Origin of the sequence: Clostridium transplantifaecale (genome assembly GCF_900626075.1) — a bacterium.
Classification (GTDB): domain Bacteria; phylum Bacillota; class Clostridia; order Lachnospirales; family Lachnospiraceae; genus Otoolea; species Otoolea transplantifaecalis.
This window is the reverse complement of sequence record NZ_UYZY01000004.1, coordinates 1-57,671: the sequence shown is the minus strand read 5'-3', so window position 1 is coordinate 57,671 and position 57,671 is coordinate 1. Positions and strand designations below refer to the sequence as shown.

At 48.3% G+C, this 57,671-nt stretch carries 52 protein-coding genes (1 of these 52 running past the window's edge); 23 read left to right on the top strand and 29 right to left on the bottom strand.

Annotated features, from left to right (window positions below):
• A protein-coding gene (locus EJL91_RS15315; RefSeq protein WP_125142847.1) for a tetratricopeptide repeat protein crosses the window boundary here: on the bottom strand, positions 1-1,239 show its beginning. The gene continues 1,605 nt to the left of window position 1, outside the view; the window shows 1,239 of its 2,844 coding nt (coding positions 1-1,239); it begins with the start codon at positions 1,237-1,239; its stop codon lies off the left edge, out of view.
• 273 nt (positions 1,240-1,512) lie between these two features.
• Here EJL91_RS15315 and EJL91_RS15310 point away from each other — a divergent pair, with 273 nt between their 5' ends.
• Together EJL91_RS15310 and hutI are read left to right on the top strand one after the other, a co-directional pair.
• On the top strand, positions 1,513-3,537 hold the full coding sequence (locus EJL91_RS15310; protein ID WP_125142846.1) for a urocanate hydratase: 2,025 nt from the start codon (positions 1,513-1,515) through the stop codon (positions 3,535-3,537).
• 72 nt (positions 3,538-3,609) lie between these two features.
• Positions 3,610-4,863 carry an imidazolonepropionase gene (hutI, locus tag EJL91_RS15305; protein WP_125142845.1) on the top strand — a complete coding sequence of 418 codons (1,254 nt, stop codon included), beginning with the start codon at positions 3,610-3,612 and terminating at the stop codon, positions 4,861-4,863.
• A gap of 82 nt (positions 4,864-4,945) precedes the next feature.
• On the opposite strand, the gene EJL91_RS15300 is transcribed toward hutI, so the two are convergent.
• The 3 genes from EJL91_RS15300 to EJL91_RS15290 all read right to left on the bottom strand — a co-directional run bounded on the left by EJL91_RS15300 (position 4,946) and on the right by EJL91_RS15290 (position 7,528).
• The gene (locus EJL91_RS15300) at positions 4,946-6,817 is read right to left on the bottom strand and encodes a heavy metal translocating P-type ATPase (protein ID WP_125142844.1); all 1,872 of its coding nucleotides are present in this window, start codon (positions 6,815-6,817) and stop codon (positions 4,946-4,948) included.
• A gap of 29 nt (positions 6,818-6,846) precedes the next feature.
• Positions 6,847-7,065, bottom strand: coding sequence for a cation transporter (locus EJL91_RS15295; RefSeq protein ID WP_125142843.1), 219 nt, complete (start codon positions 7,063-7,065; stop codon positions 6,847-6,849).
• A 103-nt stretch (positions 7,066-7,168) separates the two neighbouring features.
• Positions 7,169-7,528 carry an ArsR/SmtB family transcription factor gene (locus tag EJL91_RS15290; RefSeq protein ID WP_125142842.1) on the bottom strand — a complete coding sequence of 120 codons (360 nt, stop codon included), beginning with the start codon at positions 7,526-7,528 and terminating at the stop codon, positions 7,169-7,171.
• A gap of 436 nt (positions 7,529-7,964) precedes the next feature.
• On the opposite strand from EJL91_RS15290, the gene gltS reads away from it, so the two are divergent.
• Positions 7,965-9,158, top strand: a complete 1,194-nt coding sequence (gene gltS / locus EJL91_RS15285; RefSeq protein WP_125142841.1) for a sodium/glutamate symporter — start codon at positions 7,965-7,967, stop codon at positions 9,156-9,158.
• Between the two features lie 149 nt (positions 9,159-9,307).
• On the opposite strand, the gene EJL91_RS15280 is transcribed toward gltS, so the two are convergent.
• From EJL91_RS15280 to EJL91_RS15250, 7 genes are all read right to left on the bottom strand, one after another.
• Positions 9,308-9,925, bottom strand: a complete 618-nt coding sequence (locus EJL91_RS15280; protein ID WP_243125386.1) for an ABC-2 transporter permease — start codon at positions 9,923-9,925, stop codon at positions 9,308-9,310.
• A gap of 36 nt (positions 9,926-9,961) precedes the next feature.
• Positions 9,962-10,837, bottom strand: coding sequence for an ABC transporter ATP-binding protein (locus tag EJL91_RS15275; protein ID WP_125142840.1), 876 nt, complete (start codon positions 10,835-10,837; stop codon positions 9,962-9,964).
• A gap of 61 nt (positions 10,838-10,898) precedes the next feature.
• Positions 10,899-11,282, bottom strand: a complete 384-nt coding sequence (locus tag EJL91_RS15270; protein WP_125142839.1) for a GntR family transcriptional regulator — start codon at positions 11,280-11,282, stop codon at positions 10,899-10,901.
• Positions 11,283-11,448: 166 nt separating this feature from the next.
• Positions 11,449-11,664 (bottom strand): hypothetical protein, encoded by a 216-nt coding sequence (locus EJL91_RS15265; protein WP_125142838.1) that lies wholly within the window; start codon positions 11,662-11,664, stop codon positions 11,449-11,451.
• A gap of 9 nt (positions 11,665-11,673) precedes the next feature.
• Complete coding sequence (locus EJL91_RS15260) at positions 11,674-13,029, bottom strand: TRAP transporter large permease subunit (RefSeq protein ID WP_243125385.1); 1,356 nt, start codon at positions 13,027-13,029, stop codon at positions 11,674-11,676.
• A 43-nt stretch (positions 13,030-13,072) separates the two neighbouring features.
• On the bottom strand, positions 13,073-13,777 hold the full coding sequence (locus tag EJL91_RS15255) for an RraA family protein (RefSeq protein WP_125142837.1): 705 nt from the start codon (positions 13,775-13,777) through the stop codon (positions 13,073-13,075).
• Between the two features lie 35 nt (positions 13,778-13,812).
• Positions 13,813-14,790, bottom strand: coding sequence for a hydroxyacid dehydrogenase (locus EJL91_RS15250; RefSeq protein ID WP_125142836.1), 978 nt, complete (start codon positions 14,788-14,790; stop codon positions 13,813-13,815).
• A gap of 390 nt (positions 14,791-15,180) precedes the next feature.
• Here EJL91_RS15250 and EJL91_RS15245 point away from each other — a divergent pair, with 390 nt between their 5' ends.
• Together EJL91_RS15245 and EJL91_RS15240 are read left to right on the top strand one after the other, a co-directional pair.
• The gene (locus EJL91_RS15245) at positions 15,181-17,085 is read left to right on the top strand and encodes a sigma 54-interacting transcriptional regulator (RefSeq protein WP_125142835.1); all 1,905 of its coding nucleotides are present in this window, start codon (positions 15,181-15,183) and stop codon (positions 17,083-17,085) included.
• 225 nt (positions 17,086-17,310) lie between these two features.
• Complete coding sequence (locus EJL91_RS15240) at positions 17,311-17,940, top strand: flavodoxin family protein (protein ID WP_125142834.1); 630 nt, start codon at positions 17,311-17,313, stop codon at positions 17,938-17,940.
• A 211-nt stretch (positions 17,941-18,151) separates the two neighbouring features.
• Here the strand turns inward: EJL91_RS15240 and EJL91_RS15235 are convergent, their stop codons facing one another.
• Positions 18,152-18,637, bottom strand: coding sequence for a low molecular weight protein-tyrosine-phosphatase (locus EJL91_RS15235; protein WP_125142833.1), 486 nt, complete (start codon positions 18,635-18,637; stop codon positions 18,152-18,154).
• A gap of 465 nt (positions 18,638-19,102) precedes the next feature.
• On the opposite strand from EJL91_RS15235, the gene EJL91_RS15230 reads away from it, so the two are divergent.
• Complete coding sequence (locus tag EJL91_RS15230; RefSeq protein WP_125142832.1) at positions 19,103-19,657, top strand: RNA polymerase sigma factor; 555 nt, start codon at positions 19,103-19,105, stop codon at positions 19,655-19,657.
• Complete coding sequence (locus tag EJL91_RS15225) at positions 19,650-20,735, top strand: DUF4179 domain-containing protein (protein WP_125142831.1); 1,086 nt, start codon at positions 19,650-19,652, stop codon at positions 20,733-20,735. The genes EJL91_RS15230 and EJL91_RS15225 overlap by 8 nt, the downstream gene beginning before the upstream one ends.
• 157 nt (positions 20,736-20,892) lie before the next feature.
• Here the strand turns inward: EJL91_RS15225 and EJL91_RS15220 are convergent, their stop codons facing one another.
• The 4 genes from EJL91_RS15220 to EJL91_RS15205 form a co-directional block, all read right to left on the bottom strand.
• Positions 20,893-21,651: an alpha/beta fold hydrolase gene (locus EJL91_RS15220; RefSeq protein ID WP_125142830.1), complete on the bottom strand. Its 759-nt coding sequence runs from the start codon at positions 21,649-21,651 to the stop codon at positions 20,893-20,895.
• Positions 21,652-21,758: 107 nt separating this feature from the next.
• On the bottom strand, positions 21,759-22,040 hold the full coding sequence (locus EJL91_RS15215; protein WP_125142829.1) for a CD3324 family protein: 282 nt from the start codon (positions 22,038-22,040) through the stop codon (positions 21,759-21,761).
• Between the two features lie 207 nt (positions 22,041-22,247).
• A complete protein-coding gene (locus EJL91_RS15210; protein WP_125142828.1) occupies positions 22,248-22,574 on the bottom strand; it encodes a branched-chain amino acid transporter permease in 327 nt (108 codons plus the stop codon).
• The gene (locus EJL91_RS15205; RefSeq protein ID WP_341467016.1) at positions 22,571-23,263 is read right to left on the bottom strand and encodes an AzlC family ABC transporter permease; all 693 of its coding nucleotides are present in this window, start codon (positions 23,261-23,263) and stop codon (positions 22,571-22,573) included. The genes EJL91_RS15210 and EJL91_RS15205 overlap by 4 nt, the downstream gene beginning before the upstream one ends.
• 161 nt (positions 23,264-23,424) lie before the next feature.
• Between EJL91_RS15205 and EJL91_RS15200 the strand changes: the two genes are divergently transcribed.
• Complete coding sequence (locus EJL91_RS15200; protein ID WP_125142827.1) at positions 23,425-23,976, top strand: helix-turn-helix domain-containing protein; 552 nt, start codon at positions 23,425-23,427, stop codon at positions 23,974-23,976.
• Between the two features lie 360 nt (positions 23,977-24,336).
• Here EJL91_RS15200 and EJL91_RS15195 read toward each other — a convergent pair whose 3' ends face one another.
• From EJL91_RS15195 to EJL91_RS15165, 7 genes are all read right to left on the bottom strand, one after another.
• The gene (locus EJL91_RS15195) at positions 24,337-25,446 is read right to left on the bottom strand and encodes a putative NPN-dependent ornithine cyclodeaminase (RefSeq protein ID WP_125142826.1); all 1,110 of its coding nucleotides are present in this window, start codon (positions 25,444-25,446) and stop codon (positions 24,337-24,339) included.
• Between the two features lie 325 nt (positions 25,447-25,771).
• The gene (locus EJL91_RS15190; protein WP_125142825.1) at positions 25,772-27,067 is read right to left on the bottom strand and encodes an acetyl-CoA hydrolase/transferase family protein; all 1,296 of its coding nucleotides are present in this window, start codon (positions 27,065-27,067) and stop codon (positions 25,772-25,774) included.
• A gap of 21 nt (positions 27,068-27,088) precedes the next feature.
• Positions 27,089-27,898 carry an enoyl-CoA hydratase-related protein gene (locus EJL91_RS15185; RefSeq protein WP_125142824.1) on the bottom strand — a complete coding sequence of 270 codons (810 nt, stop codon included), beginning with the start codon at positions 27,896-27,898 and terminating at the stop codon, positions 27,089-27,091.
• 107 nt (positions 27,899-28,005) lie between these two features.
• Positions 28,006-28,530 carry a nitroreductase family protein gene (locus EJL91_RS15180; protein ID WP_125142823.1) on the bottom strand — a complete coding sequence of 175 codons (525 nt, stop codon included), beginning with the start codon at positions 28,528-28,530 and terminating at the stop codon, positions 28,006-28,008.
• 12 nt (positions 28,531-28,542) lie between these two features.
• The gene (locus EJL91_RS15175) at positions 28,543-29,568 is read right to left on the bottom strand and encodes a 1-aminocyclopropane-1-carboxylate deaminase/D-cysteine desulfhydrase (RefSeq protein WP_125142822.1); all 1,026 of its coding nucleotides are present in this window, start codon (positions 29,566-29,568) and stop codon (positions 28,543-28,545) included.
• A gap of 41 nt (positions 29,569-29,609) precedes the next feature.
• Positions 29,610-30,986, bottom strand: a complete 1,377-nt coding sequence (locus tag EJL91_RS15170) for a sodium:solute symporter family protein (RefSeq protein ID WP_125142821.1) — start codon at positions 30,984-30,986, stop codon at positions 29,610-29,612.
• Positions 30,987-31,047: 61 nt separating this feature from the next.
• Positions 31,048-32,196, bottom strand: a complete 1,149-nt coding sequence (locus EJL91_RS15165; RefSeq protein ID WP_125142820.1) for a mandelate racemase/muconate lactonizing enzyme family protein — start codon at positions 32,194-32,196, stop codon at positions 31,048-31,050.
• Positions 32,197-32,469: 273 nt separating this feature from the next.
• Here EJL91_RS15165 and EJL91_RS15160 point away from each other — a divergent pair, with 273 nt between their 5' ends.
• On the top strand, positions 32,470-33,366 hold the full coding sequence (locus EJL91_RS15160) for a LysR family transcriptional regulator (RefSeq protein ID WP_125142819.1): 897 nt from the start codon (positions 32,470-32,472) through the stop codon (positions 33,364-33,366).
• A gap of 174 nt (positions 33,367-33,540) precedes the next feature.
• Entirely contained in the window at positions 33,541-34,704 is a 1,164-nt protein-coding gene (locus EJL91_RS15155) for an FprA family A-type flavoprotein (protein WP_125143211.1), read from the top strand.
• A gap of 132 nt (positions 34,705-34,836) precedes the next feature.
• On the opposite strand, the gene EJL91_RS15150 is transcribed toward EJL91_RS15155, so the two are convergent.
• Complete coding sequence (locus tag EJL91_RS15150) at positions 34,837-36,243, bottom strand: Na+/H+ antiporter NhaC family protein (protein WP_125142818.1); 1,407 nt, start codon at positions 36,241-36,243, stop codon at positions 34,837-34,839.
• 85 nt (positions 36,244-36,328) lie between these two features.
• Between EJL91_RS15150 and EJL91_RS15145 the strand changes: the two genes are divergently transcribed.
• Together EJL91_RS15145 and EJL91_RS15140 are read left to right on the top strand one after the other, a co-directional pair.
• Positions 36,329-36,688, top strand: a complete 360-nt coding sequence (locus EJL91_RS15145; RefSeq protein WP_125142817.1) for a BlaI/MecI/CopY family transcriptional regulator — start codon at positions 36,329-36,331, stop codon at positions 36,686-36,688.
• Positions 36,685-38,454: a M56 family metallopeptidase gene (locus EJL91_RS15140; RefSeq protein ID WP_125142816.1), complete on the top strand. Its 1,770-nt coding sequence runs from the start codon at positions 36,685-36,687 to the stop codon at positions 38,452-38,454. The genes EJL91_RS15145 and EJL91_RS15140 overlap by 4 nt, the downstream gene beginning before the upstream one ends.
• A 339-nt stretch (positions 38,455-38,793) precedes the next feature.
• Here EJL91_RS15140 and EJL91_RS15135 read toward each other — a convergent pair whose 3' ends face one another.
• The 4 genes from EJL91_RS15135 to EJL91_RS15120 form a co-directional block, all read right to left on the bottom strand.
• Positions 38,794-39,663: an AraC family transcriptional regulator gene (locus tag EJL91_RS15135; protein WP_125142815.1), complete on the bottom strand. Its 870-nt coding sequence runs from the start codon at positions 39,661-39,663 to the stop codon at positions 38,794-38,796.
• A 239-nt stretch (positions 39,664-39,902) separates the two neighbouring features.
• Positions 39,903-43,022 carry a glycosyltransferase gene (locus EJL91_RS15130; protein WP_125142814.1) on the bottom strand — a complete coding sequence of 1,040 codons (3,120 nt, stop codon included), beginning with the start codon at positions 43,020-43,022 and terminating at the stop codon, positions 39,903-39,905.
• Positions 43,023-43,064: 42 nt separating this feature from the next.
• Complete coding sequence (locus EJL91_RS15125; RefSeq protein ID WP_125142813.1) at positions 43,065-43,937, bottom strand: class I SAM-dependent methyltransferase; 873 nt, start codon at positions 43,935-43,937, stop codon at positions 43,065-43,067.
• Between the two features lie 13 nt (positions 43,938-43,950).
• On the bottom strand, positions 43,951-45,306 hold the full coding sequence (locus EJL91_RS15120) for an ABC transporter ATP-binding protein (protein WP_125142812.1): 1,356 nt from the start codon (positions 45,304-45,306) through the stop codon (positions 43,951-43,953).
• A 709-nt stretch (positions 45,307-46,015) separates the two neighbouring features.
• Between EJL91_RS15120 and EJL91_RS15115 the strand changes: the two genes are divergently transcribed.
• Positions 46,016-46,447, top strand: coding sequence for a zinc-ribbon domain-containing protein (locus EJL91_RS15115; RefSeq protein ID WP_164516857.1), 432 nt, complete (start codon positions 46,016-46,018; stop codon positions 46,445-46,447).
• Between the two features lie 92 nt (positions 46,448-46,539).
• Here EJL91_RS15115 and EJL91_RS15110 read toward each other — a convergent pair whose 3' ends face one another.
• The gene (locus EJL91_RS15110; RefSeq protein WP_125142810.1) at positions 46,540-48,702 is read right to left on the bottom strand and encodes a hybrid sensor histidine kinase/response regulator; all 2,163 of its coding nucleotides are present in this window, start codon (positions 48,700-48,702) and stop codon (positions 46,540-46,542) included.
• 412 nt (positions 48,703-49,114) lie between these two features.
• Here EJL91_RS15110 and EJL91_RS15105 point away from each other — a divergent pair, with 412 nt between their 5' ends.
• From EJL91_RS15105 to trpA, 10 genes are all read left to right on the top strand, one after another.
• Entirely contained in the window at positions 49,115-49,579 is a 465-nt protein-coding gene (locus EJL91_RS15105) for a methylglyoxal synthase (protein ID WP_125142809.1), read from the top strand.
• A gap of 121 nt (positions 49,580-49,700) precedes the next feature.
• Complete coding sequence (locus EJL91_RS15100) at positions 49,701-50,045, top strand: DUF4234 domain-containing protein (RefSeq protein WP_125142808.1); 345 nt, start codon at positions 49,701-49,703, stop codon at positions 50,043-50,045.
• Positions 50,038-50,439 (top strand): DUF2752 domain-containing protein, encoded by a 402-nt coding sequence (locus tag EJL91_RS15095; RefSeq protein WP_125142807.1) that lies wholly within the window; start codon positions 50,038-50,040, stop codon positions 50,437-50,439. Before EJL91_RS15100 ends, EJL91_RS15095 begins: the two co-directional genes overlap by 8 nt.
• A gap of 532 nt (positions 50,440-50,971) precedes the next feature.
• Positions 50,972-52,459, top strand: a complete 1,488-nt coding sequence (trpE, locus tag EJL91_RS15090) for an anthranilate synthase component I (protein WP_125142806.1) — start codon at positions 50,972-50,974, stop codon at positions 52,457-52,459.
• Positions 52,456-53,025, top strand: a complete 570-nt coding sequence (locus tag EJL91_RS15085) for an anthranilate synthase component II (RefSeq protein ID WP_125142805.1) — start codon at positions 52,456-52,458, stop codon at positions 53,023-53,025. The genes trpE and EJL91_RS15085 overlap by 4 nt, the downstream gene beginning before the upstream one ends.
• A 42-nt stretch (positions 53,026-53,067) precedes the next feature.
• Positions 53,068-54,078 carry an anthranilate phosphoribosyltransferase gene (trpD, locus tag EJL91_RS15080; RefSeq protein WP_125142804.1) on the top strand — a complete coding sequence of 337 codons (1,011 nt, stop codon included), beginning with the start codon at positions 53,068-53,070 and terminating at the stop codon, positions 54,076-54,078.
• Positions 54,079-54,106: 28 nt separating this feature from the next.
• A complete protein-coding gene (gene trpC / locus EJL91_RS15075; protein ID WP_125142803.1) occupies positions 54,107-54,916 on the top strand; it encodes an indole-3-glycerol phosphate synthase TrpC in 810 nt (269 codons plus the stop codon).
• Positions 54,913-55,524, top strand: coding sequence for a phosphoribosylanthranilate isomerase (locus EJL91_RS15070; RefSeq protein ID WP_125142802.1), 612 nt, complete (start codon positions 54,913-54,915; stop codon positions 55,522-55,524). The genes trpC and EJL91_RS15070 overlap by 4 nt, the downstream gene beginning before the upstream one ends.
• On the top strand, positions 55,521-56,705 hold the full coding sequence (trpB, locus tag EJL91_RS15065; RefSeq protein WP_125142801.1) for a tryptophan synthase subunit beta: 1,185 nt from the start codon (positions 55,521-55,523) through the stop codon (positions 56,703-56,705). Before EJL91_RS15070 ends, trpB begins: the two co-directional genes overlap by 4 nt.
• On the top strand, positions 56,698-57,480 hold the full coding sequence (gene trpA, locus EJL91_RS15060) for a tryptophan synthase subunit alpha (protein ID WP_125142800.1): 783 nt from the start codon (positions 56,698-56,700) through the stop codon (positions 57,478-57,480). Before trpB ends, trpA begins: the two co-directional genes overlap by 8 nt.
• The last annotated feature ends 191 nt before the right edge of the window (positions 57,481-57,671 follow it).

Sequence of the window (57,671 nt, the reverse complement as noted above, 5' to 3'; positions counted from 1 at the left end):
GCAGATCGTAAGCAGGGCAGCCGGTTCCAGCATAAACTGCAGCCGGCACATCAGCTGAAAACTCATCTGATCCATCCACTGGATATCGTCAAAGGCCAGAACCAAGCGGTACTTCTTTGAAATCTCCGTAAAGAGGCTGATGACCGTCTTCTCAATCATCTGGTAGGTCATCCTTCCGCTTTCCCGGTCGTCGCCCACGCCTCTGTTCAGGATCTGGGTCAGCTTCTCCTCCTGTCCGGGTGAGAGCACGTCCTTAATCATCCCATTCTCAATACACTGCTGAATCTCCTGGAAAATATCGTTCCATGGATTTAAAAAGAAATCGGCTCCCTGTCTGTAACACACTGCATAGAGAGTAATCATCTGTTTGCCGGCGGCAAGCTTCAGGCCACATTCCAAAAATGACGTTTTTCCGACGCCCTCCTCGCCTTCGATGGCCAGGCATCCCACCTTCTCCCCTGCCGTACGCTCCAGGAACCCGCTGATTTCATAAAGTTCTCTTCTGCGTCCGATAAAAGGAAGATCGACGGAGACGCCCTCCGTCTTAACATGTTCCTTGACGTTGAAGACCTGATGGAACAAATCCTTGACCTTTTGGGACGGTTCCATATCGAGCTCTTCCTGGAACAGCTTCAGGAGATCGTAATACAGGCGGATTGCCATCGTATAATTCCCGTTCTCCGCATATACGTTCATGATCTCATAATATAATTCTTCATTATAGGGATCATTTTTAATAAGGATATTACTATATTTCTGAATCAGGGAAACGTCCTTTTTCTCCCGGGCCTCATCCAGGTATTCCCTGGCGCTCTTTGAGATGTCCTGGCGCTGTTCTTCCCTGACGCCTCCCACCCATTCTTCAAACTCATAGCAGTTCTTAATATAAAAATGGTCCAGAAATACACCGGCCTGTCCGGCATCTGAACCCGTATTATAGTCCAAATCAATTTTCACCGGATAATCGGGATTCAGAGCAATCCCAGTATGACCCGTCGTTATTAAAATATCTTTGTCCAGAAAACGTCTAACCTGATAAACCGCATCCCGAAGCTTCTTCTTACCGGTGGTCTCGTCCTCGTCCCCCCACAAAAGGCAGATGACCTCCTCCCTGGTAACCGTCTTCTTTACACAGAGATAGTACAAAAATCCCTCTACTTTTTTATAAGGGAAATTAACCTTCTCCCCATCTGCAAAAATCGTCGGATTTCCACACAGGTTAATTTCAACTTTCTTCATGGCGCCTCCCCTGACATTTATACTTTACCGCAAAACTCTCGCTGTCCGTCAAAAAGACCCTGCCGCAAAACGTGGGTTTCTTCTATAAGATCTATTATATTTCAGTATACAAAACCTGACGGGTACTGTCAACTCTGACGTCCAAAGAAGGTTGACAGGATTATTTTTAAAAAGATTAAAATTATCAATTAATATTGACGTTTTTTGGACTCCGCATTGTTATAATAAGCTCAGAAAGTTAAAAAAACACATAACAGAAAGGACGAGATAGCAATGAACAATAGTGAAATCGGAAAAGCTATGACAATCAAACTTGACCCGGTACTCCCGGAGTATCCCGTTTTTAAAGAAGGCATCCGCCGCGCTCCAATGAGAGAGCTTACCTTATCAGATCACGAGAAAAAACTGGCTGTAAAGAATGCCCTTCGTTATATCCCAGAAGAGCTTCACGAGCAGTTAGCTCCAGAATTCATGGAGGAGCTTCTCACACATGGACGTATTTACGGATACCGTTTCATGCCGAAGGGAGAAATCCACGGAAAACCAATCGATGAATACAAAGGCAACTGTATTCAGGGTAAAGCATTCCAGGTTATGATTGACAACAACTTAAGCCATGAAATCGCTCTTTATCCATATGAACTTGTTACTTACGGCGAGACAGGCCAGGTTTGCCAGAACTGGATGCAGTACCAGTTACTGAAAAAATACCTTGAGGTTCTGACAGACGAGCAGACACTTGTTGTTATGTCCGGCCATCCTCTTGGACTGTTCCATTCCCACAAACAGGCTCCGCGTGTTATCATCACAAACGGCCTGATGGTAGGTGAAGGCGACAACCCTGAAAAATGGGCAAAAGCAACCGCTATGGGATGCTCTTCCTACGGACAGATGACAGCCGGCGGCTGGATGTACATCGGACCGCAGGGTATCGTTCACGGAACATTCAACACAATCTTAAACGCAGGACGTAAGTTCCTTGGCGTTCCGGCAGACGGAGATCTTGCAGGCCATTTATTCGTAACAAGCGGACTTGGCGGCATGAGCGGCGCTCAGCCAAAAGCAATCGAGATCGCCGGCGGCGTTGGTATCGTTGCCGAGGTTGACTATTCCAGAATTGAGACAAGACACAGCCAGGGCTGGGTAAGCAAAGTTGCCGAGACACCGGAAGAGGCATTCAAACTGGCTCACGAATACATGGAGAAAAAAGAAGCTATGTCTATCGCCTTCCACGGCAATATCGTAGACCTTCTTGAGTATGCGGTTAACGAGAATATCCACATTGAGCTTCTCTCCGACCAGACATCCTGCCACGTACCTTACGACGGCGGATACTGCCCACAGGGTCTTACCTTTGAGCAGAGAACCGAAATGCTTGATCATGACAAAGAGAACTTCTGCAAGATGGTAGATGAAACTCTGACAAAGCATTTCCACTTAATCCAGACTCTGGTTTCCAGAGGTTCCTACTTCTTCGATTACGGCAATGCATTCATGAAGGCCGTATACGATGCAGGCAATAAAGATATTTCCAAGAACGGCGTAGATACAAGCGAAGGCTTTATCTTCCCATCTTACGTAGAAGATATCTTAGGACCGGAGTTATTCGACTATGGTTACGGCCCGTTCAGATGGTGCTGCTTATCCGGCAAACACGAGGATCTGGTTAAAACAGACCACGCTGCCATGGATATCATCGATCCGAACAGAAGATTCCAGGATCGCGACAACTGGGTATGGATCCGCGACGCTGAGAAGAATAAACTCGTTGTTGGTACACAGTGCCGTATCCTTTACCAGGATGCACTTGGAAGACGCGATATCGCCCTCAGATTCAACGAGATGGTTAGAAACGGAGAAATCGGACCGGTTATGCTTGGCCGTGACCACCATGATACAGGCGGTACAGATTCTCCATACCGTGAGACAAGTAACATCTATGACGGTTCCAACTTTACTGCTGATATGGCTACTCACTGCTTCGCAGGTAACGCAGCAAGGGGTATGAGCTTAATCGCTCTCCACAACGGCGGCGGTACAGGTATCGGTAAAGCAATCAACGGCGGTTTCGGCCTCGTTCTGGACGGTTCCGAACTGACAGACCAGATTATCCGTGAGTCTATTCCGTGGGATACCATGGTTGGTGTTTCCAGAAGAAACTGGGCAAGAAATGAGCACTCTATCGAGACTGTTGCTGAATACAACAAACAGTTTGCAGACACAGATACAATCACAATGCCTTACATTGCCGATGACGCTCTGATTGAGAAAGTTTTCAAAGAGGCAACATCCAAATAATGCTACTATTATCTTACAGAGGCTGTTGTTTTATGGCAACAGCCTCTGTAAAGTATATAAGAGAGGTAAAATATGACGAAAAGATATATCCGACACGCTTCCGAGCTCGTAACCTGCAAGGGCCAGGCTCCTAAACGCGGCAAAGAGATGTCCGACATCGGCCTCATCGAGGACGGCGGCGTCCTGATCCACGATGATAAAATCTTCGCGGTTGGCACAACAGAAGAACTGGATAAAATGATTAATCCGGATGAATACGAAATTATCGATGCAACGGGAAAAACCGTACTTCCCGGCTTCGTTGACTCACATACCCACTTTGTGTTCGGCGGTTACCGCGCCGATGAATTTACCTGGCGTTTAAAAGGCGACAGCTACATGTCTATCATGGAGCGCGGCGGCGGCATTAATGCCACCATTAACCCTACTAAGAGCGCAACACAGGAAGAACTGGTCGAAGTTGGCCGCGAGCGCTTAAACCGCATGCTGGAATTCGGCGTTACCACCGTGGAAGGCAAGAGCGGCTACGGAATGGACTGCGAGACAGAGTTAAAACAGCTCCGCGCCATGAAAGAACTGGACAAAATCCATCCGGTCGACATTGTCACCACCTTCCTTGGACCGCACAGCGTGCTTCCCGAGTACAAGGGCAAAGAGCGCGAATTCATCGACATGATGATTAAAGAAGTAATGCCAAAGGTAAAAGCAGAAAATCTGGCCGAGTTTGCCGATATCTTCTGTGAGAAGGGCGTTTTCAATATCGAAGATTCCGAGTACTACCTGAATACGGCAAAAGAGATGGGCTTTAAGCTGAAAATCCATGCTGATGAGATGTTCTCCCTCGGCGGAGCTGAACTGGCATCCAGAACCGGCTGTTTTTCGGCAGACCACCTTTTAAAAGCATCCGACGAAGGTATCAAACAGATGGCTGCATCCAGTGTCATCAGCACGCTTCTTCCTGCTACGGCATTCTGTCTTAAGGAAGAGTACGCTCCTGCCAGAAAGATGATTGACAGCGGCTGTGCGGTAGCCATCGCTTCCGATTTAAACCCGGGAAGCTGCTTTACCAACAATATTCCTCTGCTTGTAGCTTTAGGCTGCATTTACATGAATATGTCCATCGAGGAAGTAATCACCGCTCTGACCATCAACGGCGCCGCCGCTGTAGACAGGGCCGATCAGATTGGAAGTATTGAGGAGGGTAAAAAGGCAGATATCATCTTCCTGAAATATCCTTCCATCAACTATATGCCATATCACACCACCATCAATCTGGTGGAGACTGTGATCAAGAACGGCGAAACCGTATACCACAAAGAGTGGTAAATTAATTATTGCCAACTGTCACCTACCATAAGAGGCGCCCGGGAATGAATCCCGGACGCCTCTCCTCATTGATCATATGATTTTAATCTTCGGTCTTCAGCGCCCTCATTGCATTTAAAATGGCAATGACGGAAACGCCCACATCGGCAAATACCGCTTCCCACATGTTTGCCATTCCCACTGCTCCCAGTATCAGAACCAGTGCCTTGACGGCGAGGGCAAATACGATATTCTGCTTTACTATTTTGAGTGTCTTTCTGGCAATTTTGACAACGGAAGCAATCTTCGCCGGGTTGTCGTCCATCAGCACGACGTCCGCAGCCTCAATCGCCGCATCCGAGCCCATGCTTCCCATTGCAATCCCTATATCCGCTCTCGTCAGCACCGGGGCGTCGTTGATTCCGTCGCCTACGAATGCAAGTTTCCGTCCCTCGTTCATGGATTTTAAGAGTGTTTCCACCTTCTCCACTTTATCGGCCGGAAGCAGCTCCGTATAGACGCCGTCAAGCCCGATTTCCCTGGCTACGGCCTCTCCCACTTCTTTCCTGTCGCCGGTCAGCATAATGGTCCTGCGGACGCCTACCGATTTCAGGGAGCGTATTGCCTCAAAAGTCTCTTTCTTAATTGTATCGGATATCAGCACACTTCCGGCAAACTTACCGTCTCTTGCCACATAGATAACTGTACCTGCATCCGCACATGTTTCATAGGCGATTCCGGCCTGTTCCATCAGCTTGCCGTTGCCGGCCAGTACGGGTTTGCCGTCGATTACCGTCTTCACGCCGTGGCCCGAGATTTCCTCGGTCTCTCCCAGACGGTTTACATCTGTCTCCTTCGCATATGCCTCTTTGAGGGAAGCCGCGATCGGATGGTTGGAGTAATTTTCCGCCAGAGCGGCAAGTTCCAGGAGCTCATCGCCGCTCATTCCAACCGGATGCAGCTTCGTCACCTTGAATTCGCCTTTTGTCAGCGTTCCCGTCTTGTCGAATACAATCGTATCCATCTCAGCCAGCGCTTCCAGGAAATTGCTTCCCTTTACCAGGACACCTTTTTTAGACGCCGCGCCGATACCGCCGAAAAAGCTTAACGGAACGGAAATCACAAGGGCGCAGGGGCAGGAAATAACAAGGAAAATGCAGGCCCTCTGAATCCAGCTTCCGAATCCCTGGCCCAGCGCCAGCGGAGGGATGACTGCCAGAAGGACCGCTGCGATAACAACAACCGGAGTATAGTATCTTGCAAAGCGGGTGATGAAGTTTTCTACTTTCGCCTTTTTGCTGCTGGCATTTTCCACCAGTTCCAGAATTCTGGCAACAGTGGAGTCCTCAAACTCTTTTGTCACCTTTACCTTCAGTAGCCCGCCTCCATTGACGCAGCCGCTGATGACTTCCGTGCCTTCCCGCGCCGCCCTGGGCACCGATTCTCCGGTCAGGGCGGAAGTGTCGACCATGGACTCGCCGCTTATTACCACACCGTCCAGGGGGATTCTCTCTCCCGCCTTAATTACAATGATATCGCCGACCGCCACATCGTCGGGGTCAACCTGCTTAAGCTGGCCGTCCTCCTCGATATTGGCGTACTCCGGGCAGATATCCATCATGGCGCTGATTGACTGCCTGGAGCGGTTGACCGCGTAATTCTGGAACAGCTCTCCCACCTGATAGAAAAGCATAACCGCGACGGCCTCTGAATACTCCCTGACTCCAAATGCACCGAACGTGGCGATTGTCATCAGAAAGTTCTCATCAAATACCTGACCATTGACAATTCCTCTTGCCGCCTTGTAAATGATATCCCATCCGATAATCAGATAAGGCACCAGGAAGATAAGGAGTTTGGGCCATATGCCCGGAAAACGTTCCAGTACACCGGAATGCTCACCGACGTTGGCGAAAATGTAAATGATAAATGCCAGGATGATTCTGCCGAGCATTGTTTTCTGCTTTTTATTCATGTCGCCTCCTGCTGCAGATTTTGAATTTATTACATGTTAATAATGCAATCCGGCTCCACTTTTTTGCAGACTGCAACTACTTCTTTCATAATCTCATCGAAGCGGCTCTCTTCAGCGTCAATGGTCATCTTCTGTGTCATGAAGCTGACATTGGCATCCGCCACGCCCTCAATTTTCCTGATGGCATCCTCCATCTTTGCCGCACAGTTTGCACAGTCCAGGTCTGTTAATTTGAATTTCTTTTTCATCTTACTATTCCTCCATCGATTCATTTTAGTTTTATTGTGTTTAATAATGTGTTTAATAATATTTTTAAAAACTTTTGATTATATTTCTTTCGTTAATCTTATATTATTCCCTTATATGCTCATAACCCTGGTTGATAATGCTCCTTACGTGGCTATCTGCCAGGGAATAAAATACGGCTTTGCCTTCTCTTCTGTTCTTCACCAGTTTGGACTGCTTCAGAATCCGCAGCTGATGGGAAATGGCCGATTGGGTCATATTCAGGAGCTGGGCAATATCGCACACACACATCTCCGCCTCAAACAGCACATACAGTATTCTGATTCTGGTTGAATCTCCAAATACTTTGAATATCTCCGCCAGATCGTATAAGTCATCGTCATCCGGCATTTTCTCTTTCACTGCTTTCACCACATCCTCGTGAATCTGGTAAAAATCACAGCATTCTACGTCATGTACCGCCAAATTTCAGAACCTCCTTTTCATAGCCTCTTCAAACTCCGGGAACTCTGTAACCGCACATTATATTGCCGTTTCCAATCAAGATTCCACAGATAATTACCATGTATAAACATTTGAACGATTGTTCATATGATTATAATATGCTGTTTCTTGCCTAATGTCAAGTACATAAAGATTTTTTCAAATTTTCAGTTTATTATCTGTATTATCAGCATTTTTTCATCAGATAGGACGAGCATTCACGACAGAGTGATGTTTTATGTTTATATCTGTATTATCAAGTAAATTTTTGCGCAAATTTATGTACATGTTGCACAAATCTCAAGTCTAAAAGCATTAAACATTTGTTAAAAAGTTACAATATCTATTGATTTTTGGACAAAAAAATATAAAATTCAAATTACAAATGAAAGTTTTATATCAAAGGGAGGAAAAATCTATGATCGAAATCAGCCTAAACATGTATCATGCCGTGGCGCTCGCGGCCGCTTTATTCTGGCTCGGAAATCTGCTGTGCCGGAAAGTATCTGTTTTCAGCAAATATTGTATTCCTGCTCCGCTGGTGGGCGGCGTCTGTTTCTCATTGTTAAACACGATTATGTATGCAACCGGTGTGGCCTATATTACTTTCGACTCTACTCTGCAAACCGTATTTATGAATATGTTCTTCACCACAGTCGGTTTCTCGGTAAGCATCCCGCTTCTTAAAAAAGGCGGTAAAGCTGTTTTGCTGATGCTCATTCTTGGAACAGTAATGACGGTGATTCAGAACATTGTCGGCACCGGACTCGTCGGAGCGCTGGGCGCAGATCCGCGTCTCGGCCTGTGTGTGGGTTCAATTGCAATGATTGGAGGCCCCGGCACGGCAGCATCATACGGGGAATTAATGGATGGAATGGGCATCACCGGCGCATCCGTTGCCGGCCTTGCTTCCGCCACCTTCGGCCTGGTGGCCGGTTCTATTATGGGCGGGCCGACGGCACGCAGGTGTATTGAAAAATACCACCTGGAATGTCCCAGCAGCAATGCCGACACATCCGTCTCCGAAGTGGAAGACGATACGGTTTCTTCCACTAGTCCCAGGTTTGTACGCGCATTCATGCTGCTGATGTTTGCACTTGGTATCGGAAACTTTGTGGGAGCACAGCTTACGGCCATCACCGGACTCACATTCCCGGGCTACATCGGGGCTATGATTGTAGCGGCAGTCACAAGAAACATTGTGGATGCCATCTACCATGAATTCCCAATGGAGGAGGTTGACGTAATCGGCAATATGTCCCTGAACCTGTTCCTTGCAATGGCGCTGGCAGGACTGCAGTTATGGCTGCTCATCGACCTTGCCCTTCCGATGATAGTAACTCTCGCGGTTCAGGTAGCCGTAATGTTCGTATTTTCTTATTTCGTTGTATTTAAGGTGATGGGCCGGGATTACGACGCCGCGGTTATGACGGCCGGTTTTATCGGCTTTGCAATGGGCGCAACCTCTAACGCAATGGCTAATATGCAGGCTGTAACTAAAAAGTACGGCGCTTCTCCACTTGCCTTCTTCACTATACCAATGGTGGGCAGCCTGTTTATTGATTTTGTCAATGCACTGCTTATCACCGGTATGCTGAATATTCTTTCATAGGTGAGCCGTAACAGCATATAAGCACGCCTTATAAACTCTTTACACCAATCAAAAAGGCGCCTGCAGCATCGTGATATGGTATAGATTCCCATACACGGGCGCAGGCGCCTTTATAAAAATATCTGCTCTATATTCTGTTTCCTAATCTCCTATAAATCTTTTTTCCGGAATGTAGATACGGAAATGCAAACCGAAACCACCATAAATACAGCGGCAATAAACGGCATAATTTTGAGTGCCATTATAATCTGCCCCCCCTCGATTCTCGGCAGCCTGTCTTTAAACAACATGACCAGAACCCACGGAAGCATCCAAATTACGATATTCACATAACGTGCCTTCTCGATTCCCATAATATATACCATCGGCATCAGGATTGCCTGCATGAAAATGGTCACTACCAGCACCGCCCCCACACCCGCAAACATTTCTATAACCGGGTCCTGGACCATGAGGCCATATCCCGCCATAACAATCAATGATACGGCCGACAGAATCAGGTCGAGTCCCAGCATAAAAATGTATTTGGACCACACCATCTCTTTCCTGCTCACCGGCATGGCCGCCAGGTATTCATTACAGTGGAATTGTTTATCATAGCTAAATGAATTAAAGCATGCCATAAGTCCAAGCATTGAAGTCATCATCAAAATCATGGAAACATTCCTGAATATCACGCCATATACCGCAAATATCACCAGCACCATCGCCCAGCTCTTAAGCTGAGGCTTGAACATGCAGATCTCCTTATATAATAATCCTTTCACGGTTCTTCCTCCCTTTCGTTCTCTTCCGCATCTTTACTACTTTTCGGACTTCACCAGGAAAAGCATAATTTCTTCCAGAGAAGCGGACTCCATTGCCATCCCGTCCTTCACCCGGAATGTACGGTTTACCTTTACAAGCGCTTCCGCGCCAAAACTGTTTTCACGGATTCCGGAAACGGTCACATATCCTTCGTCCTCCATCTCCATGATGCTGCTGCGGCTGCCCTTTAAAATCCTGTATTCCTCCAGCAGACGGTCTTTCTCCTCGCAGAGCATGAGACGTCCTGCGTGGATAAAAGCGGCATAGTCCGCCGTCTTCTCAATATCACTGATAATATGGGAAGAAATCAGGACAGAATGCTCCTCATCCATGACAAATTCCCTCAGAATATCGAGCACTTCCTCCCTCACGACCGGGTCCAGGCCACTGGTCGGTTCGTCGAGGATCAGCAGTTTCGCACCGTGGGAAAGAGCAATCGTCAGAGCCAGCTTCATCTTCATTCCCTTGGAATATTCCTTAATCTTCTTCTTTTTGTTAATGTCGAACTGCTCCAGATACCCGTAAAAGCAATCGCTGTCCCAGTTTTTGTAAATTCCTCTCATCATCCGGTCAATTTCTGCCGCTTTAAATACGTCGGGCAGGCTGAGACCTTCCATGACAATACCCAGATCTTCCCTGAGCCTTGAACTTCCCTCATGCAGCTCTTCCCCAAAGAGGCGGATCGTTCCACCGTCCCTGTGGATCAGATTCAGCACTGCCTTAATAGTCGTGCTCTTGCCCGCTCCGTTCTCTCCCATCAGGCCCATGATACAGCCATATGGCAGTTCCAGGTTAATATCACGGAGGGTAAAGTCACTGTAGTGTTTCGTCAGCCCCTCTATTTCCAGAATGTTATTGTTCTTTTCATCCATATTCTTCACCTCTTAAATCCCTCTTGTTACGCCCTGGCCTTCGGTCGGCCGTGGCTGTGCCTCAGGTTTTATCCCAGTCTTCATAAAGGGCGGCCAGCACATCCTTCAGCTCCTCATACGGAATATGGGCAACCCGGGCCATATCCACGGCATCCTGAAGACATTCTTCAATCTTCTTAAACTGCTCTTCTTTCATTAATTCCTTATTCTTTCCTGTGACAAAGCTCCCTTTTCCCTGGACTGATTCAATGAATCCTTCTTTCTCCAGCTCCTCATATGCGCGCTTTGTGGAAATGAGGCTGACCCTCAATTCCCTGGCCAGATACCTGAGTGACGGAAGCGGGGCCCCTGCTTCCAGTTCTCCTGCGATAATCGCATTCTTAATCTGGCTTGCAATCTGCTCGTAAATCGGCCTGTCACTCGAATTACTGATGATTATATTCATATTTCATTTCTCCTGCAGTGCGTACTGTTTCTGCTTTGTCCTTGCCTCCGCAGCAAAAACAGCTGTATATATACTGTATATGATTATTATATACAGTATATATACAGCTGTCAATCTATTTTACGGATAAATTGCTTACAATTTTATAACGTTATTATTTTTTTCCTCACTTCTTCTTTGCAAACAGGTACTGGTTCAGGAAACAGAGCAGTCCGCTTATGGACGCCGCAGGAAAAATCACTTTCGTAATTCCCTCCAGTGAAATCATAAGCTCCGGCTGGCCGATAATCAGGCACACAATCTGCCCTGCCACATAAATACATCCTCCCAGAAAGAAAATCAGGAAACCCGCTAATATTAAATAATGATATATTTTTTTCATAAGCCCTCCTTAATACGGCAATGGCAGAATGCCGAGACATACAAGAACCGCAATACCCGTAATCGGCAGAACAAACCATTTGATAAGCGGCATAAATATTTTCGGCGGATCGCACTCCGTCAGGCCGCAGGCAACAAACAGCGCTCCGGAAGCCGGCGGTGATGCACCTTCCGTGGAAGCCACTACAAGAATTGCCGTGGCCGCGGCAAGAGGGTTAATGCCCACCGACACGAGAATCGCATGGGAAATAACACCGATTGACGTAAGCGTAGCCGTTGAGGAGAGCGGTCCTGCAACAACCGCCACCAAAATCAGAATAATGATAACAGTCGCGACTTTTGAAAGGTTCATGGAATTTAAAATCTGTACGATATCCTCTGAAAGTCCGAGTTTACTGATTATATTGCTGGCTGCAAATACAAATATCAGAAGACCGCCTGTACTGGAAAAATGCGGTATCAGTTCTTCTACAAACTGCTCTCCGGAGTGGAATTTTCCGCGGATGTCTTTAAAACCAAGGGCCAGGATAATTGCTATCATCAGGATCGGGATCCAGACCAGAATATTAATGCTGTCCACAGCCGCTTTCCAGATTTCGGAACGCCCGGCAATCAGATCAGACAGCGGTCCCATATTGAGCATTACCGGAATAATTGCCCCCAGGAATAAAAACAGATTTTTTCCGGCTGTCCTGAGTACGGAGCCCCATGACTCATTGGTAACCACTTCGGGAAGTACAATTCCATTCTTTTTAATTACGAAGTGGATGTAAAACACCCGCCAGAGAACCTGATAAAGTCCCGTCAAAAATAAAGCAATATAGAGCTGGCCTTCCGACACCGCACCGGCCACCGTGGGAAATGCCAGTACGATAAACAGGGACGAACTGGGCGGAAATCCCGCCCCCAGTCCTCCGTTGGCTGCGATCAGAGTTGCCGCCTGCTCCCGTTTCCATCCCGTCGATAAGAGCCACTGGGCTGTAAAAGCTCCCGAAGTGGCGGCGTTCGGGGTGTTTCCTCCCGAGAGCATGCCCAGAAAAGCAGATATTGCTGTATTGACATAAGCCGGGCCTCCCTTCATCTTTCTGAACAGCCGATTAAAAATCTTCAGCATCCCCTGAAGTACACCCGTATTCTGAAGAAGAAACGACATAAATACAAAAGCCAGAGAGGCAAACAACACCTCATAGCTCAGTGCATATTTGATTCCCCCAATCAGCAGTTCCCCCGCCCGGTTTCCTCCAAACAGAGAAACCACGATCATTCCGATAAAGGCTATCTCTCCTATGTTCCGTTTTATAAATACGCTCCAGATTAATATAAGTAAAATAAAAACAAGCATCGCTGCCAAACCTGGTCCTATCATGTTGATCCCCTTCCCCTTTTATTCTGTAATTTCAGGGTTCTCTTTAATCCGCCCTATATATATCGTCTATGATTTCCACCTGTTTTTTCACAAGTGTATCCTCTACCCATTGGCGTTTGGAGGTTCCATTTTTTGCAGCTTCCACCTTACCGGCGTCAAGGGCTGCATATTTTTTTGCGGCCTCCAGGATTTCCGGCGCGTCTTTTCTAGGGATTACAATGACTCCGTCCCTGTCTCCCAGGATAATGTCCCCGGGCATCACCGCAATATTCCCAATCGAGATAGGCACATTCACCTCTCCCGGTCCCTCCTTATATGGACCTCCAGGTGTTGAACCCGTGGCGTAAAGGAACAGATCCATTTGCGACAGTTCCTCCATGTCACGAATCGGGCCGTCCAGCACAAGGCCGGCAATCTTTCTCGTATGCTGCGCATAGACGGCCATGATTTCCCCCATCAGGGAATGAGTTCTGTCGCCGTCGTTGGACACTACGATTACATCGTCCCCGCCGGCCATATCGAGCGCCTTGTGAAGCATCAGGTTGTCTCCCGACCTGGCCTTCACCGTCAGAGCGGCTCCGGCCATGATCGGCTGTTTTGGCGAACCAATCAGCCTGATTTCCGAACTCAGGGCACAGGAACGTCCCATTGTATCTGCCACATTAGCCGCCGGCAGTTTCTTAAATTCCTCCACTATTTTTACATCAGGAAGATTTCTTTTTAAAAACACTCTGTTTCCTACGCTCATAATCATTCTCCTTTTCTATTTTCCCATTTTTTGTTTCAATTTAATCCCATCTCATCCAACATTTTCTTCATCGGGGGCACCGGAAACTCTGGACGCCGGCCGGAAAGAAAATCGTCTATACCCACGGCGCAGGTCAGGGAGGAACGCGCGGACGCTTCCCTGGTTGCAGCCCCTATGTGAGGCGCCGTCAGTACATTATCCATATTAAGAAGCGGATTTGCCGGGTCAATCGGTTCCTGGCGCAGCACATCCAGGGCGGCTCCCGCAATCCGTTTCTCCTGAAGCGCCCGGATGAGGGCTTCCTCGTCCACAATGGTCCCTCGGGACGTATTAATCAGAAAAGCGGTGTTTTTCATCATAGCCAGCTCTTTTTCCCCGACACTGTTCACCGTATCCGGGGTTGCCGGCACATGGAGGGAAACATAGTCCGACTTTGCAAATATCTCCTCCCGGCAGGCCGCGGGCGTTATGTAATCCGGCAGGCCAGCCGCATAGGGGTCATAGGCTAATACCTTCATATCGAATCCCAGCGCCGCCTTTCTGGCCACCAGGCCGCCTATATTTCCGACTCCCACAAGACCGAGGATTTTTCCGTTCAGCTCATGCTTTTCCACATTAAACTTAGCAAAACGGTAATCATCCTTATACAATTTCTGAACGAGTTTAAAGTTTCTGGAACAGTAAAGCATATAGAAGATAGCCAGTTCGGCCACCGATTCGCTGTTGGAACGGGGGGCATATAGTATCATAATTCTTTTTTCAGCGGCTGCATCAAGGTCCACTCCGTCAAACCCTGCTCCGTGTCTGGCAATTACTTTCAGCCGGTCCGCCGCCTCAATTACCCGTTTTGTGATTTTGGCCGTCCTGACAATCATTGCGTCACAGCCCTTAATATCGCGGATAATGTCTTCTTCCTCAAAGCCGCTGCCGTCTAACAGTTCATACCCCCGTTCCAGCAGATATTCCCTGCCGGATTCCAAAATCGGCTGAGGGAGCAATATTTTATAACTCATATACCTTTCCTCCTGTTTCTTTCAATATGTATTTCTTTCACTATGTAAGGCCTTTACATATTTCATAACTATGTAATAAGCAAAGAACGTGCCAACTTTTTCCTGTCCGGTTCTATATCTGGGTTTTACCCGGGAAAACAATCACGGATAAAGCGGATTTCCGCCAATTACAGAGGTTACCCGGGGAAATCTGCGAGCAGAAACCACGCAGAGTAAAAAAACGGAACCAACTCTTAACAGGTTCTTAATTTACTCCTGTACGGCCGGCTTTTATACTGATATATATCACATTTCAGTTTTGAAATAATTCTTTCACTCAGATATAGCATTCATGAAAGAATGTGGAATATCAACTGTAAACAGTAACCGTTAATTCAGAAAGGATATCATATGGATTCAGCAAAAGACATTGTAATATTTGCTCCTTCCGAGGCCTTTGCATCTGTGGCCGCGGCACTCATTGAGGAACGTGCCCTGTCAAATCACGTCTGTCTCGTGGAAGCAACCGGCAGCCGTACTCTCAAATACGCGGAAGAACTGGTAAGAGCCGGCAGCCGTATTTTTATTTCACGCGGCAGAAATACAAGTCTGCTGCAAAAGAATATCACAATTCCCGTAATTGATGTGCCTTACCTCTATGAAGAAATATACCACTCCGTTAAGGCCACCGACTGCCTTTCCCGGGAAGTTGCCTTAGTCGGGTTTGATAAGGCTTTTCAGATTATGAACAAATACAAGACCATCTCCGGTCAGGACGTGCAAATCATCTGTCCCGATTCTCCGGCAACTACGGAACGCGATGTTTCCCGGGAACTGCGCCCCGGCGTAAAAGCCCTGATAGGCGGATTTTCCGTAAAACAGGCCTCTGGGCTGCTGAATCTGAAAAGTATCCCCCTTATGGTGGAACCGGAAAATGTCTCACTGGCGATTGACAGTGCCCTTAATATCCTGACGGCGATGGAACATAAAGACGAATATCTGAGTGTCATATCCACAACCGTCAACCGCATATCCAACGCCGTACTGAATTACGATGCCGCAGGCCGCCTGCTGTTCTCCAATGAAAAAGCGCGTCTGCTGTTCCATTCGGCAGACACGGATCAGATTCGGGAACTGCTTTTTCCAGACGAAGCAGAAACCTACACGGCCAGGCAGGAACGGATTATCACGTTTGAATCCGAGAATTACATGGCGGAATATCTTCCTGTGATCGTCAACAGAAAGATCAGGAGCATCGTAGTTATCGTATCGAGCGAAAACAGCATCCAGTCTGCGGAAATACAGCTCCGGTTAAGCAGAAACCGGAAAGGATATCAGGCAAAGAGCACGTTCTACCATATAGTAGGGAAAAGCGTAGCAATTAAAAGCACAATCCGTCTGGCTGAAAAATATGCCCGCTCAGGCAGCGCAGTCCTGATTACCGGTGAAACGGGCACCGGAAAAGAAATATTTGCCCAGAGCATACACAATCAAAGTTCCCGGGCGCAAGAACCCTTTGTGGCTATCAACTGTGCCGCCCTACCCCAATCACTGTTGGAAAGCGAGTTGTTCGGCTATGTAAAAGGGGCATTTACCGGAGCAAACAGAGAAGGGAAAATGGGAATATTCGAAATGGCCCATAAGGGAACCGTTTTCCTGGACGAGATTGGGGAAATGGATTTGAGCGTACAGGCAAAGCTTCTGCGCGTCCTGCAGGAGAAGGAAGTCTGCCGTCTCGGCGACGACAGAATCATCCCGGTAGATATCCGCATCATAAGCGCCACCAATAAAGATCTGGCGGAACTGGTCTATACAGGCGGTTTCCGTGAGGATCTGCTGTACCGGTTAAACGTTCTGGAACTCCACCTGCCCCCGCTCCGGGAAAGACGGGAGGATATCCCCCTGCTCATCCGGTCTTATTTAAAAAAATCAAACGCCCCGGTTCATTTCAGTGATAAGGCTATAAAGCTCCTCAGTGAAGGAGATTATCCGGGTAATGTCCGTCAGCTCTTCAATCTCCTGGAACGGATTGTCACCCTGACGGAAACGTCTGAAATACTGCCGGAGGATTTGGATGGAATGATCCCCGGGAAAAGGATTTTTTTTCTAAACAGGGGGGAAGCGGAAACGAAACCTGTGGAGGAAAAAGTGAAAAATTCTGTGCTGAGCCAGACAGTACAGGATACTGAGCAGAAACGAATCGAGGAGTGCCTCCGCAATAACAGCGGCAACAGGGGGAAAACTGCCGCAGAATTAAATATCAGCACTGCTACTTTGTGGAGGAAGATGAAGAAGTATCATATAGATTTTTATTGAAAAACTGTATTCCTATATGGAATGTTTGTTATATCCGGCGGATTGGGGCATCTGGCGGAGTTGCGATGTCTGACGGGGTTATGCCGCCTGACAGGGTTATGGTATCTAACGGGATTTCGAACGGGATTTTGGCGCCTGACGGATTTGTCAGACTCTCCCAAAAAGAGTATAATGGATTGAGAATGGTAACATGACTGTATATCAATGAGCAAAAGGAGGAATCAAATGAAAGTACTGTTAATAAACGGAAGTCCGCATAAAGACGGATGTACATACACAGCTCTTCACGAGGTGGAATGTCAGCTTCAGAAACACGGAATGGAAACGGAAATCCTTCATGTCGGCCGCCAGAACCTGCAGCCCTGTATTGACTGTAAGAAATGCTGGGGAAAAGGCCGCTGCGTCTTTGATGATATCGTTAATCCGGCGATTGAAAAAATCAGCGCCGCCGATGGAATTGTTATCGGTTCGCCCGTCTATTTCGGAGGTATTACCGGAGGACTGAAAACATTTCTGGATCGGGCTTTCTATGACGCCAAACGGCTCTATTCCGGCAAACCGGCCGCTGCCGTTGTAAGCTGCCGGAGGGGCGGCGCCAGCACTGCGTTTGACCAGATTAACAAGTATTTTCTCATCTCATCGATGCCGGTTATCTCCTCCCAGTACTGGAACAGCGTTCACGGTGATTATCCTGACGAGGTGAAAGAAGACCTGGAAGGTTTGCAGACCATGCGGGTTGTAGCCGACAATATGACATGGATATTAAAGTCGATCGAAGCCGGAAGAAACGCCGGAATCCAGCCGCCGGTGCGGGAAAACCGTGTGAAGACGAGCTTTTATAAGCCTCATAATTGATAGGGCGATGCGCAGTAGATTAGGGTAGATTAGGGTAGATTAGTATCAATTGGTATGGAGTGATATACATTCGTAAAGCAGGCAAACGGCCATATGGCTGATGAGCAAATTAAAAGCACATGTGGAGGAAAAACTAAAAACGGGAGACTCACTACATTCATGAATCTCCCGCCTTTTCCTGTCATATGTGCCTTTTACAGGGTTCTGATTTTTATCTCTCTTTTCTCTCATTCAAAAAATCCAGAAATGCCTCACATCCCTCTCTGATATCCTCATACGCCGTGTCAAAATCGCCGGTGTACCAGGGATCCGAGATATTGCGGGGGCGGTCTGAAAAATCGAGAAGCCGAAATACTTTACTGTCCGTATCTCCGCCCAGAATCCGTTTCATATTAATAATGTTGCGCTCTTCCATTCCTAAAAGGTAATCATATTTGCCGTAATCGCTCTTTTTAAGCTGAACAGCCCTCTTATCATCACAGGATATCCCGTGTTCCTGAAGTTTCCGCCTGGCCGGCGGGTAAACCGGGTTGCCAATCTCCTCCGTACTCGTGGCGGCGGATGCAATGTAAAAATCTGCGCCGCGGCCCTGCTTGGTTACCATGTCACGGAAGATGTATTCCGCGAGGGGGGAGCGGCAGATGTTGCCAAGGCAGACGAAAAGGATTTTAATGTTATTCTGAAATTGCTTAGTCATATATGCCATATCTCCATTAATTTTTAATAATTAAAGTCTACTACAACTTCATTTTTTCAACAAGTATTACTTTTTCATTCATCTATTTACAGCCTGTTTCCCATCTTTTATAATTGATACAGTCAGTTCCTACTGCTGGGTGACTTCCATCTCCGATAGGGAATGGTATGACATGAGTACATATGAGACACTTTAATCGATCCTAAAGTCCATATTCGGATTAATTTTTCCTTCCCGCCTCCTATTTCACGCCCTCCTTTCTTTGCTACAGGTAAATTTTAATATTGGAAGAAAACTATCTCCCCAATTTGTATCATATCAAAACCATTTTTTAATATCCGCAATAATATAAGTACATCTCATTTTTAGTCAAATTAAGACTTTTCAAAAATATTCCCGATTATACTGAAACCTTTTCCAACGGACTGCGTACTGTTAGGTAAGATACATTAAAAGGAGGATGCCATGAATGATTACGAAATCATCCAGAAAATGAAACGCAGAGAGGAAGAAGGGCTGCGTGTTCTGATGAAGCAATATACAAACTATGTGACCGCCATCGTCTGCAACATTTCCCAGGGCATTTTGCTGGTGGAGGATGTGGAGGAGCTGTCTGCCGACGTGTTTCTGTCCGTCTGGAACCATGCGGACGGTTTGAAAGAGGACAGGCCGCTGCGTCCTTATCTGGCGCAGGCCGCACGCAATGCGGCAATCAGCAGACTGCGGAAGATAAAAGAGATTACTCTCCCCTTTGACGAGGACATCATATCACTGCATGTCGGGGAGAATCCGGATGAGCTGGCAGTCAAGCGTGAACAGACCCGGATTATAAACTCCGCAGTAGATGATTTTGGCGAACCGGACCGGGAAATATTCATCCGATTTTATTTCCTAGGAGAGCGTATTGAGGCCATCGGAAGACGGTTAACCCTGAATCAGGCAACGATTCGCACCAAGCTGCACCGATGCCGTAAACGGTTAAAAGGGATCTTTGAAGAAAGGGGATACCAGTATGAGTAAAAAGATAAAAATCAGCGATTTATGTTCCCGGCTGGAGCAGCAATACATTGAAGATTTGGACGTGGAAAATATGACAGAAATGAAACCTTCTGAGCAGCGTATTGAAGATATCGTATTCAAAAAACTCCGCACGGAACAGGAAACGGCCGCATCGGCCGGAAAAAGAGAAACAATTAGAAAGAAATCATGGAAGATATTATTAATCGCAGCCGTCCTGTGTCTGTTTTCAACGACCGCATTTGCTATGGCCGGAGGTTTTGACTACTTCCGCTCCATCTTCGGGGATACCGTGGACAATGCGAAACAGGATATTTTGACACCTCAGATTACCGTATCCGACAGCACCCGACAGATGTCCCTGGAAAGTATGCTGACAGACGGTTATAAGATCAACCTGATCGTGTCACTGAAAACCATATCCGGCCAGCCGGACAACGAAATTACTAAAAAGGAACTCCTTGATTTGTTTCATGTAACCTTTGATTCTCCTGTTTCCGGCTCCGGGCAATCGGATAGCACTATGGCGTTATCATGCAATGAACTGACGGAGTTTTCGACGAAGAACCAGCATTTATATCATATCCAGATGGATTCTCTGACCGACTGCACGGGCTGGAATATAAAAATCTCCCTGTCCGAAGATATGGGCGGCCTGTCCCTGGAATCCGTTATTAAAGGCTCCGCCGCCGCTACCGAGCTCACGATTAACCAGACAATTGACAGCAGCCTGACGATTGAAACAATACAGATATCGCCGTTAGGCATCCTCGTCATTGGAAATGAGACAAATGCATCCGGCGGGCTTCCCACCCCGTCCATCAGTCTCACATTCAAAGACGGGCAGGAAGAGGATCTGATTACTCCCGATTCTTTTGACTCCGGAGATGACGGAACCGTAATCGGAGGCGGCGGAATCGTACTCAGCAGCGATCCAACTGCCGGTCCGCTTGTGGTCTCAACATACGGGCAGAGAAACCCAAGCGGAAAACTTGCTATCGCAGGGGAATTCGGGCGGATTATCCAGATAAAAGAGGTACAGTCCATTACCGTAAATGGAGCCGTATATCCGATTAATTAACAAAACTGCCCTCCATTAAATTTTTAAAAAAGTCAAACGCATATTAAAAACAGGGAAGGACTCCAATATCATGGAATTCTTCCCTGCTTATTCATTCTTTAAATGTTCCCTAAGTCACTGATATTCTAATATTCTGATGTCCTGCTTACCTATTTCCCTATACTCCTAAGAATTCTTTTGCAAGCTCTGAAAATTTCTCCGCATTCGTCAGCATGGCCGGATGCCCGCCGGTAGGAAAGAAATGTAGTTTTGCATCAGGTATTTTATCCGCCATATCCCTGAATGTTTTTTCTATGTCCATTTTTTCCGCAAATTCATCATCTCCCAGGCTTACCGTCAGAAGAGCCGGAGTGTTTAACTGCGACAGATCTTTGTGGAAGAAATTTTTTATGGACTTCTCATGCCTGATGATAACGTCCGTATCATTGTCAACGACATTTTCCCAGTCGCAGCCATGGCAGTATTCCCAAAGCAGACGCATTTGTTCAAGGCTCTTTGTCTGTCCGCGTTCTTCCCGGACGGTATCAGCCCAGGAGCTGAGGACGCTTTCCCCCTCAAAACTGTCTGCAATTACTCTGCGGACCAAATCCTCACGTTCCAATGCCACATTCAGGGCGGCCAGCGCTCCTCCGCTTGTCCCGATCAGGTTCACCTTTTCATATCCTTTATGCAATATCAGTTCAATAATCTGCATCGCCTCATCATACCAGAAATCCACCGGGAATTCTTTGAGCCGGTCGGAGTTTCCATGCCCCAGGAAATCTACCAGAATCACGTTAAAGTCATTCTTGTACAGGTCAACCACCCCGCCGAACATCTTTGATGAAACACTGTTGCCGTGCAGCAAAAACAGCGGCTGCCCGGAACCAGTTTCTTCATAATAAACATTTTTACCTGCATATTTATAAAATGCCATCTCCGCCACCTCCATAAAATCAATTTATAATCCTATTATACCAGCGCAGGAATGGCGGTTAAACCTCCTGTTTGTTCATCAAATGATTATGTTCTGCGGTTCAGGCGTCATATAAAATTTATGTTCTTCTCTTTTTTAAGTATCCGCCGGATGCTTTTTTCAGCTAGATGGTATTTTTCCGACAACAGAATGGTACTCATCCCACCTTGGTAATCCCGGTATATCCGGTTGTTGCGGGCTGCCAACACCTGTCTTGTATCCGTATTTTCTCCCCAGCATTTTTTATTGGATTCTTTTTTCGGAATGTAGATTGCCTGGCCGTCTACGTACTCCTGTATCTGCGCCACAATCTCTTCCGGCAGTAAATCGTATACATTACGATAGCTCACTTCGCGCCTCCTAAATTTATGATTTTAGGATTGCAAAGGCTATTATCACGATTATGTTAAATATTTTTAATTTAATGTGCCATAGCCTTTGCTATGCACAGCTGCTTACTCCACAACCCATTCAGGCGCCTCCTTTGCTCATTAATCCATTTTTAGCATTGACACTTGTCTCCCAACGGATTTAAGTCAATGTTTTTCTTCATTATATCACCGGAAACACGTCTGCACCAGAACCATATACAGAACTGTTCCTCCGCCGATGCTCAAAAGTGTATTCTTTTTCCACTTATGAAGGATATAAATAAAAAGAACGGCTATCCCTTCGGGCGCTCCATGATACGGCGTATAAAAAGCGTCTTTCAAACTGTAAACCACCAGCAGGCCGATCACGGCATAAGGCAGCACCGTTCCAAGGTAGGCAATATAGGGCGGCGGTGTCTTACCCTCCGGGAAGATCAGGAATGGAAGAAATCTTGTGAGCATCGTACCCAGTACGACGACGAGAATCGTAATTACACTTTGAATGGTAGTCATTGTGCCGCCTCCTTACTTACTTTCTTTCTGTCCAGTGTAAAACACAGAATAATCAGCGCCATAGCCGGTATGATGAAACTCTGGCTTCCGAAAACCAGCAGGCAGAGCAGAGAACATGCGAGCCCCGTGAGAGCGGAACGATGATCTTTTGTCTCCTCCCACTGGTTGATAAACATCACCACGAACAGGGCAACCATCACAAATTCAATGCCTGTTGTATCAATATGTATGACATATCCCAGCAGAGCTCCCAGGGTTGCTCCGACAACCCAATAGATTTGATTGAGCATGGTTACAAAAAACATAAACCATCCTCTGTCTACCCCCGGCAGCATCGTTGCAGTGCAGTTAATCATGAACGCTTCATCACACATCCCGAAAATCAGATACGGCTTTTTCCAGCCCAGGTTCTTGTATTTATCCAGCATGGAAATCCCGTAGAAGAGATGCCGTGCATTAACCATCAGTGTCAGACAGAACGCGTAAAACGGGTTAAATGCCGACAGCAGCAGATTCACAGTGACGAACTCCATTGAGCCTGCATAGATAAAGAAACTCATAAGCATCGGATAAACAAAAGAAAATCCTTTGCTTCTCATCAGGAACCCATAAGACATTCCGATAAATAGGAAACCCACACAGATTGGTATTGTGTAAGGCAAAGCGGCTCTGAATGCTTTCATTTTCATAACATCATTTCTCCCTGTTTTTCTTGATTTTTTATCAAAGTTTTTTTATACTGTTCTATATAATTATAAAATATTGAACGCTCGTTTGATTCAGCGAACAAATCGTTTTATATATCATACAATCGTTCGCTATATCTGTCAAGTCGAGAGAGGGGTATTAAATGGATCTTGGAAAAATAATTGCACTCAACTTAAAGCAGCTCCGCACCGAACGCAACCTGACACTGGGACAATTATCAAAAATCTCGGGTATCAGTAAGGCTATGCTTTCGGATATTGAAAAAGGAGGCAGCAATCCGACCATCAATACCATCTGGAAAATCGCAAACGGCCTGAATGTCCCATACACGAGATTAATGGAAGAAATAGAGAAAAAAGCGACCGTAATCCGGAAATCTGACTCCATGATGCAGACTGACGAGACAAAACATTACCGGGTATATTGTTATTTTACAAGCACTCCTATCCGCAATTTTGAATTATTCTATGTGGAACTGGACGCCGAATCCTCCAATGCCTCTATCGGGCATTCCGAAAAAGCAGAGGAGTACATTTATGTTATCCAGGGGGAACTGGTGCTTCACACGGAAACAGAGGATTATACACTAGGCGGTGGGGATTCCCTCGTATTTGATTCCTCCATTGCACACACCTATATCAACCGCAGGAATACGCTCCTTACCTTTATGGTGGTAAATTTCTATCCGAATTAGGAAAGTGGGGAACTATGTGAAACTATAGGTAACCTGACCTGCTTGCCGCCTCCCATATAACCAAAATCGTTTTCTGCCGTGTACCATCACCGATACAAAATACCGGTATCAGATTGCGTATGTCAAAACACCCCTGTACAGATCATTTAATCCATACAGGGGTATTTCATCTTAAGCAACATTCTTCTAATCTCTTTTATCAGACTGTATTGCTCACTTACCTGTTCTTCTCTTCAGTACCGACCTTTTTTACGCGGCCCCTGCCCCATTTCACGGCTTCAACTCTTTATACAGTTTCAATTCTTTTTACAGCTCCAGTTCTTTTCACAGCTTCAATTCTTCTCACAGCTTCAATTCTTTTTACAGCTTCAGCCCTTTACTTACATTCACAACAAAATCCTGCACATTTGTTACGATTCCTTTTGCCGACAGGCTGCCGCGGTCTCCCAGCTTATTCACTGCAAACTCCGAGATGTCAACCGTATAGAAATAAACCTGACGGATTGTTCCATCCGACATCACGCGGAATGACGGCGTCATATTACCCGTTGCAACGGAATGAAGCGTGGTAGCCATACAGATGACCGTAGTTGCCTGGCTGATGCATTTTCTCATAGCATCCTGGCCCTCATATACATTAGCGTGAACCTCCGGAAGCGGCCCGTCGTCACGGATGGAGCCGACAAGCACAAAAGGCACCTCTTTCTTTACACAGCTGTAAATAATACCGTTGTCGATCCCCTCTTTCTCAATGAAGGCCGGAATGGAACCGTGGTATTTTACCTTATTGATCGTATCGATGTGATTGTAATGGCCTCCTTGGTAGCTATGCTGCGTATAGATATCCTGCCCGAGAGCCGTTTTCAAATAAGCTCCCTCCAAATCATGGGTCGCCAGAGCATTTCCGGCCAGCAGCGCGTCTACGTAACCATTCATCACCAGTTTTGAGAACGCCGCCCTGGAATCGGCGTCAAAAGCACAGGCCGGGCCAAGAACCCACGCCACATAGCCGTGTTCCTTCTCATATTCAAGCAGCTCATAAATGTTATCATAATCCCGCGAAAAAGCAGTCTCCCTGGAACGGCTCTGACGGAAAGCGAATGATTCCTGGCCGTCCTTACCATCTGCCGCGTTCCCGGAAAACTCGCTGAAGCCGTCCGGGTACACATAGATCCCATCTTCTGCATTCTCCGTCCTGCCTGTAAATACCATATCGCCCTGTTTCAGATTCCTGAATTCGCGGACGCAAATCTTCCCGTTCTCATAGACTGCGACACAGTCCATTCGGCTCTCCTCAGCCAGCAGCCAGCGGCCGCCCACTTTAAAATACTCCGGGAAAATCGTGGTTGCATGATATCCGTCCGGAGCGACTCTGTCAAACGGAGCAGGCTCAAGCTTTGCTTCCGGCGCCTCCGTGAACCGGGGCAGCGTAAAATCCGGGGCCTGATACGTTTTTAATTGAAATGACATGATAATTCCTCCCTGTATCTCAGTAATTGTTTTCAGTTACACCATTTATTCCGGCACTGATCCGATGTTACATTTGTCCGGTCTTGCATTTGCCTGGTCTTTCATTTGTCTGGTCTTTCATTTTTTACGGCGTTGGTTTCATATTATATCCGCGGCCATTCTTCTATAACTAATTTATCATATTTTGATACTTCCAACAACCACCTGAAAATAAAAAAAGCCTGCCGGTTTTCTCTATATAAAGGGGAGTGAAAACCGGCAGTGTATTTACACCCTGTAGCATATGGGATGTAAGCAATCTGTACTTCTGTATATTTATTATTTTTTAAATCAAACCCAGTTCTTTGGCCTGGAAGGTAAGTTCTTCTCTGAATTTCGGATGTGAAACCCGGATTAGTTCCCTGGCCCGTTCCGCCACGGTCTTTCCGGCCAGAACAGCCGCGCCATATTCTGTGACCACATATTCCACCATGGTACGCGTCAGGGACACCGGGGTTCCCGGGGTGAAAAACGGAACTATCTTGGAATATTTTCCATTCTTCGTAATGGACTCGACTACAACAATGGATTTTCCGTCCGGACAAAGCGCAGCGCCTGTTGAAAAGTCGGCAATTCCGCCCATGCCGGAATACTGTTTTCCTTTCAGATATTCCGAATTGGCCTGCCCCAGGAGATCGACCTGCACAGCATTGTTGATTGCCGTCATTCTCCTGTTCTGCGCAATCAGGCCCGGATTTAAAACATTCTGGCAGCTGTTCATATTGATTCCCGGATTGTGGCCGGCAAAATCAAACAGTTCCCTGGAACCTACAAGCTGTGCGCAGACGGAAACTCCCGGATGGAGTGTCTTTTTTCTGTTGGTGATAATTCCTTTTTTTGTCAGTTCCATCAGCAGATCTCCGTAGATTTCCGTATGGACTCCCAGATCTTTTTTAGGCTCCATGTACATCATGGCGGAAGAATTCAGGCGTCCCAATCCCACTTCTATCGTAGCCTCATCCTCCACAAGTTCCGAAAGTGCGTTACCGATTGCCCTGTAAACTTCGCGGCTTTCTTCGGCATCGTCAATCTCCCTTATGTTAAGGGGATACCCATCTCCTTCCACGATATAATCAAATTCGGAAATATGTTTTACATTCGCCCCGAGTACAAACGGAAGCTCCGGGTTGATTTCGGCAATGACAAGTTCCGCCTGGGTGGCAATCACCGGCATTCCGTCCGCCGCATTTCCCATCGAAACGTAGCCGTTTTCGTCAGGCTTCGATACGCAGGGCATTGCTATCCGGCATTTCAATGCGTTCATCGCCAGTTTACCGTAACCCGAAAAACCGCAGGGGATAAATTCAGCAAAACCGTTCTCTATATATTCCCGGTTCATGCCGTCCATGAAACTGAGGAAAACCCTCACTTCATCTCCCAGCCCCTCAAGTTCTCCCAGAAAGTTGGTCTGGGAACAGAAATACGTCACATTTTTTAAGTCTTTTCTCTTTCCCAGTTCCCTGAGGATTGTCTTCGGCTCCCTTGTCACAGCGCAGAAGCTGTCCCCGCTCCTCACCATGGCCGCCGCCTGAGCCGCTGTTATCAGTTTTTCATTATAGCTGTCTTTCCATGTCTGACACATTTTCGTTCTCCATTGTCCGTTTTATGAGCGGTTATTTTTCCATTCCAGCGCCGCTTTAAGTCCCTGGCTGTTCACAATGTCGTTAAATTCCTTCTGCGTCTGGGCCTGGTTGATACGGCACAGGCTGAAAATCTCTGCTGCAAAGTCCATGGCGTTGACCATGCCCTGAATCTCATACGTCTTGTTGACCTGGTATTTTAACATAGCCATCGTATCGGCAGGCATTCCGGCAAGTCTCTCGGCAACCTTCATTGTCTCCTCTTCCAGCTTCTCAAACGGCACCACCTTATTTACAACGCCGCATTCACGGAGGTCTTCCGCAGTCAGATATTCACCGAGATACAGGAGCTGTCTCGCTTTGTTCATCGGGAGTTTCCACGGCTCAATCAGGATGTCGGGAACATAGGAAAATGCCACTTCCGGCTCTCCGAACCTGGCGTCCTCGGATGCAATCACCAGGTCACACATAAAAGCAAGATGGAGCCCGCCGCCGATGCAGAATCCCTGCACAGATGCAATCACGGGTTTTTTGCATTTCCAGACTTCCCGCCATGTATTCAATTCCATTGCCGTATTCTCTCTTCTTGGAATCACGTCTACAATCGGCTCACCGATACTTTCCTTAATGTCAAAACCCGCGCTGAATGCCTTATCTCCCACCGCACTGATGACAATTACGTTGGTATCCGGATCCTGATCCGCCATTTTAATAAATTCTCCCAGGTTCTCCACCAGTTCCTGGTTAAATGCATTTCTCGCCTTCGGGCGGTTGATAATAACTTTTCCGATTTTCCCCTGTTTTTCATATAAAAGTACGTCTGTCTGGCTCATAATATCTGTTTCCTCCTGCTGTTTTCTGCTTTATTTCCCAATTTTTTTATTCCATTTTTTGCTTTTGAATTCCTGTATTTCCTCTTTTACTTTTTTATTCCTGTGCCTCAGTTTCCATCCTTCTCACATTTCCACCGCCCCATATGGACACGGCTCTCATCCCATCTGTCTTTTGCCGTTTTCTTAAATTCCGGATAGCCAAATGACATCAGACAGAGGATCTCTATCTCATCCGGGATGCCGAATTCCGGCCTTATGGTTTTTATCCTCTCCTCATTCGGATAAACACCCAGCCACACGCCTCCCACTCCCAGGTATTCTGCCTCCAGAAGCATGTTTTCAGCGGCTGCCGAACAGTCCTGGATCCAGAAGTCGAACCTGTATTTCTGCAGTGACGGGTCTGCGCACAGAATCACCGCAAATGCAGCTTCCGGTAGCATGGCTGCATGGGGATGAAGCTTAGAGAGCCTGATTAAATCCTCCCTGTCCTCCACTACCAGAAAATGCCACGGCTGTTCATTACCGGCAGACGGCGCACACATCCCGGCGCGCAGAATCTTTTCTATCTTCTCACGTTCCACCGGCCTGTCCAGATATTTTCTTGTACTTCTTCTCTCAAAGATTTCTTTCATGGCAAATACTCCCTAATTTGGTCCGCACTGTGCAAACAATGAGGCAAATCCACCCGTGTGGATATAAATCACAGGCAGGCCGGCCCGGCCTTTTTCTGCTTCCGTGACAGCGCCCACCACCGTTTTGCTGCAATAAATATTTTCAATATAGATGCCGGTCAGATGAGGAAAACGTTTTACCATCCGGCTGCTCTCCTTTGTATTGCTGCCCCAGCCATCCCCGGCGTAGCGGTCCGTAACCTCACACAGCGATTCCAGCCCGCACCCAATCGGGCCGGTATATTTTTCCGTTTCCTTAATCAGCTTCTTTATACGATTCTCTAATATCTCTTTGCTGTGCTCCACGCTGATCACCGTGATCTCAAATGGCATATTTTCCAGATAATTTCCGCATATAAGGCCGGCCGCTATGCCTCCGTTGCCTCCCGGCACAAAGATACGGCCCAATTTTTTTGGTGCATCCGTTCCTGCCGTTTTACCCTCTGATTTATGAACCGTAATATCGCCCTTTACCATCTCCTCTTTTATCTCCCGGAGCATGTCGATATATCCAAGAACTCCCAGCCCGGTGGAGGCGCCGTTTTCTATCAGAAAGGGCTTTTTTCCTTCCGCTCTGTATCCGTCACAGAGCAGAGCCGCCTTTTCATTCCGTTCCACGCCGCTGCAGGAACCCAGGAAGACTTCACGCACATCCAGTATTTTATTTAATACCATGTTCCCCCTTCTGTCCTCCGGCTGAAATGAATTATAGACGAGGGTACAGTCCAGGGGCAGCGCCGCGCAGGCTGCCGCCACAGTTGTGCACAGATTTGATTCATACGGTCCCGACGCGACCACGATGCCGCATCCTTGGGAGACCGCCTCCTCCAGCAAATATTCCATGCACCGCACTTTATTGCCTCCCGGCCCCAGTCCGCTCAAATCTTCTCTCTTGATGTAAAACGGCACGGGCAGCGAAAATTCTTCCTCTACTCTCCTGATTCTCTGGAGAGGGGTGGGATAACACCCCAGCTCCAGTTTCCTGTGATATAATTTCATTTTTCCTCCGCTCAATTATTGCAGACGTTAAATTGCAGGCGTTAATTAGAAGCTTCCTTCGGCTGCGTCATAAGGCTCACTGCCACATAGGCAATCAGGGACGGCAGAATCGGGAAAATGGATGATACGGGAAGTTGCACGCCGCAGTATTTGTACAGGACTACAAAGAGCATGCCTGTTATCGAGCTGGCGATTGCGCCTGCCTTGGTTGCCTTCTTCCAGAAGATTCCTCCGATAAACATGACCAGCGTCCCGGCGCACATAAAGGTGTAGGCCGCAGACAGCATGGATATAATTGTTTTTGCCCCGAGAGCCAGATAAAGCACGATAAGGCCGATTAAGAATGTAGCGATGTGGGCAATCTGATTTAACTTCTTCTCGCTTGCATTTTTATCAAAATATGCCTTGTAAATGTCATTTGTGAAGGAGCCTGTTACGTAAATAAGCTGCGAGTCTACCGTCGACATTACAGCCGCCATCAGCGCTGCAATCATGAGGGCAGCCACGAGCGGCGGGAATGCCTCAATCAGCACGTGGAACAGAATCGTTCCCGGCGCTGCGTCAGGATATAATGCGATGCCGTACATACCAATCATAACCGGAAGCACTACATAAGGAAGCAGGATCATCGCGCCCCAGAATGCGGAATGGAATGCCGTTTTTTCATCTTTACAGGACATATTTCGCTGGAAAGACGCACTGGAAATCAGGCCGTACAGCATGGACGGGAACAACATCATAACCCAGGTGTCGATTTCAAAAGGAATCAGCTCATAGAAAGAGCTTGGAAGGACTTCTTTCATCAGTCCCAATCCGCCCTGTGACAGCATGCAGCCAAATGCAATTAAGGTACATAAGAAAATCACGCCTACCTGAATCATATCCGTCATAAGGACTCCCCACTGGCCAGACATAGTGGAATAGATAAAAACGATAAGGCAAACCGCAGCGGCGCCCAAGGTTGCGTTCATGCCAAAATAGGAAAACAGGTTTCTTCCTGCAATAATCTGGCCTGCCATGATACTCATAGCTGCCAGCGCATTGACTACTGCAAAGATGGTACCGGTAATCCTGGCCCCATAACGCTTATTCAGGATATCCGACATCGTAAGCTGTTCCGTGCGGTAAAGTCTTTTTGACAGAACAAAGGCAAAAAGAACGTATCCCAGGGCGGAACCTACGCCGTACCAGATACCTCCGATTCCGTATATGGCGCCATACTCCGCACCTCCCACCACGATACCGTTTCCGATATGGGAACCAATATAGGAACCGCAGACCATCAGAAATGTCCCCTGTTTGGCCGCTGTCAGATAATCCTCAAATGAATTGGCATATTTTTTACCATAAAATCCAACTGCCAGCATTCCCCCAAGATACAAGATCATAACGACAACGATAAGCTGTAAAATATTCATACCCTTCCTCCTGTTCTTTCTCGACAAACGTTACTGTTCACTCCGTACCCAAAAAAATATTTTATTTTAAAATACTGTATTTTTTTACAAGCTCCTCATCAACTTCTATTCCAAATCCCGGCTTCTGCGGAAGCGGAATGCAGCCGTCCTCCTCCACGAAATAATTTTCTTTCAGGATTCCCTGGAATGCCCCCGGCGTCAAGGTCGGCGGATCATACGGATACTCAAGCCATGTGAAGTTGGGAATCGAGGCAACCAGATGCATACTCTGTAAAACACCGGTTCCTGGTATGTATGCATGCGGATTCACCGTTTTTCCGTAGGAATCGGCAATCGCAGCAATCTTTCTGATATAACTGATTCCCGTGCTCATGGTACAGTTGGGCTGCAGTATCTCATAGCATCCCTTGTCCAACATTATTTTGAAGTCCGGAATTCCTATATTGATTTCTCCTCCCGCAATCGGAATGTCCACTTCTTCATTCAGTCTGGCGAGGCCGTCAAAGTTGTATCGCCAGAGCGGTTCTTCCAGCCAGGCACAGCCGAGTTTCTCCATCTCTCTTGCCGTATCCCTTGCCCTCTCGTAACTCCATAGATAGGGATAACCGTTATTGTTGCGCTCACAGGCAGTTCCCTGGTTGGCATCCACCATAATTTCCAGTTTGTCTCCGACCGCCTCCCGAACCGCTTCTACAATCGCAATATCCTCTCTGACGGTCTTATGGGTGAAACGGACCTTGACGGCTTTAAATCCTTCCTCCACAAGGCGTTTTGCATCTTCTTTCCTCTGTTCATTGGAACGGATCTCTCCCCATGCCGCATAGACCGGCACTCTGTCCCTGCAGGCTCCAAAGAGCTTATAAACCGGCAGTCCTGCAGCCTTTCCGATGATATCCCAGCAGGCGTTTTCAATCACCCACGGCCTGGTGGCCACCCTGGCTACGTTGCGGAGCTTGAACATGATTTTTTCAATATCGAACGGCGAGTCACCGACTACCATTTCTTTGGCATAATCCATCGTACCGCATACCAGTTTCAGAATGCCGTGGGGCGCCTCCATGCAGGCATATCCGGTAATCCCCTCATCCGTGTGAACACGAACCACAAAAATCACCTGACCGCTCTCCGTTTTTCCCGGATACCATGTTGGATGGAATTCCACGGGAAAAGGTACGTTGACGCAGTCATAGGTAATGTCCGTTATCTTCATCTCTTCCTCCTGTCATTGTAATTGTTTCGCTGTCACTGTTATGTTATTACTGTTTCTTATCGTTTTTTCTTTCTTTTTTATATCTAACCCGGGTTTTAATTGTTTATTATATATTTTTATCTTTATTTACAGTTTCTTTACTTGACTTCATTTTAGCAGAAACATATTTGCATGAAAAACAGTATTTTCTTTACACAGTTACAACTTTCTGTTGTATAATATAGAGAAATCGCGGGATGACAAAGCAACCGTTTGACAGAAAGGAATGGCGTCATGAATATAAGACAGTTAGAATACTTTGTGAAAGTTTATGAATGCGGCAGTTTCTTTAAGGCGGCGGAATCTCTTTTCATCTCCCAACAGGCCCTTAGCCGGGCGCTGGCTACCCTGGAGCAGGAGCTGAATGCCCAGCTTTTTTACAGAAACCACAAGGGCGTCACCCCCACCACCCTCGGACGAGAACTGTATATCTCCTGTCAGGCGGCGCTCAGGGAGATGCAGGTGCTGGAAAAGCATATGAATGAATTTATCCGCCAGAATTACGGCTATCTGAAGATTGGTCTGGGCGCCGGATGCCGGTATTTCATTTCTAAAACCATGTGGAAGGATTTCTTCAAGGATTATCCCCATGTCTCTTATGACGTTGAAGAATATACCTACAAGCACAGTATTGAACTTTTAGATAATAAGGAGCTGGATATTCTGATTATCTCGGACTATACGCCCGGAAAAGAGTATTATCAAAATGAACTTAAGACACAGGACCGCGTTCTCCTGCTGCCGAAGGAGCACCCTGCCTTTGAGAATGAATACATAAAGCTGGAAGATTTGCGTGACGAATCGTTCGTGCTTTCCATCAACGATTTGGCTTACCACAGCTTTCTGGAGTTCTGCACTGAGCATGACTGCCTTCCTAAAGAAGTCCTGCGGGTCAGCGACACCCTGTATATGTATGAAACCTGCAGCCGGGACCGCTGTGCCGGAATCACGATCAAAGGATATTTTACGGATGTCTTTCTTCCAAAATTTCCGGATCTCGATATTATTCCGTTTAAGCGTAACCTTTTTCCCTATACCATCACCCTGATGGCGAGAAAAAATCACCCGAATCTGGCGCTGATTATGTCGCTTGCCTCCTATTTGAAAGAATATTTGAGTGATAAATCATAAAAAAGTTCCGCAGCATACCCCCTGTGAACAGCAGCCTGTTTTCTCTTCATGATAAAATTTTAACGTTATAAGTCTTGCATTTCCGGCTCAAATATACTACACTTCTTTTGAATCGTAATAATACGGAACTTATAAAAAATTATCAGGTTAAAGTCAGCAAGGAGGATGCAAATGATGAACGCAATTCAGGTTAAAGAAGGCATATACTGGGTGGGGGCGCTGGACTGGCACCTGCGCAATTTTCACGGATACACGACGAACCGGGGCGCAACCTACAATGCCTATTTGATAATTGACGAGAAGGTTGCATTGATCGATGCGGTAAAGGCGCCGTTTTCCAAAGAACTGCTGGAGCGGATCAGCAGTATCATCGACCCTTGTAAAATTGATTACATAATCTCAAACCATGTGGAGATGGATCATTCCGGCGCTCTTCCTGCCATGGCAAAGGCCTGCCCGAACGCCACAATCGTCACCAGCGCTCCCAGCGGAGTGAAGGGACTGACTGCCCATTACGGACAGCTCAATTACATGCCTGTGAAGAGCGGCAGCACCCTAAGCCTCGGAAAACGCTCCCTCTCCTTTGTTGCTACCCCAATGCTCCACTGGCCGGACAATATGGTCACCTGGTGTCCGGAAGAAAAACTGCTTTTCTCCAACGACGCATTCGGACAGCATTACTGCACCAACACCCGCTTTGACGATGATTCCGACTTCTGCGAGACCATGCAGGAGGCAAAGAAATACTATGCCAATATTATTATGTGCTACGGGAAACAGGCCGCCGGGGCCTGGAAAACCGTCAAGGAACTGGCTCCCGAAATGATCGCCCCGAGCCATGGCGTCATCTGGAGAAGCCATGTGGACGATATTCTGAATGCCTATGAAAAATGGAGTACCCACGAACCGGAGACCGGCGCACTTGTGGTCTTCGACAGCATGTGGCATTCCACGGAAACTATGGCACAGACGATTGCCGAGGCATTTACCGATCAGGGTGTTCCTGTGAAGCTTTGCGATTTAAAGCAGTCCCACCTCTCGGACATCATCGTAAATCTCCTGGACTGCAAGTATGTGGCCGTCGGTTCACCGACCCTCAACAACAATATGCTTCCGACCGTGGCTGCTTTCCTCTGCTACATGAAAGGCCTCTCCCCAAAGAACCGCAGGGCATTCTCCTTCGGCTCCTACGGCTGGGGCGGACAGGCTAACGCACAGATTGATGAAGAACTCAAAAAATGCGGGTTTGACATCTGCCTTGATACGCTGAAGATTCAGTATATTCCTTCAGAGGAACAGTTAAAAGAAATCGGTGAGAAAATAAAAAGCCTGAATTAAGCGGGACAGTATCCTTTTACATAAAGCACGTTGTCCTAAACCATTGTTAAATCTAAAAAACGCCGCCGGCCAGTGAAACTTATGCTGTTTCACTGGCCGGCGGCGTTTTACGGTTGGACGGCGAAAATCTGCTTATAACGCCTGTTTACGCTGCTCCATCTCTTCCGCCGTTCTCAGACGCACATCCGGTTCACTCGGAATCTTAAAGCCCGGGAAGAACCGGTCCAGGCTGGTAATGGTTAGAATCAGCATGGATGCAACGGATATCATACTCAGATAGTTTGCGGAAATTATTTTCATTGGGGTAAATGCATAGAGCGGATAAACCGCAGTCGCAAGGCCCGTAAAGAAAATCATGTAGCCGTGCCACGGTATAAGCTGTGAACCTATTGTTCCGAAGGCATCGGAGTAGGTGGAGTTGCGCAGGCGCAGTATGTACATCTGTTCCGGCGTTGCCTCGACCGCATTGTCCGTCATATTTTTAATAATCGGCCCCATCGTTACAATCTGTCCCGTACAGTCGCCCAGCACCGCATTGCAGAGTAAGGAAAGCAGGGCATTACACATCATGAGCTGACGTACGCTGTGGGCAATTTTTAAAACTCCCCTGATAATTGGATCAAATGCATTCATTCCTCCCATGATTCCGCCGAATGCCGCGGTCCATAAAGTCATGCTGACCGACCAGGAACCGGCGTCTGAAAAACCGGTATAAACGAGATCGGCAAAGGATGACAGAGTGAGCGTATTGGCAAACAGGCCGCATACAAGGGCCAGGCCGATACCGGAACCGAGGCAGATGACCGTGCCGATGCCTTTAACGGCCATAACGATAACGGCCACAAGGGGAAGCAGCAGGTAAAGAGGCACTCCGCTGCGCACCTGCTCCAGCAGAGTAACCGCGGAGGGACGCTCCACCATCAGTGTCTCCCATACTTCCTTTGGGATTGCATCAATTGCTTCGTTTGCGTTACCTACCGCGCCGCCCAGCCCCATGGCCTGGGAAACAATAAAGAATACCACAACGCCGGCCACCAGACAGGAGATGGACCATGCGCCCTGATGGCGCACACGGTCGGTTACTTCAACCTCATGCACACCGGAAGAAAGCACAGTTGTATCCGAGATCAGGCCGATATTATCGCCAAAACAGCAGCCTCCCGCGATTGCGGCAACCGTCAGAAGAGGGGAACCGCCTACAATATGGGATAACCACAGGAATACCGGCACACAGGCCGCAAACGTTCCCCAGGAAGTTCCCGTTGCAATCGAAAGCAGGGAGGTGACGATCAGGGATGCGCTTGCAACCGTGACGCCGGTCAGTCCGACCTTCATCGCAACAATAATAATGGATGCCCCAACGCCGCTGGCCATAAACACTTCGGCCATGGCAAAGGAAATCATAAGGATAAAAAGAATATCAATCAGATTCTTTGCATTTTCAATCGCAGATTTATAAATTTGCTTATAAGACTGTTTATCCAGAACAAATGCCAGAATCCCCGCCAGTACCGTTACAGAAGCGTCCCCGCATCTCAACTAAACTTCCCCCTTGACTTATCCAGTTTATTGCAGTAAACTAAGCCTATAATAGTTTGTCGTAATAAACTGAGGAGGCCGGAATATGACGGATTTGAAACTGTACGATGCAGAATTTAAGTTTATGAACATTGTGTGGGAGGTGGAGCCTATTAACTCCAGAGAGCTTTCCGTTATCTGCGGGGAACGTCTGGGGTGGAAACGGCCGACTACCTACACGGTGATCCGTAAACTCTCCGAACGCGGTTTTATCAAAAATGAGAATGCCACGGTGACAGCTCTTGTGAAAAGGGAACAGGTGCAGAAATACGAGGCCGAGATGCTGCTTGACAAGGCATTTGGCGGCTCCCTTCCCTCTTTTATCGCGGCGTTCCTGAAAGATAAATCCCTGAACGATGAGGAGACCGGCGTTCTTTTAAAAATGATAGAGGAGGCGAAAGAATGAATCATCTTCTGATTACCGTACTCAACATGAGTATTACGGCCGGAATTGCTGCTATCGCCGTCATGCTGGTTCGGATTCTTCTGAAAAATGCACCGAAACTGTTTTCTTATTCCCTGTGGGCCGTCGTATTTCTGCGCCTCATCTGTCCCTTCAGTTTTGAGAGCTCGGCTAGTTTCATGCCGGTCAACCGTGAATTGATACAGCCGGCGGCGGTCACAGAGGGGAATCCACAGATTAACAGCGGACATACGGCCATTGACGCTACGGTAAACCGGCTGCTCGGACATACCGCGCCTGAATCCGGGGATGTACCCAATGCACCTGAAGCAGACAGAGCCATTTCACCGGTGCAGGCTGTTCTTTCGGGAGCCGCATATGTCTGGCTCTTTGGCGCTGCCGTGATTCTGGTTTATTCGGCAGCCGCCTATATCCGCCTGAAACGCAGGATCTACGATGCAACTCTTATATATGACGATATCTTTGAAACGGATAAGGTATCCACCGCCTTTGTGCTTGGCTTAATCCGCCCCAGAATCTATGTCCCTTCAGAGCTGGATCCGAAGCAGTTGGACTGTGTCCTGGCGCATGAGCGGGTGCATATAAGGCGGCGGGATTACGTATTTAAGTTTCTTGCCTTTCTGGCGCTCACCGTTCACTGGTTTAATCCTCTCGTATGGGTCAGTTACCGGCTTATGTCAGAGGATATGGAAATGTCATGTGACGAGGCCGTCCTGCGCACGGCGGACAGCGATATCCGCCGGATTTACTCCACGTCACTCGTCAGCCTGTATGCCCGCAAGCCGGGACTTTTAAGTCCTCTTGCCTTTGGAGGCGGCAGTATCCGCTATATGAAAAAGAGGATAAAGAACGTGTTGAATTTTAAAAAGACATCCCGTATGGCTGCCGCAGCCTATACCCTGGCGGCAGCGCTGTTTACCGCAGGCTTTGTCACAAACCCGGCCAGCGCCGCACTGACATTAGAAAAACCGAAACCTGGTGAAGATGTGAAACAGACATCTTATAACCACAAGAGCCGCACGGACAGTCTGATAGAAAATTTCAGGCAGTATGCCTCCTACGGCGTGACCTATGATCCGGAGCAGGACGCTGTTTACTATAATAGCCGGAGGGTAAAGCTTTTCGTATCATTCCAGGATCATGGAAATGAAAAGAACTCCTATTCCTTTGATTTATGCTACCACGATCGCGGCACCGACAGCACACTGTATCTCGAAGCTATCCGGGATCAGAACGGCAATGTTACAGGGATAAAGGAGCTGGATAAAAAAATTGCAGATGAACTGCTGGACAATATGGAGGACATCACCCCTGAATGGGACAAAAAAGAATGGGAGAAAGAAGATACGAATTACCCCGGACGCCCCGATGACGGAATTCCCTATATTACAATGGACGGCACGCAGATACTTGATACTGCCGGGATCAGGGGAAGCGATGTAAGCAAGGACAGTGTTGACAAAAATGTCAAAGACTGGATGCAGCAGTGTGATAAAACCCAGGGCGCCTATCTGATGAAGGTTCCATCGTCGCACGGTAACACCATCTATATTTATTATAACAAAGGAGGACGTTATCCCTGGAACATGGAAACGGATGACGGGAACAGCCGGAAAATCACCGTCAATATGTACAGCAAAAGCGATCTGGTAACAGAGGACGGCTATTTTCTGATGCGCCTCACTACTACGGAGGGCGATCCGGAAATCAGTCTGTATCTGGATGGGATTGAATTAGAATTCCGTTAGGATACTGCCGGGAGGAACGGGACTGAATTCAGGAAAACAGCGGAGAAGAAATAGAATGATTGAGATCTTGTTGCATAGATTCGGATAAATTTAAAAATGAGAATGTCTTTTTTAGATAGATAGCTTTATTTTTTATTGATAATTTCATTGTTTTATAAGTAAAAAGCCCCGCTGACAATTTGATTTTCAGCGGGGCTTTTTATTTATAAAACCATCCTCAATGACTTCCGGTTAGCGTACGCGTTTTGTTGACGGGAACGAAACTGGGTTCCGTTGGAACCTGGCGGTCGAAGGGACTCATTCCACCTTTGTATCATCACATCTGTATAACAGCCGATTTTATTTAACCGCCAGCATTTCAATATATCCCCTGCTGCCGATCGGTTCCAGCTGGATTCTGGGATTTTCTTCATCCCACACATATCCGGTCACAGAGAGATTATATCTTCTGATTGCCTCCTTGACCTCATCGATGGCCACGCAGTAGTCTTCCTCTGCAAACGGTTCGCCCTGGAACATCATATACTTTGCCGCGGGCAGATCAAGCACCTCAAACCCCTCCGGAACGATACCGTCATAGTCATAAGACACTTCCACTCCCTGCACATACTCCGAGGTTCCCGGTTTTATGAACCGATGCGGCAGCCACATGCAGACAGGCTCTCCGCTGATTGATTTGATACTCTGGAGCAGCCCCCAGACATCACAGCCAACCTCCTCACAGTATGCAAAATAATCATTTGCCTTGACGCCCCTCTTAATGATGACCTTACGGGCCGGTTTCTCAATTACCTGGATGAATACGTTTTTTAAGTTTTCCATATCCGTTCTCCTTTCAATATTCCTGAACTTCACACCATATGGAGTAAAGAGATACAAAGGAACCGGATTTAATGCATATTCCCGCGGATTGCAGCCGAACTCCCGCAGAAATGCCCTCTGGTATCCATCCACGCTGCCAAATCCCATCTCAAAAGCCACATCTGCAATACGGCACATATCGTCCCTCAGCTTCAGCGCCGACCTCGACAGACGCATCCTGCGGATGTAATCGGCCGGTGTGATTCCAACCTGCTGTGTAAACAGACGGTAGGAATACCATGGCGAAAACAGGGAAACACGGGATAACTCCGCCAGTGTGATATTTTCCGTCAGATGCTCCCCGATATAATCCTGCATTCTCTGGACCGCTTCAATCTGTTCCTGCATGTCTCTCACCTCCTTACCTGTGCATTATAGGATAAACAGAAAAATATGGCTCGACTATCTTTGCCGCTTTTCATTCCGCCTCTTCGGCGCTTTTCTCCCAACCTCTGTTCGCGGCGGAAAAAGAGCTTAGAAAACCTTTTACCGTTAAATTAAGAAAACAGATACCACATCTTCCCCGGTATCTGTTTTCCGTCTGTCTTCCGTAAAAGCCAGTTATTCATTCCTGTTCACGATAACAGCTATTCTTCAAAATCTTCCCGAACCACTTCCCACGCCGCATCCACGCTGAAATGATCCTTAATATACTCTTGTGTCCCCGCACAGAGTTCACAAAGCCGCTTCTCATCGCCGTATAAATCCGTCACCGCCTTCGCAAAATCCTCCGGTTTGTCTTCCACAAGCAGCACGTCCTCCACGCCCGGAATACCCTCACTGCCCACGGAAGTAGTCACAATAGGGGCGCCGTTATAAATGGCCTCGACCACCTTGCCCTTCACGCCCGCGCCGTACCGGAGCGGCACAACGACGATCCGGCAGTTCCGGTAAAGCTCTGACAGCTCTTCCTCGGAGACAAATCCCTTGACGATGATCCCGCTGCCCGGCTGTTCCAGCGCCTTTATCTCCTCGGTCACCCGGGAACCGACAACGTAGAAATTCACGTCCAGTTTTTCCCTTATCAACGGGAAAACCTCTTTTGCAAACCACAGCACCGCATCCGCATTCGGCGGGTGGGCAAATCCTCCGACAAACAGAAGTCCTTCCCTCTTTGCAAAGTCCATATTCAGGTTTTCCAGGAAGGTATCGTACACATAAGCCGTAATCGCCTTTACATTAATTGTCTCATCCACGTCGTGGATAGCCTCTTCCTCCACAACCGACGGGTAATAGGAGACAGCCGCCTTGTGCATCAGCGCGAACTCGATGGATTTCCAGTATTCAGAATCCCTCTTTTTCTGTACATCGCCGGTCAGTTCATATTCCCTGAATTCTCTCAGGAAATGGAGATCGTGGCCATAATAAATAATCTTGATATCGGTATGTTCCGCAATATAGTCCACATATTTTGCAGCGATATGGGGGCGGTTCAGATAAGCGACGTTTATCTCTTTCCCGTTCTTATCCAGCCAGTCCCAGATACCGGTCAGATATTCCTGCCCGTAAAGGACCTCGATGCCCATCTGCTGTAAAACCGTTGTATAAGGTTCCTCATGGAGGTAATTATCTCCCACGAACTTCACCACATATCCCTTTTTCAGAAACATCTTCAAATACTGGAAGGTAGTTTTGGAACCGGCATCCTTGTCAAACGTCGGAACATAATGATCCACCACCAGGATGACGGGTTTTCCCATACTTCTCTCCCGTGCGCGGAATGGATTCGGGTTACCGGTATTGACACACTGGTTTTTAAACTCCTCTTTCCACTTTTCCTTAAGTTTCTCACTGTTTTCCACCTGATACCGTTTCAGGCCCCCGCCGTTTACATCCGTTCCGTTGCTGACTCCCTCAAAATGGATTACCTTGGAGAGCGGCTGATAAACCACTCTGTATCCGGCTTTTCTGACCTCAAAGGCCAGATCCGAATCTTCACAGTAGGCCGGCGCATAGCGCTCGTCAAATCCGCCAATCTGTTTCCACAAGTCATTGGAGAGAAGGATGGCGGCGCCCGAAATATAATCCACATCTTTCACATAGTTATATTCTGCCTTATCGGGATTGTCCAGACGGCCGTAATTCCAACCTGAACCGTCGCTCCATATAATTCCTCCGGCTTCCTGAAGACGGCCGTCGGGATAAACCAGCTTGGATCCGACCATTCCGATGGAAGGATCCGACTGAATCAGATTTACCAGAGAACTGAGCCAGCCCTCCGTCACCTGTGTATCATTATTTAAAAACATCACATAACGGCCCCTTGCCGATTTGGCCGCATTGTTGCAGTTCTTTAGGAATCCCTGGTTGGTTTCATTCCTGCAGACCGTGATGTTGGAGACAAACTCTCCCAGATGCTCCGTGGCATCGTTTGAAACGTCGTCGGCTATCAGAATCTCATAGCTCACATCCTTCGTATGTTCCAGAATGGAAGCCAGACAGAGATAGGTATGGTGAATCTGGTTGTACACCGGAATAACAATCGATACCTCCGGGTTTTCCTCCACAGGAAAATTAAGTTTCCCATACTGAAGGTACTCCTCACCGATTTCAAAATCTCCCTTAATTCTGTTCTTCCCTTCCTCTGACGTATACATTCCAATGTATCGGACCGGATGAAGCAGCGTATTTTTCCAGTATCCCAGAATCTTGCGTTTTCTGGTTCCCTTCGGATAAGCTCTGTTAAAGGCCTGTCCTATTTTTCTTCTGATTTTGAAGATGACTGCCTCGTGGCGGTTTAAATAGGTCAAGGTTTTCCCCATCTCTCCGATCTCACGGCGCAGATCGGCAATAATCACTTCCAGGTTTGCCACATGGTTATTCGTCAGGCGCTGAACCTCCTGCACTTTTTTAAGCGCAGTGTCCTTCTCGGAAATCTCCGCCCTGAGCTGGTTTAACCGTTCTCTGGCGCGTTCCAGTTCCCCGTCCACCTGCTTAAGCTCGGTGAGCGTCTTCGTCTTCACCATAAAGTCTTCCTGGTATATCCTCTGGTTCTCCCCATGGACGTACTCCTGGAAGCTGCGCTCCATCTTTTCATAAAGGGGAAGCTGCTTCTCCTCAATGCCGAATTCTTTTAAAAATGAAGCCTGATCTTTAAATTTCTCACCAATTATGCTCTGATACTGTCTGTAAAAATAGTGGAGCGTCCTGTACTGAACGAAACCGGCCGGGACAGGAAACAGAAATACCCACTCGTAGTCGAGGGCATAGACCCCTTCCTCCGTCACCAGCATATTTTCAAACAGGGCGTCAATGTTGGAGGCGGCATAGGCCGGTCCCTTCTCTTCCACATCCACCGGTTCGCCCGCCGATGAAAATACCTCTTTAAATTCCGGCGTCACATGGAAATCCGAGATGAATTCCGGCTTGATGTCATAGATAAGCTCCATTCCTCTCCTCACGGCGGCGACGATATCGCCCGAGGCCAGTTCTTCGCCCAGAATCTCCGCCATCGTTCTGCCCTGCAGATAATCAAAACGGGCGGTCCTTCCGTCTTCGGACACCTCCGGCTTTACCAGCTTCATGCTCTCATTCTGGCTGGTCAGAAGATTATATTTTTCATCAAACGAGCGGATATGCGGAATTCCCTCCTCACAGAGGGCGGTCTTCTCAACAAAGCGCGTTCCGTTCTCTTCCAGAATCTGTGTCTTGATCTGGAATTTCTCCTGCCTCGTCCTGTTGTATTTAACAAACCTTAACTCTGACACGGTGTCTATTCTCCTTTTTTATTGTTATGGGCGCGCGGAATGTTACCTGTGAACAGTAACCTGCCCGCTCCCCTCGGTCCATATCACGAGAAAAGAATTCGCGAAATTCTCAAACTGGCCGTCCTCACAGACGGCGTCGTATGCGGCTCCCACATCCATCAGCAGATATTCCGGATAATCATAGAGTGCCAGCATTCCGGTCAAATCGCCCTTTTTCGGCAGATACTGTTCGGAATAGATGGAAGACGGAAGGCGGTAATCCGGCATTGGATAATAGAATCTTCCTCCCTCCAGACAGTTCTCCAGTTTCCGCTTCGTCACGCTCACTGCGTCCCTCTGCGCACCGGCAAAATACTTGAGGCCAAACTGGTTACAGGCCGCAAGTATCAGCGTCCCGCCCGGCGCCAGAAGCTGTCTGGCCGCCCGAAGCTGCCCGTCGATCGGATCTTTCTCTCCCGCCCGGCTTTCCGCGTGCAGAGAACCTATTAACGTCACATAGGCAAATCTGCCATGGTTCTCAGGGTTTCCGGCATAAGACTCCAGACTGCCGCATTCCAGTCTGAGCCCTGGAGTTCCCTGATATCTGGTTTTTACCACGGAAAGACTCTCCTCCGACTCATCGAGTACCGTCACATTCCCCGTTCTCTTTAAAAACAGTCCGGTCAGCGCACCGAAATCAGCTCCCACCTGAAGGAGCGGTCCGCCCTCTTTAAAATCATACCATTCCAGGAGGTTTTCCCGAAGCGGAGCCAGCGCATAGAGGTAATCCAGACGTTTATTTTCCTTTAGAGCCCTCCTTATATCTAAGCCCGTATCCGTCGTGTATTTATCTATCAGACTCAGGATTTCACCGTTCAGGCTCTTTTTCGATTTCCTATTTTTTGCTGCATTCGCACTATTATTCAAATTCTCCATCTTACGGGTCTCCTTACACATCGGCGTCCACAAGCACCGCTTCCACTTCCGGCTCCATATCGTAGACTCCAACCGTATTCTTATTGGAAATCACGGTGATGTTCACCACGTCGTAAAGCCGGTGGTACACTACGTGCTCCCCATTTTCAAAACCGGTGCAGCTCATGGACAGCAGGTACTCCCCGCCCTGAAGCGTCATCTTCTGCGTAAATGCCACCTCGTAAACATCGCCTTTTTTGACCGGCTTTATATCGGTTCCTTCAAACAGGGTATTGGTGCCGGTCAGGTCGTTACCCTTCTTGTCCTTGATCGTATAGGTAAAAATAGGAGCCTGTATGGCATCGTTAAACCGGATCTTCTCCTTGATTGTAAATGATTCCCCCTTCAAAAGGAGGTTTGTGATATTGCCTCTCTGGTCGATCAGGCCCATATCAAATATTTCCGCCCTTCCGTCCCCATATTCCTCGCGGTTTAAATTGACCGTCAGTTTGTTCCGCATCAGAGAAGGACCCGATGCCTTGTCTGCGGAAGCCGGATCTTCTCCCGGTTCCCCGCCTCCCATCTCGGCCAGCACAACCTTTTCTCCGGAAAAATCACTCATCTGTGCAAGCTCCTCCCGCAGCGCCTCCATCTGGCCCGCCAGGATTTTCTTGTACATATCCACCATCTTGCCCGCGGAACCCTCGGCGATAAATTCACCTCTGTTTAACAGGATTACCTTATCACAGTATTTGATAATACTGCCCATATCATGGGTAACCATGACGATTGTCGTCCCGTTTTTCCTGATCTCGTCCATCCTCCGGTAACACTTGGACTGGAAGAAAACATCGCCGACCGACAGGGCCTCGTCCACAATCAGAATCTCCGGCTCCACATTGATCGCCAGTGCAAAAGCCAGCCGCACGAACATACCGCTGGAATACGTCTTTACCGGCTGGTAAACGAAGTCTCCGATGTCGGCAAATTCCAGGATATCCTGAAGCTTGGCCTCCATCTCTTTTCTGGAAAAACCCATCATCGTTCCGTTCATATAGATGTTCTCAATTCCGGTATAATCCATGTTAAAACCGGCTCCCAGTTCCAGAAGGGCCGATATCGTGCCATCCACCTTCACCTGGCCCGACGTCGGCGTCAGGACTCCGGTTATAATTTTTAATATCGTGGATTTACCAGAACCGTTTGTTCCGATAATTCCGATTGTCTGTCCCTTTTCCACGGAAAAAGAAATGTTGCTGAGGGCATAGAAATCCTTATGATACTCCTTATGGCCGATATTCAGGGATTCCTTCAAACGGTCAATGGGTTTTTCATACAGCCGGTAGATTTTCGTTACATCTTTTATTTCAATTGCGTATTCTGCAGCCATTGTTTCCTCCAAAAAAAGCGTATAATCGTTTGTATTATAACATATTCTTCCCTTTTTTCATACTGTCAAAAAGCTTAAGGAAAATTTAGTTGAGGGGGGAGGACGCCTCTGTAAGACGGCGGACGGGGGAGTGAGGTGGGTGGATGAGTCTTCAGTCCCGGTTTTTAGGTTGTCGTGAGGGGGAATCCGGAGAAAAAAATTCCTGCGGGGACACGCTCCCGCTTGTGAAGCGCACAGCGGATGCTAAGCTCGTGAGAGACCTCGCTAAGCACCGGCGGGCTTCAAGGTCTCCCTTCGGAAAATTTTTCTCCTCCATCCCCGGGCAGGTTGTCGGCGGGACTGAAGACTCAGGGAAGGTGTTGCCCCGTCCGCCGGCTTCAGGGGCTGATTGTCTCTTCCGTCAAGTGGGGAGGGTATTGTCGCGGCCGCCATGTAGCCGTAATTTTGCTGAAAAGTTGGGGGGTTTTATACAGAAACGTTTCAGTTTGAACAGATGATAGAACCGGAACAGATTTCTGGAAATTTTTGTCTTATTTTAAAATGTCCTGTCATATCGGCTTGAAAGGTTGTACAATTATAGGTATGATGCATAATATGTATATACAGTTTGCAATTTATGAATCTATAGTGATCGTGTCTGCTAACATGCAGAGTACGAACAATGCCATTTACTGCAAATTGCATGAATCAGGAAAAAGGGGGAGTAATTATGTTTTGTAAAAGATGTGGGGCACAACTGCCCGAAGGCGCAGGCACGTGTCCGCAATGCGGCCAGCAGATGGTCATCCCGGAAAATCCTTCCGTACCGGCAGATCAGCCAACCGTCTGCGAAGAGAGGCACAATGAGTTTGTTGCGGCATCGGCCGCCCGGAAATTAAGCGTATGGTGCTGGTTGGCGATTGCCTCATTGGCATGCGGCTGTTTTACACTCTACAAGGGAATTGATAAAATGATGCGTTACAGCGATGGGGAACGTTACCCCTACGAACCTGTGAACGCTTATGTAGGCGGGGATGCCTATAATTACATTATCAACGGCAACTATGCTACCGCGTTTTTTGTTTTAACGGCAATGTTCGTCCTAGCGGCTGTAGGCCTTCTGATTGTGCACTATTTGGCAGAAGCAAAGGAAAATAAATAAATGTTTTGCAGCAGATGTGGAACCATATTACAATCTAAAAGCCGCTGCTGCCTTCCTCATTTTCCGAGGAAAGCGGCAGCGGCTTTTTATGGTCAATCCAGCGCCTCTTTCATCACATGCATCATCCGATCCGCGTCAATCGGCTTTGCTATATGGGCGTTCATTCCGCTCTCTTTGGCCCGATTAACGTCCTCACTGAATGCATTTGCCGTCATTGCCACGATCGGCACCGTCAGGCTGTCCGGACGCCCGGATGCCCGAATCTCCCGGCAGGCGTCGTAGCCGTTCATCACCGGCATCAGAATATCCATCAGAATTATATCGAAAAATCCCGGTTCCATCTTCAGGTACAGCTCCACCGCCTCACGGCCGTTGACGGCTTTCATGCTTTTCATTCCGGCCATGGATAAAAACGTTTCCGCTATTTCTGCGTTCAGTTCATTGTCCTCCACCAGCAGACATTGTTTTCCAGAGAGGCAGTTCATGATTTCCTCCGACTTGAATACGGAGCCGGTGCCCTCCTCTTTTTCACGGAGCACCGCCGTCCGGGAGGTCAGGGGCAGCACAAGTTCCACGCGGAATACGGAACCTTTGCCGGGACTGCTCTCCAATCCGATATTTCCCCCCATCAATTCCACCAGGTTCTTTGTGATAGCCATCCCCAGCCCGGTTCCCTTATAGCTGGAACGGCCGGAATCATTTTCCTGGGTAAACGGTTCGAAAATATGTTTCTGGAACTCTTCCGACATTCCCACGCCTGTATCGGATATCACGAACCGGTACCGCCCTTTTCCCTCCCTGTCACAGGGCAGCTCTGCGGCTTCCACCGTGATTCTGCCGCCATCGGGAGTGCATTTCACCGCATTGCTCAGAATATTCATGATAATCTGGCTGATACGGACCGGATCCCCCAGAACGGTGTCATGGGTGATATTTTCACAATGGACCGTCAGGGAGAGCCTCTTTTCCTCCGCCTTTTTTTCTATCAGCATCCGGTTGGACTCAATCAGCTCCGTCAGGGAAACCGCCTGGCTTGCCAGCTCGATCTTCTGGGCCTCAATCTTCGACATATCAAGGACATCGTTAATAATTCCCAAAAGCAGCCTGGAAGACACATCGATTTTCGTCAGGCAGTCCGCCACACATTTCCCGTCGTCAATATTTTCCTGGGCAATTCTGGCCATTCCGGTGATGGCATTCATCGGCGTCCTGATATCGTGGGACACGTTGGAAAGAAAGCTGCTCTTAGCCCGGTTTGCTGCCTCGGCGGCGTCGCGGGCGGAGACAAGCTCCATATACTGGGCCTTGTCGAGCCTGTAGGTGTACAGATTGAAATAAATAAGCGTCAGGGCCACCAGCACCAGGCTCAGACCGCACTGCAGCAGCACTTCGTCCAGTTTTCCTCTGACCGACGCCTCTATCACCTCCGACGGCACCATAAAGAGCTGATAGCCGTCCATACTTTCAAACGGCAGCACACTGAGACAGTATTCTCTATGATCATCCCTCACCCAAGTTGTGGTGCCGTGTCCCTGTATGGCGGACTCCGTCATTTTCGACAGCTTGTTTTTATCGGAAAACTTCAAACCAGAAAAGTATTCTTCCACCGTACCGTAATTCTTTTCATCCGTCTCTTTTCCGGCGACATGCATAAATGTGTTACCATATCCGTCTGCGAGGACAACCGTCGCGTCCCCGTCATAGAGTTCCTTATTCAGGCTGTCATATAACGCTGTATTGCTATAGGCCATTGCCAGCGCAGCCACCCTGAAACCGGCCACCTCATACGGTTCCACCGGAATACTCACGAAAACGGCATCCTCCGAATCATTAAAAAGCCCTACCCGGAATAGTTCTTTCCGATTTTCTAAGAGGAGCTTCAGATCGGCGGTCTTTTGGATTTTTTCCCTCTTCCCGCCCTTTCCCGTTGCATATCCTTCACCGTCGATCAGGTAAATTCCAAACAGGTTGTTGTCGGCGGCGCTTCTTCCCAAATAAACAGAAAGTTCCTCCGTGCTCATCTGGTTAAACATCCTGAGGGTCTCACTGACATTACGCAGCATACTCCTGTTATCCGCAAACCGCATATCATACACCATGCAGTTCTGCTGCGCCACTCTCCTCAGGTTGCTGGCGCTCATGTTTCTTGTTATATTTTTATACGCATAGAAAAGAAGAAATCCCGATACAAGAATACAGGCTACCGATATGATTGTTCTCAGGGCTGCTCTTCTGCCAATGCCCGGTTTATCCACTAGTAACTCCCCTTTTTATATTATCTGATTGTTCCTGCAGGTATCATGTCCGCTACGCGCACATTATACCATATTCACTTCGTGAATACGTGTCTCCGACGGAACTTAGCGCCCGTATTTCTCCGGTGAACTCAGAAAACGGTATGCGCAGTATCATGTCCGCTACGCGCACATTATACCATACCTTTACCCGCAGAAAAAGAAAATTTTACATTAAAATGTTAAAATAGGATTGTAATGTCAGAAATCTTTCCCGCTGCTCCTCACATAACAATTACAACAAGGTGCGGATACAGAAAATACGATGAATTATTCCGTATAATTTCTCTTTTCTTGACATTTCTTCCATTTTATGCAAGAATCAGGTTACTGCCATGCTGTTACACAATCAGTGAAAAGGAGAGTGATTTATATGGATTTTTTAACAATGACTATCGGAAAACAGAAAAATATAGCTTTAATCGCACATGACAATAAAAAGAAGGATCTTATCAACTGGTGCGAGGAGAATAAGGAAATTCTGAAAAAACATTTCCTGTGCGGGACAGGCACTACCGCCAGGATGATCACGGACTATACCGCCCTGCCGGTGAAGGGTTATAACAGCGGCCCTCTCGGAGGCGATCAGCAGATTGGCGCCAAGATTGTTGAGGGACAGATAGATTTTATCATCTTCTTCTCCGATCCTCTGACAGCCCAGCCTCACGACCCGGATGTCAAGGCGCTGCTCAGAATTGCGCAGGTTTATGATATTCCCATCGCCAATAATAAGGCCACCGCGGATTTCATGATTACATCCAGCCTGATGGATCAGGAATATGAGCATGACATCATCAATTTCCACCAGAATATCAAGCAGAGGGCGGAAACACTGTAGGTTCCTGTTGATCGGCCGTCCCCGCTGTGGTAGAATCAAAACTGCCCAGGGCGTACAGATGGCGGAAATGAATTTTCAAATGCGCTCTGGACAGGACACTACACAAAGGAGGAAACGGACTATGAAACAGCGCAATATTGCGGTATGTATTTTACTGCTGTTTGTAACGTGCGGCATCTATGGAATTTACTGGATGATTGTACTGAATGACGAGACAAATGCCCTTTCCGGCAGAATGGGGACGAGCGGAGGAATGGTTTTTCTGTTTTCCCTGCTGACCTGCGGAATTTATGCCTTCTACTGGATGTACCAGATGGGGAATGCCGTTGAGATGATTCACGACCAGCACGGCGAACCAAGGGGAAGCGCGCCTGTGATTTATCTGCTTCTCAGCCTGTTCGGACTGAGCATCGTGGCTTATGCTCTTTTGCAGAACGAGCTGAATAAATATCTTCCAAATGCATAAGCGTTTGCGGAAACTGTGCATCAGAATTGGCTGGCTCCTCGGAGCCGGCCTGTTTTATATCTTCTTATGCACTCTGGCGGGACGCCCCCTGATCCCCTGCCTGTTCCATGAAGTCACAGGGTTTTACTGTCCCGGCTGCGGTGTAAGCCGCATGTGCCTCGCCCTCTTCCGTCTGGACTTTAAAGCGGCATTCCGGGCTAATCCGGTTATACTCCTGCTGCTTCCCGCAGGCCTTGTGATCGCTCTGCAGATGGCGGTCCGGTATGTGAAAATAGGAAAACATCTTCCGACCCGCGCCCAGACCATCGTTATCTATTTTATGATTGGTATTCTTCTGCTCTTCGGACTGCTCCGCAATCTGCCCGGATCCGCCTGTTTTTTCCCCGCTCCGTAAAAGGAGGATAGCGTTACTGTTCACTGCACAATGCGGTGTGGACAGTAACAGGATAAAATCGAACAGTTAAGAGGTTAAAAAAAGTAATTGACAAATCATTTCAAACATAGTATATTGTACAAAAATAATTCACTAATTTATTAGCTTAAACCAATGAAGCGGAGATCAAAGTAATTATGCGCGCACAGAGAGTCCGGGATGCTGAGAACCGGATCGAACTGCAGATTGCCAAATGGACCGCCGAGGGCACAGTCAAAGGCTTTATACCGCCGAGTACTCTGTGACGTGGGGCATACGTCAGTTGCCGGAGATATGTCAGTATCTCGCAAAGCGCATGGAGAGATCCATGAATCAAGGTGGCACCGCGGAATTATATCCGTCCTTGACAGAAACTATTATTCTGTCATGGGCGGATTTTTTATTTTCTTAAAGGTACATCCTGCCAGTAAAAATCTCCCGACAGAGCCGGTTACAATGAGACAATACACCAAAATGATACAGAACACCAGGTAAATGAGACAGGAGGTTTTATATGTACCCAACACTGGAAGACTTAAAAAAAATCGCTGAGAGCGGCTCCTACCGCCGCATCCCCGTCGCCCGCGAAGTTTATTCCGACCGGTTCACTCCGGTGGAAGTAATGAGAACGCTGAGAGCGGCAAGCCGCCACTGCTATCTTCTGGAAAGCGCTGAGGACAATCAGAAATGGGGCCGCTATTCCTTTCTTGGCTACTCCCCCAGTCTGGAACTGACCTGCAAAAACGGAGTTCTCCGGGTTCGGCGCGGGGAGGAGGACGAACTGACCGAGGAAACCACCACCGGCACCATCCATCCGGGCGAAGCCATCCGCCGCATCCTGGACGATTACAAAAGCCCGAAATTAGAAAATATGCCGCCATTTACCGGCGGTCTTGTGGGTTATTTTTCCTACGATTACATCAAGTATGCCGAACCGTCCCTGAATACAAGCGGACTCAAAAATGACGATTTCTGCGATGTGGATTTGATGCTTTTCGACCGGGTTATCGTCTTCGACCACTATAAACAAAAGCTAATCCTGATTGCAGGCGTCGATCCCTCGGATCCGGACCGCTCCTATCAGGATGCTTCCGAAAAATTGGATGAGATAGAAAAGCTGCTGGGCAGTGAAGCCAAGGCAGTTTTCAAGCCTCTGAAGCTGAAAGAGGAACTGACCCCCGCCTTTTCCAAAAAGGAATACTGCAGGATGGTGGAAAAAGCCAGGCATTACATCCACGAAGGCGATATCTTCCAGGTGGTTCTCTCCGACCCGCTTACCGCGGCGGCGGAAGGCAGTCTCTTTGACACCTACCGGGTGCTGCGCACCACAAATCCATCACCGTATATGTTCTATTTTTCCAGTGATGACGTGGAAATCGCAGGCGCCTCTCCGGAAACGCTGGCAAAGCTGGAAAATGAAACTCTCTTTAACTTCCCGCTGGCCGGAACGCGCCCCCGCGGCCGGGATGCCGTGGAGGATCAGGCTCTCGAACGTGAACTTCTGTCCGATACAAAAGAACTGGCGGAACACAACATGCTCGTGGATCTGGGAAGAAATGACCTCGGCAGGGTCTGCAGCCTCGGCACGGTAAATGTTTTAAAATACTGTACCATTGAGAGGTTCTCCCATGTCATGCACATCGGTTCCACCGTATCGGGAACCATCCGGAAGGATCGAGACGCCGTGGACGCCATCGACTCTATTTTACCGGCAGGCACCTTATCCGGAGCCCCGAAACTGCGGGCCTGTGAGATTATCGGTGAACTGGAAGGCAGAAAGAGGGGGATTTACGGAGGCGCCATCGGTTATCTGGACTTTACGGGCAATATGGACACCTGTATTGCCATCCGCCTGGCTTATAAAAAGAACGGACGCGTATGTGTCCAGTCGGGAGCCGGAATTGTGGCGGACAGCGTCCCGGAACGTGAATTTGAAGAGTGCTGCAACAAAGCAAAAGCCGTAGTAAATGCACTGAAAGCGGCGGAAGGAGGTCTCTTATGATATTGCTGATAGATAATTACGACAGTTTTGTCTATAACCTGTACCAGTTGATTGGCAGCATCACCCCCGATATAAAGGTGGTAAGAAACGATGCCTGCACCCTGGAGGAAATAGAGGCCATGGCCCCCCAAGCAATTGTCATTTCACCCGGTCCGGGACGCCCCGAGGATGCCGGTATTATCCTGAACGTGATTGAACATTTCACCGGGAAAATTCCGATTCTGGGCGTCTGCCTCGGCCATCAGGCCATCTGCAGCGCACTGGGAGGCGTTGTCACCTATGCAAAGGAACTGATGCACGGGAAAACATCGATGATAGACACAGAACCGGACAGCGTCCTGTTCCGGGGAATTAATCCGCCGGTCCAGGTTGCCAGATATCACTCCCTGGCTGCAGCGGAAAAGTATCTTCCCGACTGCCTGCGCATCACGGCCCGCACCGCAGACGGCGAAATCATGGCCGTAGAACACAGGAAATATCCCGTATATGGCGTCCAGTTCCATCCGGAATCCATCATGACCCCACAGGGTAAAAAGATGATAGAGAACTTCCTTTCCAGTCTTTAACCGGGGGATTTTTAAATACATAATTTTCAGGAGGTAAAAACTATGATCCGCGAAGCAATTATCAAACTTTCCACAAAAGAGAACCTGACCTACGAGGAAGCAGAGCAGGTTATGAATGAAATAATGGAAGGTCAGGCCAGCCAGGTACAGATGGCCGCTTACCTGACCGCCCTCTCCATCAAAGGAGAAAATATCGACGAAATCACCGCATCGGCCGCAGGTATGCGCGCCCACTGCATCAAACTGCTCCACGACATGGATGTCCTTGAAATCGTCGGGACGGGAGGGGACGGAGCCAACTCCTTTAACATCTCCACCACCTCCGCCCTGGTCATCGCGGCCGGCGGCGTGCCAGTGGCAAAGCACGGCAACAGGGCCGCATCGTCTAAATCCGGCGCAGCGGACGTTCTGGAAGCGCTGGGCGTCAAAATCGACATTACGCCGGAGCAGAGCGCAGAACTTTTGAAGAAAATCGGAATCTGTTTCCTGTTTGCCCAGAACTACCACATCGCCATGAAATATGTGGCTCCCATCCGCAAGGAACTGAGCATCCGCACCGTATTTAATATCCTCGGCCCCCTCTCTAACCCGGCCGGAGCCAACATGGAACTGATGGGCGTTTACGAGCAGGCGCTGGTGGAGCCGCTGGCACAGGTAATGGCGAAACTGGGCGTCTCAAGAGGAATGGTCGTATACGGACAGGATAAACTCGACGAGATTTCCATGAGTTCCGCAACCTCTGTCTGCGAAATCCGCGACGGCTGGTTCCAGTCCTACGAGATTACCCCCGAACAGTTCGGCTACACCCGCTGCGGCAAGGAAGATCTGGCCGGCGGCACCCCGGAGGAAAACGCGGCAATCACCAGAGCCATCTTAAGCGGTGAGGAAAGAGGCCCCAAACGCTGTGCCGTCTGCCTGAACGCCGGCGCCGCCCTCTATGTGACGGGAAGGACGGAAACACTCGAAGACGGAGTGCGGCTGGCCGAACGTCTGATTGACAACGGAGACGCGCTTAAGAAACTGGAAGAATTTATACGTGAAAGCAACCGCTGAGGAACAACCGTATCCGGGAGAGAAATAAATGAATGAAAATATTCTTGCTGCCATAGCAGAAAAGACAAAAGAACGAATCAAGGAGGAGCGGAAACGCCTTCCCCTGTTCGATATAAGAAGTAAAGCCGAAACCATGGCCGCATTCGGCTTCGCCAAAACAGACCGGCCCACCTTCCGTCAGGCCCTGGCCGCACCGGGTATGTCCTTTATCTGTGAAGTCAAGAAAGCTTCCCCCTCCAAGGGAGTGATTGCAGAGAACTTTCCTTATTTAGACATTGCAAAGGAATATGAAACTGCAGGCGCGTCAGCCATTTCCTGTCTGACCGAACCCTTTTATTTTCAGGGAAGTGACGCGTATTTGAGTCAGATATCCGGCTCCGTAAGTATTCCCGTTTTAAAAAAAGATTTCACCGTGGACGAATACATGATTTACCAGGCCAGAATTTGCGGCGCGTCAGCCATCCTGCTGATATGCGCCATCCTGGATGATGATCAGCTTAAAAGCTATATGGAACTTGCCTCCTCCCTCCGGCTCGATGTGCTGACCGAAGCGCACGACGAGAAGGAAGTCATGAGGGCCGTCCATGCCGGAGCCTCTATCATCGGAGTTAATAACCGGGATTTGAAAACATTTCAGGTGGATCTGGACAACAGCATCCGCCTCCGCTCCCTCGTTCCCCCGGAAATCCTTTTTGTCTCCGAGAGCGGCATCCGGACGGCGGCAGATATTCAAAAACTGCATGAGAACGGCACCGATGCTGTATTGATAGGTGAAACGCTGATGCGCTCTCCCGATAAAAAAGCAATGCTAAATGAGCTGAAAGGAGTTTCCGGGTGACAAAAGTAAAGATTTGCGGCCTGTCCCGCCCCATTGACATCGACTGGGTAAATGAGGCGCAGCCGGACTACTGCGGTTTTATCATCAACGTAGCGAAAAGCAGAAGAAACATCACCCCCGCAGCTCTTCGAAGACTCCGTTCCCGGCTCAGTAAATCCATTGTCCCGGTTGGCGTCTTTGTAGATGAACCGCAGGACACCATCATAAGCCTTGTCCGCGACCATACACTGGGAGCCGTCCAGCTTCACGGCTCCGAGGATGAAACTTACATCTCAAACCTGAAAAAAGAAATAGATGTACCGGTCATCAAGGCATTCAGAGCTGCCTCACCGGAATCGCTCCGGCAGGCCGAAAAAAGCAGCGCCGATTTAGTCCTTTTAGATAACGGCGGCGGAGGCACAGGAATCACCTTTGACTGGACACTTCTGAAAAACATCGAAAGACCTTACTTTCTCGCAGGAGGGCTTGGCCCGCACAACCTGGAGGAGGCAGTAAACATGATCCGTCCCTGGGGCGTTGATATGAGCAGCGGCGTGGAGACGGACGGTATAAAAGACAAAGAAAAAATTCTGGCGGCAGTTGCCGCAGTAAGGAGAATAAAACTATGACAAACGGAAGATTTGGCATTCACGGCGGCCAGTATATGCCGGAAACCCTGATGAATGCGGTGATCGAATTAGAAGAAGCCTATAACCGCTATAAAGACGATCCCCAGTTTAACCGGGAATTGACCGACCTCCTCAATGATTATGCAGGCAGGCCGTCGCGTCTCTACTACGCAAGGAGGATGACGGAGGATTTGGGCGGAGCCAAAATCTACCTGAAAAGGGAGGATTTAAACCACACCGGCGCCCACAAGATTAACAACGTGCTGGGCCAGGTTCTTCTGGCGAAAAAGATGGGCAAAACAAGAGTGATCGCAGAAACGGGAGCCGGACAGCACGGAGTTGCCACCGCCACTGCGGCCGCTCTGATGGATTTAGAATGCGAAGTTTACATGGGAAAAGAGGACACGGAGCGCCAAGCGCTGAATGTCTACCGGATGCGTCTCCTGGGCGCCAAGGTCCATGCCGTGACAAGCGGGACCGGAACTCTCAAGGATGCGGTGTCGGAAACCATGCGCGAATGGACCAGCCGGATCGAAGATACCCATTACGTCCTCGGTTCCTGCATGGGACCACACCCCTTCCCCACCATCGTCCGCGATTTCCAGGCAGTCATTTCAAAGGAAATCAAGGAACAGATCATGGAACTGGAGGGAAAACTGCCCGACGCCGTTATGGCCTGTGTCGGGGGAGGCTCCAATGCGATCGGTACATTTTTCAATTTTATCGGTGACGAGAGCGTCCGTCTCATCGGCTGCGAGGCCGCGGGGCGCGGTGTAAATACCGCCGAAACGGCCGCCACCATAGCCACGGGCAGACTCGGCATCTTCCACGGCATGAAGTCTTATTTCTGTCAGGACGAATACGGCCAGATCGCACCGGTCTATTCTATTTCCGCCGGCCTGGACTATCCGGGCATCGGACCGGAGCATGCTTATCTCCACGATCTCGGACGCGCCGAATATGTGCCCGTCACCGATGACGAGGCCGTCGATGCATTTGAATACCTGTCACGGCTGGAGGGAATCATCCCGGCCATTGAGAGCGCCCACGCGGTCGCCCATGCCAGGAAAATTGCCCCGTCCATGGGCAAAGACCAGATTATTGTCATCACACTTTCAGGCCGCGGCGATAAGGACTGCGCCGCAATCGCACGATACAGAGGGGAGGATCTCCATGAATAAAATTACCATAAAGGATGCATTTGCAGCCGGAAAAGCATTTATCCCATTTATCACCTGCGGCGATCCGTCGCTCGACATCACCGAACAGTTAGTTTACGCAATGGAAGAAGCCGGAGCCGATTTAATCGAGCTGGGTATCCCGTTCTCCGATCCGACAGCCGAGGGGCCCGTCATCCAGAACGCTAACGAACGCGCCCTGGCCGGAGGCGTCACCACGGATAAAATATTTGAGATGGTATCACGCATCCGTAAAAAGACTTCTATTCCCCTGTTATTCATGACCTATGCCAACGTGGTGTTTTCCTACGGAACGGAGCGTTTCGTGCGCACTGCCTCGGAAATCGGCATGAACGGCCTCATCCTCCCGGACGTTCCATTTGAGGAAAAAGAAGAATTTGATACGATTTGCAAAAAATACGGGATGGAGCTGGTTTCCCTGATCGCCCCCACCTCCCATGCCCGAATCGCCAGAATTGCCGCAGAAGCCAGCGGTTTCGTCTACTGCGTCTCCTCCCTAGGCGTAACCGGAGTCCGCACCAGTATCACCACGGATGTCGGGGCAATGGTGAAGCTCGTAAAACAGGCAAAAGATATCCCCTGCGCCATCGGGTTCGGAATCTCCACACCGGAGCAGGCAAAAAACATGGCTGCCAAGGCGGACGGCGTGATTGTGGGAAGCGCGATTGTGAAGCTCTGTAAACAGTATGGGGCGGAGTGTGTTCCGTATGTGAAAGAGTATGTGATGGAAATGAAGGAGGCCATAAGGGGGATTTAGTTGAAAAATGAGGACGCCGCCGTCAGGCCGGGGACCGGGGACCGGGGTGGGGTGGGGGATCGATGAGTCTTTCGTCCCGGGCGCCAGGTTGTCGCGGGCGGGGAATCCGGGCAGAAAAAGTTCCTGCGGGAAACGCTTGCGCTCGTTGGAGTACATAATGGTACTAACCTCGAAAAGACCTCGGTAAGTAC

Coding starts and splice junctions, on each gene's coding strand:
- trpC (WP_125142803.1), top strand. CDS start 54,107: ATGAATGAAAATATTCTTGCTGCCATAGCAGAAAAGACAAAAGAACGA.
- EJL91_RS15085 (WP_125142805.1), top strand. CDS start 52,456: ATGATATTGCTGATAGATAATTACGACAGTTTTGTCTATAACCTGTAC.
- EJL91_RS15155 (WP_125143211.1), top strand. CDS start 33,541: ATGAACGCAATTCAGGTTAAAGAAGGCATATACTGGGTGGGGGCGCTG.
- EJL91_RS15225 (WP_125142831.1), top strand. CDS start 19,650: ATGAGTAAAAAGATAAAAATCAGCGATTTATGTTCCCGGCTGGAGCAG.
- EJL91_RS15195 (WP_125142826.1), bottom strand. CDS start 25,446: ATGTCATTTCAATTAAAAACGTATCAGGCCCCGGATTTTACGCTGCCC.
- gltS (WP_125142841.1), top strand. CDS start 7,965: ATGATCGAAATCAGCCTAAACATGTATCATGCCGTGGCGCTCGCGGCC.
- EJL91_RS15235 (WP_125142833.1), bottom strand. CDS start 18,637: ATGACTAAGCAATTTCAGAATAACATTAAAATCCTTTTCGTCTGCCTT.
- trpB (WP_125142801.1), top strand. CDS start 55,521: ATGACAAACGGAAGATTTGGCATTCACGGCGGCCAGTATATGCCGGAA.
- EJL91_RS15275 (WP_125142840.1), bottom strand. CDS start 10,837: ATGGATGAAAAGAACAATAACATTCTGGAAATAGAGGGGCTGACGAAA.
- EJL91_RS15115 (WP_164516857.1), top strand. CDS start 46,016: ATGTTTTGTAAAAGATGTGGGGCACAACTGCCCGAAGGCGCAGGCACG.
- EJL91_RS15120 (WP_125142812.1), bottom strand. CDS start 45,306: ATGGCTGCAGAATACGCAATTGAAATAAAAGATGTAACGAAAATCTAC.
- EJL91_RS15100 (WP_125142808.1), top strand. CDS start 49,701: ATGAAACAGCGCAATATTGCGGTATGTATTTTACTGCTGTTTGTAACG.
- EJL91_RS15160 (WP_125142819.1), top strand. CDS start 32,470: ATGAATATAAGACAGTTAGAATACTTTGTGAAAGTTTATGAATGCGGC.
- EJL91_RS15170 (WP_125142821.1), bottom strand. CDS start 30,986: ATGAATATTTTACAGCTTATCGTTGTCGTTATGATCTTGTATCTTGGG.
- EJL91_RS15140 (WP_125142816.1), top strand. CDS start 36,685: ATGAATCATCTTCTGATTACCGTACTCAACATGAGTATTACGGCCGGA.
- EJL91_RS15180 (WP_125142823.1), bottom strand. CDS start 28,530: ATGAAAGAAATCTTTGAGAGAAGAAGTACAAGAAAATATCTGGACAGG.
- EJL91_RS15240 (WP_125142834.1), top strand. CDS start 17,311: ATGAAAGTACTGTTAATAAACGGAAGTCCGCATAAAGACGGATGTACA.
- EJL91_RS15260 (WP_243125385.1), bottom strand. CDS start 13,029: ATGATAGGACCAGGTTTGGCAGCGATGCTTGTTTTTATTTTACTTATA.
- EJL91_RS15200 (WP_125142827.1), top strand. CDS start 23,425: ATGGATCTTGGAAAAATAATTGCACTCAACTTAAAGCAGCTCCGCACC.
- trpD (WP_125142804.1), top strand. CDS start 53,068: ATGATCCGCGAAGCAATTATCAAACTTTCCACAAAAGAGAACCTGACC.
- EJL91_RS15255 (WP_125142837.1), bottom strand. CDS start 13,777: ATGAGCGTAGGAAACAGAGTGTTTTTAAAAAGAAATCTTCCTGATGTA.
- EJL91_RS15300 (WP_125142844.1), bottom strand. CDS start 6,817: ATGAATAAAAAGCAGAAAACAATGCTCGGCAGAATCATCCTGGCATTT.
- EJL91_RS15175 (WP_125142822.1), bottom strand. CDS start 29,568: ATGAAATTATATCACAGGAAACTGGAGCTGGGGTGTTATCCCACCCCT.
- EJL91_RS15295 (WP_125142843.1), bottom strand. CDS start 7,065: ATGAAAAAGAAATTCAAATTAACAGACCTGGACTGTGCAAACTGTGCG.
- EJL91_RS15230 (WP_125142832.1), top strand. CDS start 19,103: ATGAATGATTACGAAATCATCCAGAAAATGAAACGCAGAGAGGAAGAA.
- trpA (WP_125142800.1), top strand. CDS start 56,698: ATGAATAAAATTACCATAAAGGATGCATTTGCAGCCGGAAAAGCATTT.
- EJL91_RS15145 (WP_125142817.1), top strand. CDS start 36,329: ATGACGGATTTGAAACTGTACGATGCAGAATTTAAGTTTATGAACATT.
- EJL91_RS15270 (WP_125142839.1), bottom strand. CDS start 11,282: ATGAATATAATCATCAGTAATTCGAGTGACAGGCCGATTTACGAGCAG.
- EJL91_RS15125 (WP_125142813.1), bottom strand. CDS start 43,937: ATGGAGAATTTGAATAATAGTGCGAATGCAGCAAAAAATAGGAAATCG.
- EJL91_RS15210 (WP_125142828.1), bottom strand. CDS start 22,574: ATGACTACCATTCAAAGTGTAATTACGATTCTCGTCGTCGTACTGGGT.
- EJL91_RS15250 (WP_125142836.1), bottom strand. CDS start 14,790: ATGAGTTATAAAATATTGCTCCCTCAGCCGATTTTGGAATCCGGCAGG.
- EJL91_RS15220 (WP_125142830.1), bottom strand. CDS start 21,651: ATGGCATTTTATAAATATGCAGGTAAAAATGTTTATTATGAAGAAACT.
- EJL91_RS15185 (WP_125142824.1), bottom strand. CDS start 27,898: ATGAGCCAGACAGACGTACTTTTATATGAAAAACAGGGGAAAATCGGA.
- EJL91_RS15310 (WP_125142846.1), top strand. CDS start 1,513: ATGAACAATAGTGAAATCGGAAAAGCTATGACAATCAAACTTGACCCG.
- EJL91_RS15105 (WP_125142809.1), top strand. CDS start 49,115: ATGGATTTTTTAACAATGACTATCGGAAAACAGAAAAATATAGCTTTA.
- EJL91_RS15265 (WP_125142838.1), bottom strand. CDS start 11,664: ATGAAAAAAATATATCATTATTTAATATTAGCGGGTTTCCTGATTTTC.
- EJL91_RS15205 (WP_341467016.1), bottom strand. CDS start 23,263: ATGAAAATGAAAGCATTCAGAGCCGCTTTGCCTTACACAATACCAATC.
- EJL91_RS15135 (WP_125142815.1), bottom strand. CDS start 39,663: ATGCAGGAACAGATTGAAGCGGTCCAGAGAATGCAGGATTATATCGGG.
- trpE (WP_125142806.1), top strand. CDS start 50,972: ATGTACCCAACACTGGAAGACTTAAAAAAAATCGCTGAGAGCGGCTCC.
- hutI (WP_125142845.1), top strand. CDS start 3,610: ATGACGAAAAGATATATCCGACACGCTTCCGAGCTCGTAACCTGCAAG.
- EJL91_RS15245 (WP_125142835.1), top strand. CDS start 15,181: ATGGATTCAGCAAAAGACATTGTAATATTTGCTCCTTCCGAGGCCTTT.
- EJL91_RS15190 (WP_125142825.1), bottom strand. CDS start 27,067: ATGTGTCAGACATGGAAAGACAGCTATAATGAAAAACTGATAACAGCG.
- EJL91_RS15095 (WP_125142807.1), top strand. CDS start 50,038: ATGCATAAGCGTTTGCGGAAACTGTGCATCAGAATTGGCTGGCTCCTC.
- EJL91_RS15165 (WP_125142820.1), bottom strand. CDS start 32,196: ATGAAGATAACGGACATTACCTATGACTGCGTCAACGTACCTTTTCCC.